The 57,671-nt window shown below is 37.5% G+C and carries 45 protein-coding genes, 1 tRNA gene, 1 pseudogene and 1 CRISPR repeat array; of the genes and pseudogenes, 21 read left to right on the top strand and 26 right to left on the bottom strand.

All coding sequences use genetic code 11. The features are described 5' to 3' along the window. Nucleotides 1-110: 110 nt before the first annotated feature. Entirely contained in the window at nt 111-539 is a 429-nt protein-coding gene (locus H6F45_RS10150) for a hypothetical protein (RefSeq protein WP_096567017.1), read from the bottom strand. 56 nt (nt 540-595) lie between these two features. Continuing rightward, the gene (gene cobU / locus H6F45_RS10145; protein ID WP_096567019.1) at nt 596-1,144 is read right to left on the bottom strand and encodes a bifunctional adenosylcobinamide kinase/adenosylcobinamide-phosphate guanylyltransferase; all 549 of its coding nucleotides are present in this window, start codon (nt 1,142-1,144) and stop codon (nt 596-598) included. 252 nt (nt 1,145-1,396) lie between these two features. Here cobU and H6F45_RS10140 point away from each other — a divergent pair, with 252 nt between their 5' ends. Beyond that, nucleotides 1,397-2,200, top strand: a complete 804-nt coding sequence (locus H6F45_RS10140) for a hypothetical protein (protein WP_137668968.1) — start codon at nt 1,397-1,399, stop codon at nt 2,198-2,200. Nucleotides 2,201-2,594: 394 nt separating this feature from the next. On the opposite strand, the gene H6F45_RS10135 is transcribed toward H6F45_RS10140, so the two are convergent. The 4 genes from H6F45_RS10135 to H6F45_RS10120 all read right to left on the bottom strand — a co-directional run bounded on the left by H6F45_RS10135 (nt 2,595) and on the right by H6F45_RS10120 (nt 9,457). After that, the gene (locus H6F45_RS10135; RefSeq protein WP_190347109.1) at nt 2,595-3,074 is read right to left on the bottom strand and encodes a hypothetical protein; all 480 of its coding nucleotides are present in this window, start codon (nt 3,072-3,074) and stop codon (nt 2,595-2,597) included. A gap of 719 nt (nt 3,075-3,793) precedes the next feature. Then, complete coding sequence (locus tag H6F45_RS10130; RefSeq protein ID WP_096567025.1) at nt 3,794-4,876, bottom strand: class I fructose-bisphosphate aldolase; 1,083 nt, start codon at nt 4,874-4,876, stop codon at nt 3,794-3,796. A gap of 258 nt (nt 4,877-5,134) precedes the next feature. Continuing rightward, the gene (locus tag H6F45_RS10125) at nt 5,135-6,046 is read right to left on the bottom strand and encodes a tetratricopeptide repeat protein (RefSeq protein WP_190347108.1); all 912 of its coding nucleotides are present in this window, start codon (nt 6,044-6,046) and stop codon (nt 5,135-5,137) included. Between the two features lie 237 nt (nt 6,047-6,283). After that, nucleotides 6,284-9,457, bottom strand: coding sequence for a plasmid replication protein, CyRepA1 family (locus tag H6F45_RS10120; RefSeq protein WP_190347107.1), 3,174 nt, complete (start codon nt 9,455-9,457; stop codon nt 6,284-6,286). A 563-nt stretch (nt 9,458-10,020) separates the two neighbouring features. Here H6F45_RS10120 and H6F45_RS10115 point away from each other — a divergent pair. The 9 genes from H6F45_RS10115 to menH all read left to right on the top strand — a co-directional run bounded on the left by H6F45_RS10115 (nt 10,021) and on the right by menH (nt 19,840). After that, nucleotides 10,021-10,266 (top strand): CTB family bacteriocin, encoded by a 246-nt coding sequence (locus H6F45_RS10115; protein WP_190347106.1) that lies wholly within the window; start codon nt 10,021-10,023, stop codon nt 10,264-10,266. Nucleotides 10,267-10,607: 341 nt separating this feature from the next. After that, nucleotides 10,608-10,922: a hypothetical protein gene (locus H6F45_RS10110; RefSeq protein WP_190347105.1), complete on the top strand. Its 315-nt coding sequence runs from the start codon at nt 10,608-10,610 to the stop codon at nt 10,920-10,922. Between the two features lie 206 nt (nt 10,923-11,128). Then, on the top strand, nt 11,129-13,279 hold the full coding sequence (locus H6F45_RS10105) for a peptidase domain-containing ABC transporter (protein WP_190347104.1): 2,151 nt from the start codon (nt 11,129-11,131) through the stop codon (nt 13,277-13,279). A 62-nt stretch (nt 13,280-13,341) separates the two neighbouring features. Beyond that, complete coding sequence (locus H6F45_RS10100) at nt 13,342-14,742, top strand: HlyD family efflux transporter periplasmic adaptor subunit (protein WP_190347103.1); 1,401 nt, start codon at nt 13,342-13,344, stop codon at nt 14,740-14,742. A 328-nt stretch (nt 14,743-15,070) separates the two neighbouring features. Further along, complete coding sequence (locus H6F45_RS10095; RefSeq protein ID WP_190347102.1) at nt 15,071-15,712, top strand: hypothetical protein; 642 nt, start codon at nt 15,071-15,073, stop codon at nt 15,710-15,712. Between the two features lie 230 nt (nt 15,713-15,942). After that, on the top strand, nt 15,943-16,620 hold the full coding sequence (locus H6F45_RS10090; protein WP_137668022.1) for a response regulator transcription factor: 678 nt from the start codon (nt 15,943-15,945) through the stop codon (nt 16,618-16,620). A gap of 107 nt (nt 16,621-16,727) precedes the next feature. Further along, complete coding sequence (locus H6F45_RS10085) at nt 16,728-17,657, top strand: sensor histidine kinase (protein ID WP_137668021.1); 930 nt, start codon at nt 16,728-16,730, stop codon at nt 17,655-17,657. 37 nt (nt 17,658-17,694) lie between these two features. Further along, a complete protein-coding gene (locus H6F45_RS10080; protein ID WP_190347101.1) occupies nt 17,695-18,642 on the top strand; it encodes a ribonuclease Z in 948 nt (315 codons plus the stop codon). Nucleotides 18,643-19,000: 358 nt separating this feature from the next. Then, nucleotides 19,001-19,840, top strand: a complete 840-nt coding sequence (gene menH / locus H6F45_RS10075) for a 2-succinyl-6-hydroxy-2,4-cyclohexadiene-1-carboxylate synthase (protein ID WP_137668029.1) — start codon at nt 19,001-19,003, stop codon at nt 19,838-19,840. Nucleotides 19,841-19,884: 44 nt separating this feature from the next. Here menH and H6F45_RS10070 read toward each other — a convergent pair whose 3' ends face one another. Both H6F45_RS10070 and H6F45_RS10065 read right to left on the bottom strand, forming a co-directional pair. Continuing rightward, entirely contained in the window at nt 19,885-20,616 is a 732-nt protein-coding gene (locus tag H6F45_RS10070; RefSeq protein WP_137668019.1) for a glycoside hydrolase family protein, read from the bottom strand. Between the two features lie 93 nt (nt 20,617-20,709). After that, the gene (locus tag H6F45_RS10065; RefSeq protein WP_190347100.1) at nt 20,710-21,369 is read right to left on the bottom strand and encodes an SDR family oxidoreductase; all 660 of its coding nucleotides are present in this window, start codon (nt 21,367-21,369) and stop codon (nt 20,710-20,712) included. Nucleotides 21,370-21,550: 181 nt separating this feature from the next. Between H6F45_RS10065 and H6F45_RS10060 the strand changes: the two genes are divergently transcribed. Beyond that, a complete protein-coding gene (locus H6F45_RS10060; RefSeq protein ID WP_137668017.1) occupies nt 21,551-22,210 on the top strand; it encodes a DUF1997 domain-containing protein in 660 nt (219 codons plus the stop codon). Nucleotides 22,211-22,338: 128 nt separating this feature from the next. On the opposite strand, the gene H6F45_RS10055 is transcribed toward H6F45_RS10060, so the two are convergent. Next, nucleotides 22,339-22,809 carry a DUF4079 domain-containing protein gene (locus H6F45_RS10055; RefSeq protein WP_096567047.1) on the bottom strand — a complete coding sequence of 157 codons (471 nt, stop codon included), beginning with the start codon at nt 22,807-22,809 and terminating at the stop codon, nt 22,339-22,341. 155 nt (nt 22,810-22,964) lie between these two features. Here H6F45_RS10055 and H6F45_RS10050 point away from each other — a divergent pair, with 155 nt between their 5' ends. Both H6F45_RS10050 and H6F45_RS10045 read left to right on the top strand, forming a co-directional pair. After that, the gene (locus H6F45_RS10050) at nt 22,965-24,248 is read left to right on the top strand and encodes an ankyrin repeat domain-containing protein (RefSeq protein WP_190347099.1); all 1,284 of its coding nucleotides are present in this window, start codon (nt 22,965-22,967) and stop codon (nt 24,246-24,248) included. A gap of 502 nt (nt 24,249-24,750) precedes the next feature. Then, on the top strand, nt 24,751-25,185 hold the full coding sequence (locus tag H6F45_RS10045) for a cobalamin biosynthesis protein (RefSeq protein ID WP_096567051.1): 435 nt from the start codon (nt 24,751-24,753) through the stop codon (nt 25,183-25,185). Between the two features lie 86 nt (nt 25,186-25,271). Here the strand turns inward: H6F45_RS10045 and H6F45_RS10040 are convergent, their stop codons facing one another. The 5 genes from H6F45_RS10040 to H6F45_RS10020 form a co-directional block, all read right to left on the bottom strand. Then, nucleotides 25,272-25,625, bottom strand: coding sequence for a phage holin family protein (locus H6F45_RS10040; RefSeq protein ID WP_096567052.1), 354 nt, complete (start codon nt 25,623-25,625; stop codon nt 25,272-25,274). A gap of 116 nt (nt 25,626-25,741) precedes the next feature. Next, on the bottom strand, nt 25,742-26,575 hold the full coding sequence (locus H6F45_RS10035) for a peptidoglycan-binding protein (RefSeq protein ID WP_137668682.1): 834 nt from the start codon (nt 26,573-26,575) through the stop codon (nt 25,742-25,744). A gap of 133 nt (nt 26,576-26,708) precedes the next feature. Then, the gene (locus tag H6F45_RS10030) at nt 26,709-27,983 is read right to left on the bottom strand and encodes a pitrilysin family protein (protein ID WP_096567057.1); all 1,275 of its coding nucleotides are present in this window, start codon (nt 27,981-27,983) and stop codon (nt 26,709-26,711) included. 155 nt (nt 27,984-28,138) lie between these two features. Further along, complete coding sequence (locus H6F45_RS10025; RefSeq protein WP_137668683.1) at nt 28,139-29,380, bottom strand: pitrilysin family protein; 1,242 nt, start codon at nt 29,378-29,380, stop codon at nt 28,139-28,141. A 273-nt stretch (nt 29,381-29,653) separates the two neighbouring features. Beyond that, nucleotides 29,654-31,534: an ABC transporter ATP-binding protein gene (locus H6F45_RS10020; RefSeq protein WP_190347098.1), complete on the bottom strand. Its 1,881-nt coding sequence runs from the start codon at nt 31,532-31,534 to the stop codon at nt 29,654-29,656. A 150-nt stretch (nt 31,535-31,684) separates the two neighbouring features. Here H6F45_RS10020 and H6F45_RS10015 point away from each other — a divergent pair, with 150 nt between their 5' ends. Then, on the top strand, nt 31,685-31,849 hold the full coding sequence (locus tag H6F45_RS10015) for a hypothetical protein (RefSeq protein ID WP_190347097.1): 165 nt from the start codon (nt 31,685-31,687) through the stop codon (nt 31,847-31,849). Here the strand turns inward: H6F45_RS10015 and H6F45_RS10010 are convergent. The 7 genes from H6F45_RS10010 to H6F45_RS09980 all read right to left on the bottom strand — a co-directional run bounded on the left by H6F45_RS10010 (nt 31,786) and on the right by H6F45_RS09980 (nt 38,336). After that, complete coding sequence (locus H6F45_RS10010) at nt 31,786-33,951, bottom strand: tetratricopeptide repeat protein (RefSeq protein ID WP_137668680.1); 2,166 nt, start codon at nt 33,949-33,951, stop codon at nt 31,786-31,788. The genes H6F45_RS10015 and H6F45_RS10010 overlap by 64 nt on opposite strands. Before the next feature lie 246 nt (nt 33,952-34,197). Continuing rightward, on the bottom strand, nt 34,198-34,377 hold the full coding sequence (locus H6F45_RS10005) for a ssl1498 family light-harvesting-like protein (protein WP_137668679.1): 180 nt from the start codon (nt 34,375-34,377) through the stop codon (nt 34,198-34,200). A gap of 244 nt (nt 34,378-34,621) precedes the next feature. Beyond that, the gene (locus tag H6F45_RS10000; protein WP_096567069.1) at nt 34,622-35,071 is read right to left on the bottom strand and encodes an SRPBCC family protein; all 450 of its coding nucleotides are present in this window, start codon (nt 35,069-35,071) and stop codon (nt 34,622-34,624) included. A gap of 250 nt (nt 35,072-35,321) precedes the next feature. Continuing rightward, nucleotides 35,322-35,510 (bottom strand): CPXCG motif-containing cysteine-rich protein, encoded by a 189-nt coding sequence (locus H6F45_RS09995; protein ID WP_137668780.1) that lies wholly within the window; start codon nt 35,508-35,510, stop codon nt 35,322-35,324. Between the two features lie 26 nt (nt 35,511-35,536). Next, nucleotides 35,537-37,168 carry a radical SAM protein gene (locus H6F45_RS09990; protein WP_137668781.1) on the bottom strand — a complete coding sequence of 544 codons (1,632 nt, stop codon included), beginning with the start codon at nt 37,166-37,168 and terminating at the stop codon, nt 35,537-35,539. 228 nt (nt 37,169-37,396) lie between these two features. After that, the gene (locus H6F45_RS09985) at nt 37,397-37,651 is read right to left on the bottom strand and encodes a SemiSWEET transporter (RefSeq protein ID WP_096567075.1); all 255 of its coding nucleotides are present in this window, start codon (nt 37,649-37,651) and stop codon (nt 37,397-37,399) included. A gap of 612 nt (nt 37,652-38,263) precedes the next feature. After that, nucleotides 38,264-38,336: transfer RNA gene (locus H6F45_RS09980), tRNA-Val, on the bottom strand. A gap of 255 nt (nt 38,337-38,591) precedes the next feature. Between H6F45_RS09980 and H6F45_RS09975 the strand changes: the two genes are divergently transcribed. The 3 genes from H6F45_RS09975 (at nt 38,592) to H6F45_RS09965 (ending at nt 44,759) form a co-directional block, all read left to right on the top strand. Then, entirely contained in the window at nt 38,592-39,203 is a 612-nt protein-coding gene (locus H6F45_RS09975) for a metal-binding protein (protein ID WP_190347096.1), read from the top strand. Nucleotides 39,204-39,301: 98 nt separating this feature from the next. After that, nucleotides 39,302-40,114, top strand: coding sequence for a nucleoside triphosphate pyrophosphohydrolase (gene mazG / locus H6F45_RS09970; RefSeq protein ID WP_190347095.1), 813 nt, complete (start codon nt 39,302-39,304; stop codon nt 40,112-40,114). A gap of 436 nt (nt 40,115-40,550) precedes the next feature. Beyond that, complete coding sequence (locus H6F45_RS09965; RefSeq protein ID WP_190347094.1) at nt 40,551-44,759, top strand: chemotaxis protein CheB; 4,209 nt, start codon at nt 40,551-40,553, stop codon at nt 44,757-44,759. Between the two features lie 130 nt (nt 44,760-44,889). Here H6F45_RS09965 and H6F45_RS09960 read toward each other — a convergent pair whose 3' ends face one another. Continuing rightward, nucleotides 44,890-46,356: an aldehyde dehydrogenase family protein gene (locus tag H6F45_RS09960; RefSeq protein WP_190347093.1), complete on the bottom strand. Its 1,467-nt coding sequence runs from the start codon at nt 46,354-46,356 to the stop codon at nt 44,890-44,892. Nucleotides 46,357-46,692: 336 nt separating this feature from the next. Continuing rightward, nucleotides 46,693-49,136: direct repeats of the CRISPR family, unit length 37 nt; unit sequence ATTGCAATTTCCAATACTCCCTATTAGGGATTGAAAC. 93 nt (nt 49,137-49,229) lie between these two features. Continuing rightward, a complete protein-coding gene (locus H6F45_RS09955) occupies nt 49,230-51,218 on the bottom strand; it encodes a zinc metalloprotease HtpX (RefSeq protein WP_190347092.1) in 1,989 nt (662 codons plus the stop codon). A gap of 311 nt (nt 51,219-51,529) precedes the next feature. Here H6F45_RS09955 and H6F45_RS09950 point away from each other — a divergent pair, with 311 nt between their 5' ends. Further along, entirely contained in the window at nt 51,530-52,837 is a 1,308-nt protein-coding gene (locus H6F45_RS09950) for a glutamate-5-semialdehyde dehydrogenase (RefSeq protein WP_190347091.1), read from the top strand. A gap of 442 nt (nt 52,838-53,279) precedes the next feature. Here the strand turns inward: H6F45_RS09950 and H6F45_RS09945 are convergent, their stop codons facing one another. The 3 genes and pseudogenes from H6F45_RS09945 to H6F45_RS09935 form a co-directional block, all read right to left on the bottom strand. Beyond that, nucleotides 53,280-53,693, bottom strand: a complete 414-nt coding sequence (locus H6F45_RS09945; RefSeq protein ID WP_137667584.1) for a transcriptional regulator — start codon at nt 53,691-53,693, stop codon at nt 53,280-53,282. Next, nucleotides 53,674-53,976 carry a type II toxin-antitoxin system HigB family toxin gene (locus tag H6F45_RS09940; RefSeq protein ID WP_137667583.1) on the bottom strand — a complete coding sequence of 101 codons (303 nt, stop codon included), beginning with the start codon at nt 53,974-53,976 and terminating at the stop codon, nt 53,674-53,676. The genes H6F45_RS09945 and H6F45_RS09940 overlap by 20 nt, the downstream gene beginning before the upstream one ends. 257 nt (nt 53,977-54,233) lie before the next feature. Further along, a pseudogene (locus H6F45_RS09935) lies at nt 54,234-54,670 on the bottom strand (FAD-dependent oxidoreductase); the annotation flags it as partial. 224 nt (nt 54,671-54,894) lie between these two features. Between H6F45_RS09935 and H6F45_RS09930 the strand changes: the two are divergent. The 3 genes from H6F45_RS09930 to H6F45_RS09920 all read left to right on the top strand — a co-directional run bounded on the left by H6F45_RS09930 (nt 54,895) and on the right by H6F45_RS09920 (nt 57,532). Continuing rightward, the gene (locus H6F45_RS09930) at nt 54,895-55,698 is read left to right on the top strand and encodes an ATP-binding cassette domain-containing protein (protein ID WP_190347090.1); all 804 of its coding nucleotides are present in this window, start codon (nt 54,895-54,897) and stop codon (nt 55,696-55,698) included. Further along, nucleotides 55,695-55,847, top strand: a complete 153-nt coding sequence (locus H6F45_RS09925) for a hypothetical protein (protein ID WP_190347089.1) — start codon at nt 55,695-55,697, stop codon at nt 55,845-55,847. Before H6F45_RS09930 ends, H6F45_RS09925 begins: the two co-directional genes overlap by 4 nt. 89 nt (nt 55,848-55,936) lie before the next feature. Next, the gene (locus H6F45_RS09920; protein ID WP_190347088.1) at nt 55,937-57,532 is read left to right on the top strand and encodes an MlaD family protein; all 1,596 of its coding nucleotides are present in this window, start codon (nt 55,937-55,939) and stop codon (nt 57,530-57,532) included. Nucleotides 57,533-57,671: the final 139 nt, after the last annotated feature.

Raw genomic sequence — 57,671 nt, 5'->3', positions numbered from 1 at the left:
AAACAAAAAGATCCCGGACTTTTTAAAGAAGTCGGGATCTCTGCAATTATGAGTGAAAATCAAAAATAATTTCAAAAAATAATTTAACAACTTATTTTGTGAACAAATTGTTAAATTGATGAAGGCACATTTTCCAGCAAGCGATCGCGAATTTCTATCAATTGTTCTTGAGTATTAACTGGACATCTTGGCGGTGGTAGTTCATTATTAGGCCAAGTAGGCAAATAATAACAAGGACACAATATTGATGGCATTCCCATAGTTTTAACAGGTACTGGCATCGCGCAGCGCCCACAAGGCAGGACTTCCCAAGTTGGGGTTAGCAGTTCGGCTATGTTTTCTTGAGTATCTTCTAAATAACAATCACGGGTTTCTAAGGCAAGAATTTGTTGCCAACACTCTTCAAACTCTGGACTATAGTTATTGCCCTTTAGCACTGGGTTAGGCAAGAAACTTTGATTACTATGACCGACTATCACTTTCTTCCCTAATTGAAACCAGTGAGCAAGATATTTTTTTACGTTTTGTTTGTTTGCCATATATTAATTGTAGATTTAAATGAGGGAATCTGAGTCCATTAATCCTTAATTTTGCATTAAGATTTGCTTGGTGGTAAGGGAAACCCAAGAACACTGAGATTAAGAACATGACCACCAGTTACTAAGTAAACCGATTCACATATTGCACCTAACTGACGGACTAAACTACCTAAGCGATCGCGAAATTTTCGACCTATAGGATAAGCTGGAACTACACCCCAACCAGTTTCTTCAGCAACAAACAGCAAATCAGCATCAATTAAACGTACTACTTCTAACAATTCTGCTAAGGTTTTTTCCCAGCTTAAATCATCCTCTTCCAAAAAATTAGCTACCCAAGTTCCCAAAGAATCAATCAAAATACAGGTATCAGATTTGGCATTACTGAGAGTGTCCGCCAGTTCCACAGGTACACACAGAGTTACCCAATCTTGTAGACGACGTTGTTTGTGTTTTTCAATGCGTTCTTGCCACTCTTGATCCTGGGGATTTTCCATTGCTGTTGCTATATAAATAACCTGTTTCCCGGACTGAATTGCTAAATTTTCTGCCCATTCACTTTTTCCTGAACGTGCTGGACCTGTTACTAAAATAACTCTACTCATAATTAATTATATTAATTGCCAATAAAAATACAACGCCTACCAACCCTTTGCACAAGAAAACCAGATAAATTTGCACTCTTGACAAACTTCCAAGACTCACATCTTGCACCTTCTCAATAAAAGTGCAGTGGGCATTGCCCACCCTACGCAATAATCAGGGTTGTAGACTTAGATTTTCACAATAAGATGATGGTGCAAGATATGATAATAGTTAAAAAGTATCGGCAGCACAAGAAGCTTTAGGATCTGTTTATGAAACCAGGTTTAAAACGCATTGAGGCAACTTTACATGATTTAGGGATACGTAGTACCGACTTACCACCAGAAACCAGTGATGGGACAAAACGCCCATTCTCCTTTAGAATTAGCATCGGAGCTAAAAAAAGCCAAGAAGTTAAAGAAAATTCAGCCAATCAAGACATTAACACAGTTGATATAAATACCAATAAAGAAACCAATCCCCAATCACAGCCACATTTATTTTCTAAACATAATTCCGTACAAACTTTCCCAGCCCAAGAAACTGAAGTCAAAACACCTAGCTTACCCAAGTTTAAAACACCGAGCTTTAGTAACCATCGTCACGGTGCAAATCCAGCATTAGCGATGAATCTTTTACAAGAGATTCAAGAGATTGTAGCAGGATGGCAAACAGAATTACAATCAATTCTCCAGCAAATTCAGGATATTTATTTAGAAGGTCCAGTGATTAATGGCTGGTTAGAGTCGAATCCCCAAGAACCAGAACCAGGGGGAACTGCAACCCTGCGTCATGGGGAAGTTGAACGACTAATGGATTATGTGCAAGAGATTTGCGAGTCAAAAGAGAATGCTTCTTATCAATCATCCCGTACTGGCTACCGCCTTTGTGGAATTGATGCTACTGGTAAAGCCTGGTCGCGTCAATGTCCAGTTGATCAAGTTCCTCAAGTTAGCATGGCTATTGCCCGTTACCAAAAATTACGTCAGCTTTTTGGACGTAAACAATCTCTGGAAACTCGTTTAAACCAATTAGCGGAAACTCTTGTGGCTTTACACAGCCATATTCAACAGTGATAAGTAGGTAAGCGTTAAAAATTGTCGTTATGATCAGGCTGAAGGCTGAAGGCAAGCAGCCTATTCTGCGGAATTTTTTGCTTTTTTCCCTGGAAAGGGGAGGTTTTAAACCTTAAATGAAACAATTGTCAATGGTCAATTGTCAATTTTTACTTAGGGTTTGCTGAATAAACCTAAAACCTTGATATATCAAAGGTTAGAGGCTGATAAACACAGAAATTAGTGCAAGGGTTTTGAAGGGTATACCGGAAAAAGTGTGCATTTTTGGGGATTTCAAGAGATGGCAAAGAAATTTTCAAATCTCCTCCTGACTCCTGACTCCTGACTCCTGACTCCTGACTCCTGACTCCTGACTCCTATGCCCTCACGGAAAGACTTTCTCAGCAACCCCTACTTAATAATCTCCTCTTGCAGCTTTATTTCTGATTAACTCCTGTTCAATTTCACTCTTTTCATAATCCTGTGCGCCAAAAGTTCGTTTTAGGGGTTCATTACCCAACTCTTCCCCTGCACGTTTGAGCATCTTGATCGGATTTTTTTGTCTACTTCCAGTTCCCAAATCTTTAGGAATTACTTCACCTGCACGCTTGCCACTTTCGATATAATCATCACCTATTTCTGGTGTTGTATATACCTTGGCTTTCCCCCTTTCTTTAGTTGAGTAAAAAGGTCTAACAACATCAGTTCTCACTAATTTCCCAGCTTTATTAGAATAATATGGTCGAGTTATTTCTGGCTTTTGGTTTTTCAGGGAATAATAACCAGCAGCCTGAGCCGAAAGCATAGGTAAGCCAATTAACCAGATTAAACCAGCTAACATCAATATAGCAAGTTGGCGGTGAATTTGATTAAATAATCTCTTTATTTCCCACATGAGAAAAATGTCCTTTTGAATATTTTACAAATGCCTAAATCTTAAAAAAATCTCCTTTAACTAACGTCTTACTTGGGGTTGGTTAAATGTATATAAAAAGTAATGTAAATAGGGCTTGCTGAATAAACCTAAAACCTTGATATATCAAAGGTTAGAGGCTGATAAACACAGAAATTAGTGCAAGGGTTTTGAAGGGTATACCGGAAAAAGTGTGCATTTTTTGGGATTTCAAGAGATGGCAAAGAAATTTTCAAATCTTCTCCTGACTCCTGACTCCTGACTCCTGACTCCTGACTCCTATGCCCTCACGGAAAGACTTTCTCAGCAACCCCTAAATAGGGCTTGCTGAATAAACCCAAAATACTCGTAAATCAAAGGTTTGAGGCTGATCAGGAGGAAAGAAAGTGCAAGATTTTTGAAGGGTACACCTTAAAAACTGTGCATTTTGGGTCTGATAAATTAGAAAATCTGGGGATAACAGATAGCTCAAACTATTCCCTATTCCCTATTCCCTATTCCCTATTCCCTATTCCCTATTCCCTGCCTCAACGAAGGGACTTTTTCAGCAAACCCTAAATACAGCAGGAGTTTAGCAATGCTAAACCCCTACAGGTTTCCTATCCCCATGATGAGACTTTGATGGCTTACACCATGCTGCGGTATCAAAAAATCATTTCATACATCAGGTATTTGCAACAAAACAAAATCAAGCTGCAAAATCAAGCTATAGTTACCTGATGTGATAAATAAACATCTTGAATAGCGTGAAACAAGCGCACCCCTTCCTCAAACGGACGCTGAAAAGTCTTTCTGCCAGAAATTAATCCTGTACCACCAGCACGTTTATTAATTACAGCAGTTCGTACCGCTTCAGCAAAATCATTTTTACCAGAAGTACCTCCAGAATTAATTAATCCTACCCTGCCAGCATAACAATTTAATACTTGATAACGAGTTAAATCTATGGGGTGTTTTGTGGTTAATTCTGTGTAAACTCGCTCATCAGTTTTACCGTAACTTTTACCTGTAGCTTTAGCAATTGCTTCATAACCATGATTGCATTCTGGTAATTTTTGTTTAATGATATCCGCTTCAATGGTGACACCCAAATGATTCGCTTGTCCAGTTAAATCAGCAGCTAAGTGATAATCTTGATCTTGTTGAAAATTGCTATTTCGCAAATAACACCAAAGCACAGTTGCCATACCCAATTCATGGGCGTGTTTAAAAGCTTGACTTACTTCTTGAATTTGTCTATCAGACTCTGGTGAACCAAAATAAATTGTTGCCCCGACTGCGGTTGCTCCCAAATGCCAAGCTTGCCAAACGTCTGCAAACATAATTTGGTCAAATTGATTAGGATAAGTCAACAATTGATTATGATTTATTTTGGCAATAAAGGGAATTTTATGGGCATATTTGCGGGACACACTGCCTAATACACCTAAAGTTGTAGCCACAGCATTACAACCTGCTTCTATTGCTAATTTCACAATATTTTCGGGATCAAAATAAATTGGATTAGGTGCAAAAGCAGACCCCGCTGAGTGTTCAATACCTTGGTCCACAGGGAGGATAGAAAGATAGCCAGTATTTGCTAAACGTCCGGTAGAATAGATTTGTTGTAAATTTCTTACCACACGGGGAGAGCGATCGCTATTGATCCAAACTCGATCTATAAAATCTGCTCCTGGTAAATGCAGCAAATCTGAAGAAACCTTGGCTTTATATGTTAGCAAATCCTCTGCTTCTTTACCTAGTAATGATTCCAAGGAATTGGGTTGTAATAAGGTTGTAGTCATATTTTTTTCTCACGTACACAACCAGAAAAGTTAGAAAGGTTTTTGGTTAAACACTATTACTATTTAGGGCTTTTAAATGATGATTTTGTCTACTTTCCCAAGACATATATAAATAGAAAGAGTTGAAAAATTATATCATGTCCGGTGTAACACTTACGATATCTGTTGGGGCAGGGAATAGGGAATAGGGAATAGGGAATAGGGAATAGGGAAAAGCAAATATGTCCAAAACTTTTATATTGAATCACCAATCATCAATTACCCATTACTAATTTTTTCTGCTAGTTGAGGGTTAAGTTGTAGTAGTATGTTGCTGTCGGCAATTGCTCCTTCATAGTCTCCTAAATGGTAACGTGCATTAGCCCGCAAGCCATAAACTATGGAGAGGATAGGGTTAATTTGCAATGCCAGATTATAATCTGCAATTGCTTTTTCATAGTTTCCTAAATTGCTATAAACTAAACCTCGTTGATAATAGGCTTGATCATCATCAGGATGGAGTTTTATTGCTTGATTAAAATCAGATATGGCTTGTTCATAGTCTTCCAGGTGAGACATTACTAAACCACGATTATAATAAGCTTCGGCAAAGTTGGAATTAATTTCTAATGCTTGATGATAATCTGTGATTGCACCTTGATAGTCTTGAAGAGCATAGCGACTATTTCCACGGTTATGATAAGCTGCTGCTATGTTGGGATTTAACTTTATTGCTTGGTTATAATCAGCAATTGCTTCTTTGTAATTACCAAGAATATGCAGAATATTACCACGATTACTGTAAGCGGCAACAAAATCAGGAGAGTATTGTAAAGCCTGGTTGATATCTGCAATGGCAGCTTGATCATCTCCGTTTCTAAAACGAGCTAAACCTTGGTTATGAAATGCTTTAGCTATGTCAAAATTGATGTTTTGAATAATATTTTGAATATTTTGAGGAATATTTTGCGGTAAGGGGAAAGAATTTTGGATGATGTTGAGGACTTGTTGATAATCTGCGATCGCTTGTTCAAATGTCTCTAGTTGTAAATAGGCATGACCACGGTTATGATAAGCTTCAGCTAAATTGGGATTTAACTGTAATGCGTGATTAAACAATGCGATCGCACCTTCATAATCACCTTGTAAATTCTTCTTTACTCCCTGTTTAATCAACTCTTCAGCATTCATGTAATTTTTCTATCTTTAACTTTCTCTAAAAATACAAGTGTCAGGATTCAGGATACAGAATACAGGATACAGAATAAATGAGAGTTTTCGAGTTATTCTTGAGAGGTTGTTTGACAATTTTATGAAAAGGCTATTTTCCTGTAAGGGCGAAGCATTCGGGCGATAAATTATCAATTTTATGAAAAGGTTATTTTCCGAATGCTTCGCCCCTACGACTCCTGACTCCTTACATATAAATTACATTACTTCCTGTACCATAAACTGAGAACTTAAAGAATAATCTCTAATTTCCGTATTCACACCATGTATATTCACACCATGTATATTCACACCATGTATATTCACACCATGTAAATGATGCAACCTCAACTCATCACGTTGCTGCCAAACTGCAAAGATTTTATCTCTCCCATCATTAAGAGTTGCTATATCAATTTTATAAAGTTTATAAAGTTTATAAACTTTATAAACTTTATCAACCCCTTTATCAACATTATTTACCTGTTGCAACTTCAAACCCAATAAACTTAAAAGTCGATTAAGTATCGTAATTCCTGAAACAGATTTTTTTTCTTTCACTACATCAATACCCAAAGCTCGTTTAATATGTTTACTACTGTGAATAGCAACATTTTTTAACCAAATAATATCACTATCATTTTCACTAAATACTCTTCCTGATTCCAGGAATTGTAACATACCTAATGCTCGCAGTGCTTCAACTTTGAGAGTATAAGTCTTGATATCAGGTAAGAAAACCTTACCCTCACCCCAAGATAATTGTTTTTGCCACTCTTCCTGATCTCTACCATGAAAATATTCACTTTCATGAGTGAGATAATAATGAATTAACAACTGTCCATAATATCCTTTATCATCCTGCAATTTTAACCAAGGAGTTACTTCCACACCATACCTATCTCTGAGAATATATTTATTAATTTGATTACGTTCTTCGTCACTGAGAGAATGTCTAGCTAATAACTGTTCATATTCAACATAATCAATTTCCTTAGCATTAGCCACAGCATTGGCAGCTATTAATTGATTTTCTTGTTTAATTTCCTTAATTTTACGTTTAATATCTTTAGCTTTTTGACGACTTTGCGCCCAATCTTTTTGGACTTTAAAAATTTCCATGATTAATCTTTTACGAGTTTCTACATCCCTGGCATCAGTGGCAAAAAAAGCCAAACGTAAATCCCGCAGAATATTATTTTGTACAGCATTACTCCGCATAATAATTTTATGTCCGTCAGCTATTAATCCATCTTGTAAAGATTGACGATAAAGACGAATAGAAGCATTTACCCTAGCAGATAATTTTGCCCAAGTTCTTAAATGAATTGGATCATAAACTGCTGGTAAATCTACATCTATTTTATGTAAAGGACTGAGTAAAGCGAGATTTTCTTTTTGGTTTTCTTGATACCAATGAGATAGTAATTGATAATTGGTACTACCACTACCAATTAAACCGATACCGCGTTTAGCACACCAGACAACACGGGGAACATCATCACGGACTCTTGCTAATGCTTGACGTGCTTCCGCGTCAGGAATTACCCCTTGAAAAATACCATAAACTCGGTCAAAATGTTGGACATCAATACTAATTCCTGTTCCCAAACTAGGAGTAACAAAAACCGTATCATAATCAGTAATTTTTTGATTAATAGCAGCTATGAAATCAGATGCTGCATGGCCAGGAGTATTAGTCGTTTGACTGCTAACCACCAAAGTATCAGGAAATTGCTTTCTCAACTTCTGCAAACGTTCTTTAAGATAACCTTCAATGGTTTCACAACTATAACGCCCCGTGCGACTATCCGTAGTTACATAACATTTACGTCCGGCAATTAAATCTAATTCTAATTGATGAATTAATGGAGTTGGGTTAGGTGAATCATAAAAAGTTACATCCCAACCTTTTTGGGGTTTCCATTTATTGACAACTACCCAAGGAGTAATTTTAGTTCCTGCTAAACCTTGTAAATATTCTAGAGAAACATCTGATAAATCAGCATCTTGGGCAATTATTAAACCTCCACTTTTTATAACTGTAGCAATTAATTGTTGGAAGACTCCCAGAATTTTCACTCGTTTATTTTTACAAGTATTACTATTTAGTAAATGCCATAAAGATTGCTCAACTTCGTCTAATATGACTATAGCCCCTTGCCAATCTTGAGGATGCAATTTCCAAAGGGAATCAACGCATAAACCAAAAGATTTGGTAATTGGTAGTTGGGGATGTTCTTCTATACTCCAAGATTCATGGTTAATTCCCCATTTAATGCCTATTTTTTCACATAAAAATTTTCCTAAAAGAATGCGATGAGTAATTAATAAAACGGGTTGATTACGACTTTTGGCTTGATTAACAATAGCTTCCAGTCCGGTAGTTTTTCCAGTTCCTTTAGCGGATTTTACTCCTACTAAACCACAAGAGGGAAAAGGTATTTCTCCTAAATAAGCCAGGTTAACATTCAGTGCAGAAGAAATTGTTAACTCGGTGTGAGGTTTAGTTTGAGCTAGATAAATTTCTAAATCTACACTTTGACGATAAACTTTATCAAAATTAGCTGCACCTTTAGCAGCAATAAATTCATCAACGCCTTTTTCCGTTCCTGGGAGTTCCACAACTTTCACCGGACAATTTTGTTGTTGAAATAAACAACCGAGTTGGGAAATAGCATTATTGACAGCGGCGATTTTATTTGTTTGAGTTTCAAAATCAAAACATATATAAAAATTGCGTTGTTTGGTGGCGAAAATTGCTAAGTCAGGTATGAGTTGACGACGGGTAACTTGACCTAAGTTATCTTTAACAACGCGATAACCGCTAGTAATACCAGGAATAGCAATAGCAACATAGCCTTGTGTTAATAAAGCTGCGGCTTTTTTCGCACCTTCACAAATAATTATGGAGATATTACATTCCATCACCCATTGCCAAAAACCTTCCGCTTCACCATCATCAGCAATGGTGATATTTGGAGGCATATCCATATTGTAACGCTGGGCAACTTGCTGCCAAATTTTCAATGTCACCCGCAAACAAAATACCCGTGTTGGTGTGCTGGGAGGATGTTCATATTTAATAGACTTGCCTTTTTTGTTTTGTCGGGGTTGGGATGGTTTAAAACATCCCCATTCCATCTTATGCCAATTATTCAGTGGATCTCTTCCAGAACACCACCAACCACCTGCTGTAATATGGCTGTAATGCTGCAACCACGAACTTTTTACCATGCCAGTATTGGTGCGTGGTATTTGTTCCGATATAAGTAGGTACTGATAGGCGATCGTACCTTGGAGCGATATAAAATTTAGACGGGTTAAGTGTAAATCAATACAGCTATTTTGGACTAATTCTTCAAGGTGCTGGGGGTGTAAATAATCTAACATGGGCAGAGGCACTAAAAGAAGAAATGGGGTAAGGAAATAAAACCTTAACACGCATCTGCTGATTTTTGATAAAAAATCTGTGCCATTTTGGCAAAAGTTTTATACTTTGTTGATGGCAATACTTCGGTGATTACAGAAATAGCTGATTTTGCTTGTGAGATGGTAGAAATAATATTTTTGTATTGTGATATTTGTGCATGATTAATTTTTATTTATCAGTATATTTTTCTTTAAATAGTAAACATATACTGTTCAGATACGGGAATTGGTTAAATATATAGAGTATTTAGGAGTTGGCTGGGTAGTGAAGCATTTAATAAAGTTGAGATGGGGAATTTTTATGTTGATTATTTTTGCACAATTAATTGTAATTGGCGCGTGTATTTTTCGGAAATATGGATTTCTAAATTTGGAAATTAAGTTTGCAGAAATTGAGCATGACTTCAAGGGTTTGTTCTCGATATTGTATTAACAAGCGAGGGGTTGAGGAACACACAAAAACAAATCAACTCCCAGCGATAACTCAAACAATAACTCAAATCAAGATCAAGGAGATTTCTATCATGGCTAACTTATTTACCGCAGTATCTGCTGAACAACAAGAAATCGTAGCTGGTGGACGCTTAAATTTGGATGATTTAATAGAAACCGCTTTCTCTCTGGAAGCAATTGGGTTTGATACTAACGTAGGAGCCAATGATACAGGTAGTAGCGTGAGTCAGATGTTTGGCGCTAACGAGACAAATAGTATAGCAACCAAAAAGTTAAACGTTCAAGAACTCCCCAACGGTGGTGGTGGTGGTCAATAATCAATAATCCAGCACTCGCTCTTTTCTAATTAAGCAATAATTAGGCAATTAACTAATATACAAACTTAATTGCCTAATCTTCTTCTATCACTTTTAGATAAATTGAAAATTTTTCGGCGAAATAGTCAAGGAAAATTACATTTTAATCTCAAAGTGATGGAAGTTACATATTTGGCTCTTTCTTAGATACTTGTGCAGTATGAATATGATCTTACAGCAATTTTTCATAAGATCACATTACTCACTCATCAACCCAGAAATAAGGTAATTTTATTAGTTTGGCAGCAACTAAAAATTTCCTTATTTATTTATATATATATCGACCATAGGAGAATAACCAGATGTCTAACCAAATCAACCCCAAGAAATCCGAACTATTCCAGGAATTATCTGAGCAAGAACAAGAACTTGCACATGGGGGTTCTCACTCACCAGTTGGTATGTTGTTTTATCAGGAAACAGATACACTGAGTTACGCAAATAACGAAATAGAATTTTCAGATGGTGAGGGGACATTTGATAATAGTCAAACAACTTTTTATAAATCAACAGAAAGGACACTTTGGTTTATTCCACTTGTTATAGATGATAGTAGTGGAGAAAGGAATAGAAGTCTAAATGGAATATTGAGTTTATTATTTCGATTATTTTCTTAAAAAGACTTAGGTTCTCAAGCCAGATTTTACTCAGGAAATAACAATCAAATTGACTATTATTTGATAGTAGGTTTTTATAAACAACTGAAACAAATAGACGAGTAGAAATTCAACTTATATTTACACTTATATTTACACTTATATTTACACTTATATTTACATTTATATTTACATTTATATTTACAACTATCTAGGGTGCATTTATCATGAAACTCAAATTTGTTAAACAGCACAGTGCAGAAGACTGTGGTGCAGCTTGTTTGGCTGCAATTGCCAAATATTACGGTCATAATTTTACCATCAGTCGTATTCGTGAAGCGGTGGGAACAGGACAAAATGGAACTACATTATTAGGGTTAAGACGAGGTGCAGAAACTCTTGGTTTTAAAGCTAATCCAGTTAAAACATCACCAGAAGTTTTAGATAGAATGAATGAAGCACCCTTACCAGCAATTATTCACTGGAAAGGAAATCATTGGGTTGTTTTATACGGTAAAAAAGGCAAAAATTATCTCATTGCTGATCCCGCAGTTGGGGTTCGACATCTTTCTAAAAAAGATTTAATGGAAGGTTGGAAAGATTGGTTAATTCTGTTACTAGAACCTGATCCAGTCCGCTTTTTTGAACAAGAAAGTGATAAAACAGGAGGCTTTTGGCGGTTCTTCCGACGAATTTGGATTTATCGCGCCATTTTAGTCCAAGCTTTACCTCTAAATTTACTCTTGGGTTTGCTATCTTTAGCTTCTCCTTTTTTATTGCAAATTCTCACTGATGATGTGTTAGTCAGAGGTGACACAAAATTACTTACTACTGTAGCAATTTCTGTAGTAGTAATGAATTTTATTTCTAATAGTTTGGCATTTGTACAATCTAACTTAATTGCTCACTTTGCCCAACGGTTACAATTAGGATTGGTTTTAGATTTTGGTCGGCAAATTCTCTGTTTACCTCTGAGTTATTACGAAGCGCGACGTAGTGGTGAAATAGTTAGCCGTTTGCAAGATATTCGGCAAATTAATCAATTAGTTACTCAATTAGTTGTCAGTCTACCCAGCCGATTTTTTATTGCTGTAATTTCTTTAGGTTTCATGATTTTTTATAGCTGGAAGCTGACCACAGTAGCTTTATTGATTTCTGTGGTCATGACTTTATCTACAATCCTTTTTCAGCCAACTTTACAGCAAAAAACCCGTGAACTGTTAGTTCAAGATGCAGAAAATCAAGGTGTTTTAGTGGAAACCTTTAAAGGTGCATTAACCCTGAAAACAACGACAGCAGCACCACAATTTTGGGATGAATTAGAAAGTCGTTTTGGTCGTTTGGCTAATTTAACATATCGCACTATCCAAATTGGTATCATTAATAGTACCTTTTCTGGTTTTGTAGCTGGTATTGGTGGCGTGATTTTACTATGGTTTGGTGGTTATTTAGTGATTGATCCTGCTGAAAATCTCAGCATCGGTAAGTTATTTGCATTTAACTCAATGAATGGTAACTTCTTGGGTTTAATTGGTACTTTAATCAGTTTTGTGGAAGAATTTACTCGTGCGAAAACTTCTGTAAAAAGATTAACAGAAGTTATTGATGCTACTCCAGAAAATGAAGGAGATGGTAAAAAACTTTTTGCAAAAATTATTGATAATTCTGACATAATTTGCACCAATGTTAACTTTCATTATGCAGGTAGAATTGACCTTTTAGAAGATTTTTCCTTAACCATTCCCGGTGGTAAAGTTGTGGCTTTAATTGGTAAATCTGGATGTGGTAAAAGTACCCTTGCTAAACTACTTGCTGGTTTATATCCTCTCCAGTCAGGCAATATCCGCATTGGACTTTATAACCTCCAAGACCTTTCTTTAGACAGTCTCCGTCAACAGGTGGTACTTGTTCCCCAAGATGCTCATTTTTGGAGTCGTTCTATTGTGGAAAACTTCCGTTTAGGAGCGCCCTACGTGACATTTGAGCAAATTGTCAGAGCTTGTCAAATTGCCGGTGCTGATGAATTTATCAGTAAATTACCAGAAAAATATCAAACTATTTTAGGTGAATTTGGCGCAAATATTTCCGGTGGCCAACGTCAAAGATTAGCCATAGCTAGAGCTATTGTCACAAGTCCACCAATTTTAATTTTAGATGAATCTACAGGTGGACTTGATCCTGTCAGTGAAGGGCAAGTTTTGGATCAATTATTTGCACATCGCCAGGGTAAAACAACAATTTTAATTAGTCATCGTCCCAAGGTAATTAATCGTGCTGATTGGGTTGTTTTACTAGATCAGGGAAGATTAAAAATACATGGTTCTTTGCAGGATTTAAAGGTAAAAACAGGCGAACATTTAGATTTTTTAATTCCCTAATTCAACATAATCCCTAATTCAACATAATTCCTAATTCAACATAATTAAATTATCAGGTACTTATGCTCTACACTCATAATCAAAAATTGATCTCTTCAGGAGAAAATGATGAGCTTCTTCCTCCTATTAGTCGTTGGACTTCTTTAGCAGGAATATTTCTAATTAGCACTGTTGCTAGTGGGATTGCTCTCTCTTCATGGATTAAATATAATGTTACAGTCAAAACAGTTGGTACTGTGCGTCCTACGGGTGAAGTTCGTCTAGTACAACCACAAATGGAAGGAACGGTTAAAACCATTTTAGTCAAAGAAAATCAACCTGTGAAAATAGGAGATGTAATTGCTAATTTGGATAATGAACAATTAATAATTAAAAAAAGTCAACTGCAAGGTAATATTCAACAAGGTGGTTTACAACTAATTCAAATAGATGCACAAATTCAGAATTTAGATAATCAGATGTCCGCAGAAAAAAAAGTGATCGAAACTGTTATTGCTACTGCAAAAGTAGATTTAGCCCGCAACCAACGGGAATATCAAGAACGAAAAGTTAATACTAACAGTGATTTTCTAGCTTCAGAGGCAAGTTTGCAAAAGGCTAAAACCGATTTACAAAAAGCTCAAGCTGATTTAGAATTTGCGAAATTAGACCGCGATCGCTATGAGCAATTATCAAAAATTGGCGCAATTGGGAGACGAGAATTTGAACAAAAACAATTAGTTGTGCAACAAACACAATTAAGACTACAAGCTGAACAAAAGTCATTTGAAATAGCTAAAATCAAACTCCAATCAGCTAAAGCAGCAGTAAATCCAACTCCCGCAACAGTGATGATGGCACAAGAACGTATTGCCCAAGAAACTGCTAAAGGCGAAGCTAATATTGCTAGTTTAAATAAAGAGAAACAAGCATTACTTGAGCGTCGCGTGCAATTACAAGCCCAAATTAATCAATCACAAAAAGAACTGGAACAACTGGAAAATCAGATTCGCAAAAGCAGTATTTTTGCCACTAGCAATGGTATTATCCTCAAGCTAAATTTACGTAACCCAGGTCAAGTAGTGCGTGCTAGTGAATCTATTGCAGAAATTGTTCCTAATTATGCTGCATTAGTCATTAAAGCTATGATTCCTAAAAATGAAATTAAAAAAGTTACCGTTGGTCAAAAAGTCCAATTGCGTGTAGATGCTTGTCCATATCCTGATTATGGCACACTTAACGGTGTGGTCAACAACATTTCCCCAGATGTCATTACAACCCAAAATAAAAATCAAGGTATAGCCTCATCTAATAATTTGAGTTTTTTTGAAGCAACAATTCAACCAGAAACTCTTGAATTTGGTAATACTATTCGCCAATGTCATATCCAAGCAGGAATGGAAGTAAAAGCTGACATTATTTCCAGAGAAGAAACAGCATTACAATTTATGTTGAGAAAAGCAAGACTAATTACTGACTTATAAATAGTTACAATTAAGACAAGACTAAAAAACAACGACTAAAAAACTATCTGACAGAGGATGAATTGTAATATTTCCAGGACTTACCAAAAAGGGAACGAAAGTAGGGGTAATTCATGAATTACCCCTACGCAAGAATAAGGTTTTCAGTCACATCTTGCGTAAGTCCTAATTTCATCCAAATTTCTCATACCAATTCACTAAAATTAGGCAACAGATTACAACCAAAAACCCTACATATAATCTGCATTTCTGAATTTTCAATTATGAATTGGTATCAATATCTATTACTGATATTACTGACACTCAAGGCATAACAATTGTCAAGTTTATGACCTATGAACAAAGCATTCAAGAAGCATTACAGTGGTGGTCTTATAGACAATCCATAAAACTGTTTGGGGAAGCAGAAAAAATTCGGGACAGTTTGTTACAAGAAACTTTCACCATTCGTCGCAGTTTAGATGTATTAAAAATAGATCATCCAAATTTATTAATTCAGAATTGCTATGAACACACCAAAAAAATTGATAATTTTCATCACTCTTTAGTTCAGTTGAGCGATCGCCTGTGTCCAGTGTATATTCAAGAGAGTTTACCACTCTCAATCCAATGCTTGTTAGAACCTTGGGTCTTATCTAATACTCATATCTATTTCCATATTGATATGCCAGCATATTGGCAACGTGAGTCTGTAGAAGGTAGTCTCATAATTCTACGAGCTTTAGAAGAATTATTAAGAATAACTTTGCGAGAAAATTTCACACCTATTGCAATTTATATCAGTTTACAACTCAAAGAAAATACCAAAAAATTAACTGTCAGAATCACCTATTCTGATCTATCTAACCTAACGTCTTACTCCTATCTACCGGAATTAAATTATCTCAGTGATAGCCTAGAATTTTTAATGTCTGGGCAATGCTTTTACAATAGTAGCAATCATAGGATAGCTTGGTATTTTTGTTGGTAGGTTTTATTTGTTTTTACCTTGCAGGGGCGAAGCCTTCGGGTGATAACCTATCGCTGAAACCAATTCATATTCTATCAGAATGCTTCGCCCTCGGTGTTCTAGCAAATATTTTCACCAAAATAATTATATTAATTCAGTAAAATTCTCCGGGGTAAGGGTGACATCCCTCATAGCAAATAAACCAACATAAATACAATTTAGGAAAAGCTAATTATTATTCAGTATTGAAGATGGAACAAATTTTATCAGCAAATAAATTGCTGAAAATTTTGGTAATTGATGATCATGAATCAGTTTTAAGTGGAACAATTGACATTCTCAAAAAAAACTATCCTAGTGCTGAATTTATAACCGCAATTAATGTCAATAATACTCTTGAACAACTTACCAGTTTTCAGCCTGATTTGATAGTTATGGATCTTTCAATTCCCGAAGAAAAAGGACTGACTGCGCGACCTGATAACGGTATTCAACTATTGAAAATTTTGATGCAAAAATATCCTCACTTAAATATTGTTGTCCAAAGCGCCCATGCAAGGACATTGGTACGTATTCGTTTGGATATTGATAGTCACAAAGGAGGTTTTACTATTGCTGATAAAAGCATTTCAACCCAAGAAATGTTAACAAGAGTAGATTGGGCATTACAAGGATTAACTCATACAAAAGATATCAAAGGAATTTACTCAGGATTAGAAGTAAAACCCGAATGGTTAAAAGTCCTAAATTTGGCTTTTCAAGAAGGATTACAAGATAAAGCAATTGCTGAAGAAATGTGTGTATCTGAACGCATGGTGCGTCATTATTGGAGTAAGTTACAAGATGCTTTAAACGTTTACCCAGAGGAAGGTAAAAATATCCGCATTCAAACAGAAAATAAAGCGAGATCAGAAGGGTTGATTGATTAATGATTACTGATTAATGATTACTGATAGCTGAATACTAACAAATAACCATTTCAATTCTGTCAATTTTCAATTGTCAATTGTCAATTGTCAATTAATATTGAAAGCTTATGCAGTCTAAATTTTGGATGAAAATGAAATCAGGATGGCAAAATATGTGGATGTTAAACACATATCCAGTCACAAATATTATAGTGATTAGTATTGTCATCTCTAACTTAGTCAGTGCCAGTTATGTACTATTAACTTGGGGTTGCTTAATTCCAAAATTTTCCGCAATTATAGTCTTAGCTTTAAATGCTATAGCTATCACAGGTATATATCACTATAGCCAAATCGTTAAATCGGGAATTAAAGCTAGAAAAGCGATGATTGAAGTTGCATTTGAAACCATCCATAACGGACCACTACAAACTCTCAATAGGGTTTTAAGATTGGTGAAATTACAAGATTTATCAATTAAGAAAATCCTACCGGAGTTAGAAAAAGACCTAGAAAATTTAAACCAAGAATTAAGGGGAATTTATGAATTTTGGCAACAGGAAAGCCTCACACATCAAAAAACAAACCTTTACTTAGGAAACAGTATAATTATCAATCTACAAGAACCCCTGCACGAAATTCTCTATCAAGTTTATAGTCACACCTTAGAACGAGATTTTCCTTGCTTTAGAACCATCAAATTAAAAATTCGTAATTTTGAACCTATAGACGAACACAGTTTAACTATTGAAGACAAACGAGGAATTTGCCGATTTTTAGAAGAAGCTTTGTGTAATGTGGGTAAATATGCTACAGGAGCAACCTGTCTCAAAGTTAATTGTTCTTTTTCTATGGGTTGGCACACACTAAGTGTTGTAGATGATGGTTTAGGCGTTAACTCATCTGTTAACTCATTTAAGAGGGAAGGTCAGGGAACAAAACAGTTTAAAAATTTAGCCCGACAAATTAAAGGTAAATTTCAACGCCTTCCCATGTATCCTCAAGGAACTATTTGTGAGTTATCTTGGCCTGGTTATCTTGTGAGTTATTATAAATAAATCCTCAGTTTGAGTTAGAGGAAGGCTAGAAAACGCTGTGCAGATAACATTTTTAGGAACAAGTTCCGGTGTACCTACAAGATCACGTAATGTTTCCAGTGTGGCACTGAGATTACCACAACGGGCAGAACTATGGTTGTTTGACTGTGGTGAAGGTACACAGCATCAAATTTTGCGGAGTGATCTGAAAATTAGCCAACTCTCCCGAATTTTTATCACCCATCTCCACGGAGATCATATTTTTGGCTTGATGGGACTTTTAGCCAGTTGTGGTTTAGCTGGAAATGTAGACAGAATTGATATCTACGGTCCTGCTGGGTTAAATGAATATCTGCAAAGCGCCTCACGTTACTCACACACCCATTTTTCTTACCCCATCAAAGTACATACTGTTCAACCAGGGGTAATTTACGAAGATGATGAATTTATTGTTAGCTGTGGTTTGTTACATCACCGCATTACAGCTTTTGGTTATCGTGTAGAGGAAAAAGACAGAACCGGACGCTTTGATGTGGACAAAGCCAAAGCTTTACAAATTCCTTCTGGTCCTATTTATGGAAAACTCAAACGCGGTGAAACTGTAACCCTGCAAGATGGAAGAGTAATTAATGGTAGTGAATTATGTGGACCTACGGAAATTGGCCGCAAATTTGCCTATTGTACAGATACTGTTTATTGTGATGGTGCTGTCAAATTAGCCCAAGATGCAGATGTATTAATTCATGAAGCTACCTTTGCCCATCAAGATGCAGATATGGCTTTTCAAAGATTACATTCTACCAGCACAATGGCAGCACAAACAGCTTATTTGTCCAGGGTGAATCAATTAATTATGACTCATTTTAGTCCTCGTTATACTCCCGGTAATGCCATTGAGTTAAAAGATTTGTTGAAGGAAGCCCGTGCGATTTTTCCTAATACTATCATGGCGCATGATTTTATGATTTATGACATACCTAGAAGGCGAGAAGTTGTGAAAAATTAGGTAAGTATTCAGCTATCAGTAATCAGTAATCAGTAATCAGTAATCAGCTTTTACCTAGAGTTAAATAGGGTTTGCTGAATAAACCTAAAACCTTGATATATCAAAGGTTAGAGGCTGATAAACACAGAAATTAGTGCAAGGGTTTTGAAGGGTATACCGGAAAAAGTGTGCATTTTTTGGTATTTCAAGAGATGGCAAAGAAATTTTCCAATCTCCTCCTGACACAAGAGGGCAACCACGGGGGGTTTGCCCCTACTGACTCCTGACTCCTATGCCCTCACGGAAAGACTTTCTCAGCAACCCCTAAATAGCTTTGTCATCATGGTAAACTTTCTGGGAAATGACATACTTAAAATCAATGCAAACTCCACAAATAACCCCTTTGAATAAAAACTATCATTTTCACTATTCCTTTAATAAAAACTCTCTTAAACCAGTAATTCTGTTTTTACACGGGTTTATGGGAAATATTTATGAATTTGATGAAGCAATTCAACTATTAGGTGATGATTTTTCTTATCTTACCCTGGATTTGCCAGGACATGGTAAAACAAAAGTTTTATGCGGTGATGAATGTTATAAAATAGAAAATACCGCCCAAGCTATCATCAACTTATTAGATGAATTAAAAATAGCACAATGTTTTTTAGTTGGTTATTCAATGGGAGGAAGATTAGGATTATATCTCACTTTACATTTTCCAGAAAGATTTATCAAAGTTGTATTAGAATCTGCTTCTCCTGGTTTACCAACAGATGCAGAAAGATTATCCAGGATTAAAGGTGATTATCAAATTACCCGAAAATTAATTAGGATGATTGATAAATCGGAATTTCAGGTTTTTTTACACAATTGGTATAATCAGCCAATTTTTGGTAATATCAAAAATCATCCAGTATATCAAAAAATGATAGAAAGTAGGTTAGAAAATAATCCTTTAGCACTTGCCAAATCTTTGCAATTTATGGGTAATGGATACCAACCTTCTTTGTGGGACAAACTAGAAGCAAATCAAATTCCTTTACTTTTATTAGTAGGTGAATATGATGAAAAATTTGTCCATATTAATACAGCAATGTATTACAGAAATTCATTAGTAACTCAACTGCAAGTCATTCCCAAAGCTGGACATAATATTCACTTAGAAAATACACAGAATTTTGTGGATCATCTGGGAAAATTTTTGTTAGAAAACTAAACTACAATTTTAATACAATTTTAATACAATTTTAAAATCTAACATCATCTAATTTGTTGTGAATCTGGCAAAGAATTTGATGATGGTGGCGCTGGTAATGCTTGAGGATTATTCACTGTTGGTTTATTAGCCAGTGCTAATTCTTCTTGTAAAACCTTTTGATAAACTTGAGGCAAAAAACGAGTATTAGAATTAGTTTCTATCCCATATCCTAAACTTGTCCACGTGGGAGAAAGTCGCCGTAAAACATCATTTAATTTGCCATTACGTAACTGTTGAGAAATATCAACTCCCCAAACTTTAGAATCATTCAACCAACGATAAACTACTACATCTTGATATTCAGCGTCAAAACTATAACTATGCCAAAATCTCAACCCTGGGGGATGAGGATGATAACGGGGTGCAATGTCATACCAAGTAGTATTAATAATTTGATATCTACCCGCAGCAGTAGAACAATTTCCTTTATTTGGACCATTGACAATGGTTACGCATATCTGTGGATGACGACTCAAATCATTCACCTGTTTACCACCATATAACACAGAATAAGGACGTGGAGTGTTAGACTCACTAAAAGAAATCGTCCGCATCAAAGCACGGATGTAAGGATCTCCGTCTTTCATCACCAAAGGCGGATTTTTTCGCTCAAATATGGGATCTATTTTTGATTGCAAATCACCAAAAATGTACCATTGAAAAAGATACACAAAAGCCAGAAGTGATGCAATCGGACCAATTAATTTTTCTACACCTTTGAATTTAATAGTCATTTTTTATCAGTTATTCGTCATTCATTGGGCATTGGGCATTGCTAATAAACATCTTCTGTCACCTGTCACCTGTCACCTGTCACCTGTCACCTGTCACCTGATTTCTTGAAATAATTCCTGGAAGCTTTTAGGGGTAACTTCAGGTTTAGCGACAATCTCGACAATTTTATTACGTGCAGCATTTTCAAACAAAGACTCGACACAAACCTGAGCCACTTTTTGCCGGGGGATGCTACCATCAAATAAAGTATCAGCGCCTTGCATAACTATCCCATCGGTGTTATCTTCGTTTTTCAGCCCTCCAGGTCTGACAATTGTATAAGTGAGTCCACTTTTCTGTATGTATTCCTCAGCTTGTTTTTTCCAGGCTAAAATTAACCAAAACAAGTTTAGCGGATGAAAAAACTGGGAAACACACAAAGAAGAAACCAGGATAAAATGCTCAATTTGCTTGGCTTTTGCTACATCAACTAAGTTTTTCGTACCTTGAAAATCTACTTGATAGGGTCCTGTAGGATCAAAACTGGGTCTTGCACCAGTAGCGCACAGGACTACCGTACTATCACCTATGGCAGCAGTTAGGGTTTCTGGTGATAACACATCCCCCACAACTAACTCAACTTCAGGAGATAGGATAGCTTTAGCTTTTTGGTGATCCCGTACCAAAGCACGAACGGGAATATTTCTGGCTACTAACTCTTGTACAATGCGGCGACCGGTTTCACCTGTTGCACCTGCTACAAATACTTTCATGATTTACGCTATCCTGAGAAACTAATATGTGCTGTTTTCGTTCTTAATTGTAGTGATTCTATGGAGGTGATAACAGACTTTTTGATGTTTTGATGAAATTTGTATTTTTGTGTGAACAAACTCTCCCTGATTGGGAATCAATGGTATAGACAAACTTTTTAAGTATACAGAAAACGCATTTATGGTAGCAAACAACTGGGAATTTCAAACCTTGGAAATAACTGAATCAGTTTTACCAGTGGGTTCAAGCGTAACCTCAGATGAAACACCAGCCAAAGACACTCATGCAGGTCCTAGTAAATTCCATAGCCGTCATCAAGACTGCATGGAAATGTATGCTTCTCAAGAACAGGTTGCTGAATATCTCAATTCCCATTCTTCATGGTTTGTGCGTTGCGCTGAACCTATGAGGGTTGAACCTTTGGGTAAAAATGGTTATGCTTTGGTCATTGGGCGCTTTGGTGCTTTTGGTTATGAGGTAGAACCAAAAATAGGTTTGGAATTGTTAGCACCACAGGAACGTAAATACCACATCCGTACAATTCCTATCCCTAACTACCAAGCCCCTGGTTATGATGTAGACTATAATGCGTCTTTGGAATTAGTAGCAAGTTTGCCGGGGATGACTAGGGTAGAATGGCAGTTAGAGTTGATTGTTGATCTGCATTTTCCCAGATTTATTCACCGTTTACCCCATGCTTTGATTCAGTCTACAGGCGATCGCCTACTGCATCAAATTGTCCGTCAAGTCTCTCGTCGTTTAACTCATAAAGTTCAAGAAGATTTTCATAACTCTCTCAATATTCCTTTTCATCCCAAGAAAAAGTTTTTTGGCCATTAGTCATGGGGCATTGGGCATTGGGCATTGGGCATTGGGCATTGGGCATTGGTTTATTCATCTTCCCCTGCCTCCCCTGCCTCCCCTGCCTCCCCTGCCTCCCCTGCCTCCTGCCTCCTGCCTCCTGCCTTCTATGCGTTGCTGAGAATTTTCAGGACAATTTCTACCCCAGAAACAGCTTGCCAAATAAAAAGTCCTAAAATCCCAAAATTCAACAAAATATGAGTCGCCCGCGCCCAATTTGCCCCTTTTCGCATGAAGGGAGACAAAGACGCAGAAAAGGCGATCAAACCAGTCATTCCCAAACCAGCTAACAAGTGTGGTCCGACAAATAATTTACCGTTATTGATGTAAGTAACAGCCATACCACCTATTGAACCTGCTACCATCAAGGCTAAGATGATCGCCCCTATTTTCTCGTGTTTATCATTAAATTTAGCTTTAATTAGTTCTTTTCTTTCTTCTGCTGAAGCATTTCTGGTACGCTGGACTTGTAAACCTGAGTAAGCAGCATACAGGGACAACGCTAACAATATCCACATTATTGTTGGGTGAACAAACTCTAACCCAAATTTGACCTCTGGAGCAAGTTCTAAACTCATCGCTTGGTTATCCAAATTATTAAATCTTAATAAAACTTAGCATAAATTGATTCATGACTATTTTGTTTTTTCTCTCTTGCTAAAGTGCAGACAACAAGCACAAACTAATTTTTGACGCTTAATCAAGCAATTTCCACCAGGGCGGAATTTATTATATGATTGATAAAAATGATAATTTACTGCTGAATGCGGCAAAAAGCGGCGATATCAAGCGGGTTGGTGAACTATTAGCTACTGGTGCTAATGTGGATGGGTGCGATCGCAACGGCACTACAGCATTAATGTTTGCGGCTAATTTGGGTTATACAGAAATTGTGCGATCGCTCCTAGATTTTGGCGCTAATATCAATTTAACTAGAAAAACATACCGGTTAACAGCGTTAATGTTGGCTGCAAGCAATAATCAAGTTGATATTGTGAAGCTTTTAATATCTAAAGATGCGGATATAAATGCCGTTAATGAAGATGGTAGCACCGCTTTAATGGCAGCAGCCCAAAAAGGTCATCTGGAAATTGTGCAAATTCTATTAAATGCTGGTGCGGATGCTAGTATTACCGACAAAGACGATGATAGCGCCTTAAAACTTGTTATCAAACAAGGTTATACAGCAATTGTTAAAGCCATACTACAAAAAAGTAATTTTGTCAACACCCCAGATGCAGAAGGTGAAACACCCTTAATAATGGCCGCAGACTTGGGAACTTTAGATATAGTACAAACACTGTTATTACACGGTGCTAATCCCAACATCAAAAACCCCGATAGCAGTACAGCACTAATAGCCGCAGCCGCAGCAGGACATAGTAATATTGTTGTAGCTTTATTAGATGCAGGTGCAGAAATTAATCACCAAGACAAAGAAGGAGAAACAGCTTTACACTTTGCCGTGCTAGAAGAATACCAGGATACAGTAAAAATCTTACTTCAACACGGTGCAGATGTAGAAATTAGAAATCATCTAGGAGATACACCCCTACTGATAGCCGCATTCCAAGGATATAGCGAAATAGTAGCAGCTTTAATGAGTGCAGGAGCAGATGCCAATAAAAAGAACTTTGGGGAAGTTGCCCTCACCTTAGCAGTATCTCAAGGACACACCCAAACAGTCAAAGTATTACTTGACAATGGTGCTAACATCAATGTTGTAGCAGATGATGGGAAAACTGCTGTGGTAAAAGCTTTAGTTAGCAACCATCCAGAGATATTCCAACTGCTAATAGAAAAAGGTGCTGATGTGAATTTCCAGGACTCAGCAGGTGCAACAGCGTTAATGTATGCTGCATCAGAAGGTTATACTCAAGCTGTGCAAATGTTAGTTAATCATGGGGCGGATGTCAACTTAAAAAACCAAGGTGGTTATACAGCTTTAATGATTGCAGAATTTAACAGTTATCGCACAATGGCGAATATTTTAAGGCAAGCAGGGGCGCAAGAGTGATATTGAGTCCGGTTTTATTGCTGAGTGCTGATAGCTTATTAAGCAAAACTCCGCTGTAACTGATGTGAGTTTGCTACAACGGAGCAACAAAAAGTTGAAACACCAAGATCAAAAGCTTGAGTTACAAGGGTAGAAAAAAGTAAACCTGAAGACTTAATTTACCTTTTACCTTAGTTTTCTCTATACCTTGATGTTTCCTACTGTGCTAGACATAAACAATATATCAATTTTTATTTTGGCGACAGTATTGGAATTATCATTTTTTGTGTATCGCAATGTAAAATAACAGAAAATCAATCTGTCTTGAGTGTGATTTTCTGCCTATTGATAAGCTTTTGGAACGATTCTATATAAATAATTAAATTTTTAGATTTTTTATATTACAGCAGTTTTCATGTATTTAGACCACACTCTAAATTAATTTCTTTCTTCCTTTGCGCGAAACCTGAATCAAGATGTAGTTCATTTACCTGAAAATAGCTGTAAGTTCGGGTGATTATTTATGATTACCGCATCTGTGCAACAACTAGTAAACTCCTTATGGGTGGGTATGGGTTGTCAAAAAGGAATTTCTTCCGAGTTAATTGATATAGCAATTGAGAGAACTTTTCAAACATATCAGCTTGCTTATACCGATCTTGCGGGTATTGCCAGCATTGATATTAAAGCTTCAGAATTGGGTGTAAGAGAATTTTGCCGAATACATAATTTACCTCTCAAAACCTTCACCGCAGAAGTCTTAGCTGGTGTCAGTGTTCCCAACCCTGGGAAAATAATTACAGAAACAGTAGGAACACCGAGTGTAGCAGAAGCAGCAGCTATTTTAGCAGCATCTCATAATACTTCAGCAGTGAGTTTATTAGTTCCCAAGCAAATTTTCCGTTTACCAGGGGAAGTGGGAGCAGTGACTATAGCAGTTGCAGGATGTAGAGTGTAGAGTAAAAATTAACTTTTTTGCTGACTTTGTATTACTGTCACCTGTCACCTGTCACCTGCCTGTCACCTAAATGTCTTCTGCCTTCTTCAATCTACTACTCTCAGTACATAATTAATAATACTGGAAACAATTGCCAGTACAATAGAGCCGAGAAAAGCAGGTATAAAACCCTGAATTTCAAAACCTGAACCGGGAGTGATAGCACTTGCTAACCACAGAGTTAAGGCATTAATGACAAAGGTAAATAAACCAAAAGTAATCAGGGTAATGGGAAATGCTAACAAACTCAAAATTGGGCGAATGATGGCATTTACCAACCCGATGATAATAGCAGCACCCAAGGCCGCTACAAAAGTCTTGATAATGAAACCTGGTACAATTTGAGATGTTACCAATAATGCTAACGCTGTACCCAGCCAAGTTAATAAAAAGTGTTTCATTTCATCCAATTTTGGATTTTAGATTTTAGATTTTGGATTTTGGATTTTGGATTTTAGATTGATTCTACAGTTGATATCCTCAAACTCAATGCAGCTATTGTGAATTTTTAATTTTTTCAACGTTGCTTGGGTAGTCGCCGCACGAAAGCTTCCCAAGTAGCTGCACCAACCACGCCATCTGGTTGTAACCCATAACGAACTTGAGCAGCTTTGACTGCTGCTTCAGTTCCAGCACCAAAGTCTCCATCTATACCACCTTTGAAAAATCCCAAGGTTTGTAGTAGTCTTTGTAATTTGGTTACTTCCGAGCCTGTGTTGCCTAAACGCAAAATAGGCCATCCCGCTGTAGTATATTGAATCTTAGGATTTCGCTGATTGGGCGGAGTCGGCTGAAAGCTGGTGTTAGGCTTATTTTGGGCAGTTGTCGTTGGTTTGGGAGGATTCGGTTTTGGTACAACTGTGGCGTTATTAACCCTAGTGTTTCTATTGGGTTGAGCAGGAACTCTCAAATTATTACTCAAATTATTACTGGTGGTTGTTGGGACAACAGATGGCAAGGTATTGGCAGCAACGGTTGATACATTAGGGAAAAGTCTTTGCCAAGTAAGAGTATCTACAATACCATCTGGATTTAAGCCCGCTGCTTGTTTAAACCGAGAAACAGCCCTAGCTGTACCTTCTTGATAAACGCCATCTACTGCACCTGTATAAAAGCCTAACAGTGTCAGTGCTGCTTGCAGTTCTGAGACTCGTTCACCTTGACTACCTATTTGCAAAGTAGGGCGGTTGATGTTACCTACTGTACTGACTTGGGCAATTTCTACAGGTGCTGCTATTGATACTCTAGCAGAGGAGGCAAACAGTAAAGGTGTAACGGAAAATAAAAGTAAGTAATAAGACTGTTTTTGTCTTGAGTAGTGGTAAATACTCTTTATCAAGTGATATTTCATATCATCTACCTGGGATATTCTTATGCTCATCTTACAGTTTTTGATAGCAGGAGTCAGGAGTCAGTAGGAGAATTAAAGACATTTTTTCATTTCTGTCCGCCCAGAAAAGTGTAAGGTTTTTGACTGATGACTGTTAACTGATAACTGATTTAATTGCTTCTTCTTGACCAACTAAAGACACAAAAGGTTCCTGTAAATAACTATTAGCTGCTGTCATTGCTAACTTAGGACTGACTTTGTTGATGAGTTCAGGAAATTCATGGTCAAATTCTATTCCTAAACCTAGAATTTCATACCAACCGTATATTTGAGCAATTTGTCCGTTAGTTTGTTTACCGAGGGCATACTGTCCCAAGATTTTATTTTTAGCTGTTTGTAGTTCCTCCGCAGATAGTTCTGTATTACACAGTCTTTCTACTTCTTGGCGCAATCCTGCGAGAGCTATACTGGTATTTTCTGGTGCTGTCCCCATATACACTATAAATGAGGCGGGAAACAGGCGTGTAGAGTAAATAGCAGAGACTTCATAGGCTAAACCTCTTTTTTCTCGTAATTCCACAAATAAGCGGCTAGAAAGCCCATTTCCCAGGTATGTAGCTAACAATTTGAGAGCGGGGTATCCAGGGGCGCTGACTGATGGACCCATATAACCCAACATCACAATTGACTGTTGTGTATTTAAAGGTTTGAGACAAGATTTTGGTGTAACAGAAATAGCGGGTAAATCTAGTATATGCCGTGGTTGCTCTGGTGGTTGCCAATCACCAAAAACTTTTGTGACTAATTCTTGTGCTGCTTCTGGTGTAATGCGTCCAGCAATGCTAATTACTATGTTATCTGGACGAAAATGAACTTGGTGAAATTCTGCTAAGTCTGAACTATTGATACTACTAAGAGTGGTTTCTGTACCTAAAACCGACCGAGAATAAGGGTGTTCTTGGTACATTGCTTGTCGCATTTGTTCAAAAGCGAGGTTAAAAGGTTGCTCTTTTTGGGAGCGAATGTCTTGTAGTGCTAACCGTTTTTCTAGTTCGATTTGATTTTTGGGAAATGTGGGCGATCGCAATAACAAACCAGACAATGCTAAAATTTCTGCAAAATCAGCAGTTACTGTTTTCAACGACAGCAAAAAATAATCAGTACCTGCATCTATACTTAAACTCGCACCCACAGACTCGACTTTTTCAGCAATTTCTAAGCTAGATAAACCATCACAACCTTTTGTCATCACTGCTGATAACAAATGTGCTAAACCTGCTGTTTCTACTTTTTCATAACAGCTACCAGCACGGACAAAAATTCTCCCCGCAATAATATCCGCTGCTGGGTTTTCTGCTACCAATAAAACAATGCCATTTGGTAATACGGTGCGATAGATAGAAGTCTGAGAATTATTTATATTTTGCATTCTTGCTTTTAACAGGTTAATGATGGAAGGAGGCAGGAGGCAGGAGGCAGGAGGCAGAAGGCAGGAAGCAGGAGGTAGGGGAAGCAGGGGAAGCAGGGGAAGCATGGGAAGATGAATAACCCAATGCCCAATGCCCAATGCCCCATGCCCAGTCACTAATATGGCTTGAGAATAGTAACTGCGTAATTTTGCGGTGAAAGATAATTTTGTGCTAATTTTTGCAGTTCTTGAGTATCAAAGGACTGAATTTGCTGTGGGTAGGTAACGGCTAGTTCAGCTTGGGCTATTGTATTATAGTAACCATAAAGAGATGTTAACTGATTTGGTGTTTCCGTTGCAAAGGCATAATCATTACAAAGTGATATTTGCGTGCGCTTCAGTTCTTGCTCGCTAATACCTGTTGTTTGCAAATGGTGTAAATGCTCCTGAATTAAATTCTCTACTCTATCCAGATATTCTGGTTCTAACCAAGCGGTAATTGTCAATAAACTTGACTCTTGTTGTAGGGAAAAATTACTGCAAATTGCTTGTACCAGTTGTTTATCTTCTCGTAAGTCATGCACTAACCGGGAAGTTCTTCCTTGTGCTAATAATACTGATAGCAAATCTAAACCATTTGCATCTTTGAGTTGTTCTACTCCTGGTGCTACCCAAGCCATAATTAACCGCGCTTGCTCTAGGCGTGGTAATATTAACTCCTGTTTTTGAATGCCTGTAATTATTGGTGGTGCTATTTTCTCAGATACAGGAAAATTTGCGTCATCACTAAATTCTGTAAATGTTCTATTGACAATTTCCCAAGCTCTTTCCTGTTCCACTCCCCCTACAACTACTACTGTCATGTTTTCTGGTTGGTAGTGGGAACGATGAAAACACCGCATCGCTTCTGGTGAATGCTGCATTAAATCATGCTCAGTACCTAATATAGAACGTCCATAAGGGTGGTTTTGATAGACGTTTTTCAGTAGTGCTTCAAATCCTATGGCATCAGGATCATCTGCACAAGCACGGATTTCTTCTAATACTACATCTCGTTCCCGAATAAATTCATCTGCGGAAATTGCTGCATTTAGCAATAGTTCGCCTAATTGGGGTAAGGTGTCTGCTAGGTAAGGGGTAGCTGTAGCTAGGTAGTAATGTGCATAATCATGGCTCGTTGCTGCATTACTTACACCACCCATTTTTTCAATGTTATAATCAAATTCCCCTGGTGCTAAGGTGGCTGTACCTTTAAATATCATGTGTTCCAAAAAGTGCGCCATGCCAAACCACGGTTCTGGTTCTAAGTTTGCTCCCGCACGCACCCAAACATCTGCCACTACTACAGGGGTAGCGGGTATCTCCTGATGAATAAATGTCAAACCGTTGTCTAGGCGCAAAACCGAGGCTGGAAACACTGTGTTAGGTATTTTGTTAAGTATGTAGTTTGTCAATTTTTTGTAGGTTCAATCACTATTTGACCTATTTTGGCCATTTTAACTCTAAATTTTATTTGTTTTTGTATCAAGGTATACAGATTTTTTTGCTATTAGCTAAATTGCAGACGGTGATTGGTGATTGGTGATTGGTGATTGGTGATTGGTGATTGGGAACGGGAGTTATTAATTTTGACTTTTGACTTTTGACTTTTGACTTTTGACTTGATACCTCCCCATTTCCCCCGACGTTCTTTAATTTAAATCGCGGTTTTTCATGCGTTCAGGACTACCTGTAGGGATAGCAGCAATTAATTTTTGTGTATATTCTTCTTTTGGTTGACGATAAATACTTTCTGCTGTACCTGATTCAACTATTTTACCTTGATTCATGACTAAAATGCGATCGCTCATAAATTTGACCACACTTAAATCATGGGAAATAAAAATATAAGTCAATTGAAATTCTTGTTGCAGTTCTTTTAACAAGTTCAAAACTTGCGCTTGTACGGAAACATCCAAAGCGGAAACTGATTCATCGCAAATAATAAACTTGGGATTTAAAGCTAAAGAACGAGCAATACAAATGCGTTGACGTTGACCACCAGAAAATTGATGGGGGTAGCGTTTCATATCATCAGCACTTAATCCCACTCTTTCTAAAAGTTCTGCTGCTCTTGCTTTTCTTTGTTGTTTGGTTTCTCCCACAGAATGAATTAATAAAGGTTCCATAATCGCTTCCCCAATTTTCATTCTTGGGTCAAGAGAACTAAAGGGATTTTGAAACACTATTTGCATTTTACGTCTTAATTTCTGTAGCCTTTCTCCTTGGAGATAAGTGATATTTTGCCCATCAAAAATAATTTTACCAGCCATTGGTTGAATCAATCTTAATAAGGTTCTACCTAAAGTAGTTTTACCACAACCTGATTCTCCTACCAATCCCAAAGTTTCTCCTGGATAAACTGCAAAGGAAACGCCATTTACCGCTAAATGATAACGTTTTGTGCCTCCAAAAACTCCCCGAATCGGAAACCCAACTTTCAGATTATCAATTTGTAAAAGTGGTTTTTGTGTGATGAGATTTTCTAATCTTGTGTTAATTTCTTCTTTAGTAACTTCTGGTGGTTGTGCTGGCTCTTTGGCTTGAATTATAACTTGACCGTTGGCATTTTCCTCAACAATCATGTAATCAGAAACAGTCAACAATTTTTGAGGACGACGGTTAAGAGTCGGACGACAAGCGACTAAACCTTTAGTATATGGATGTTGAGGATAAGTAAATATTTGTGAGGCTGAACCATATTCAACAATTTTACCTTTATACATTACTGCAACTTGATCAGCAATTTCAGAAATTAAGCCCAAATCATGACTAATAAAAATCATCCCCATGTCGCGGCTTTGTTGTAATTCTCGCATCAAATCAATAATTGTTGCTTGTACAGTTACATCTAAAGCTGTAGTCGGTTCATCAGCAATTAACAGTGATGGATTACAAGAAATTGCCATTGCAATCATTACCCTTTGTAACTGACCTCCAGAAAGTTCATGAGGGAAACGTTCTAACATTGCTGCTTTATGTTCCTTCACTAATTGCACTAACTGAAAATCACTGTGTAGAGGTGTTTTTGGGTGAGTTAAATGCCAATTATCAAGATATTGCTGTTGTATTTTCTCATCACTAGGTAAAAGTTTAACTTCTTGTAAACCTGCGATCGCAATTCTTTTGGCTTCAGTTATACTAACTTTTTGATGTCGCATAATTGCTTCTGTTAGCTGAAAACCAATGTTATAAACTGGGTTTAAAGAACTCATGGGTTCTTGGAAAATCATCGCCATATCTCCACCCCGGTAAAGCTGCATTTCTTCAGCAGGTAAAGCTAATAAATCCAGAGGTTTAGCATTTTCCTGGGGACGAAACAAAATCTCTCCCCCACTCACCTTACCGGGATATTGCAACAAACCCATAATTGCCAGTGCTGTCACCGATTTACCACTTCCAGACTCTCCCACTATTCCTAGAGTCTCACCACGACGTAAATTAAAGCTGATATCATCCACAGCTTTAATCTGACTACCATCACCGGAAAATTCAACTTGTAGATTGCGAACCTCTAGAAAAGTCTCTCTCATAAGTCTGGGTTAGTAATTAATGAGGGAATAGGGAACAGAGTATAAAAGACTATTTTATATCAAGTCCGTTGAAATAGTGATCATATCTGTGAGGTTTGGTAATGGGTAATGGGTAATGGGTAATGGGTAATGGGTAATGGGTAATGGGTAATGGGTAATATTATTCCCAATCACCAATCACCAATCACCAATCACCAATCACCAATCACCAATCACCAATCACCAATCACCAATCACCAATCACCAATCACCTATAACTTAGGTAAAATATCTGGAATCAAATTACCGGGAACTTTAGATAAAGCCAAATTTTGACCTTGGATACCTAACTCATTATGAAAAGTGCGAATTATTTTGACTATATGGTTGAAAGTTGTGTGATAACCTTCTGTGTTTTTTACCAATCTGCCCAAAGCTTGTACATGATTATCTAAAGATGCTTCTAAATGCTGAGAAATAATTTTTTTATCACCCTTGAAAGATGGATCTGTAACTAATTGATAATGGGCTAAAGCCAAGTTATTCTGTGTTGCCAAAACATCAAAACTGAAATTAATCTGATTTAGAGAATTAGCCAGTGTGAGAGTTTCTTCATAAGTCTTGATGCACAATTGTAGGAAATTTTGGCGAATGTCCTTAGTTACTTGTGGTAAATTTGCTATATGCCAATAAGCAGTAGCCAGATTATTCTTGGTAGCAGCACAAGCAGCAGGAATATTATTTGGTGTCCGATATTTCAAAGCTTCCCGGTAAAAATCAACTGCTAATTGTAAATTTTCCAATGGTGTTTCATATTGAGATAAATTCCAATAAGCAGTACCGATGTTATTTTGAATCATACCATATTTAATTGGTTCATCTTCAGGTTGATAGTGAGCAAGTGCGAAATTATAAGCTGCGATCGCTTTTTTGAGATGTTCCACAGGATCACTATATTGTCCTAAATGCCAGTATGCAGTCCCCAAGTTATTTTGGCAAGCAGCATATTTTAAAGGATCAATTTCTTCGGTGCGGTAGCGCAGTGCTTCATTGTAAGCTTTAACTGCTTCCTGCCAATTTTCCACCGGGTTAGAAAACCTTGTTAAATCACCATAAGCTGTGGCTAAATTATTTTGTACACGGGCATAAATTTCCGGTTGACTATCAGGTGTAATCAGTTTGATGGCTAACTGATAAAATTCTATTCCCTGCTGGATATAAGTTTTTGCTTCTTCACTACTTCCTGGTGTGCGGTGCAACATCCAATATAGTGTTCCCAAATCATTTAAAGTATCTGGAAGTTGGGGTGAAGTATCATCATAGCTAACAGCTTCCTGATAGGCAATAATAGCTACCATCAAGTTTTCTAAACTTGACTGTCCCTGTTCAATACGTAACCGATATAACGTTCCTAATTTGTGATAAGCTACTGCGAGTTCTTCCCCAGAAGCTTGCTGAATTTTTAATTTTTCAATTTCCCAAAGTAGTTGTTTTGGTTGTAAGTTTTCCTCTACATCTTCAGCAAGATTCGGATTTAGTGATTCTTTGAATAGTGAAATCAATTCACCACTAATATGCAAGAAAGATGAAAGCTCAGGTATAATATCTTCCTTGGTAGATGTTGTCGATGATGGCTGTGATTCATATTCTATACTTACAGAAGTATCTTCAAAAAAATCATCATCTTCAGTAAAATTAAATTCTTCAATAGCCTTGTTAATCTCCTCTTGTGAGGTGATTGATTTATCAACAACTGATTTTTCTAGATTGCCTAAATCAACACTTCGCAAACTAGAGAAATTTTCTGGATAACTGCGATTTTCTAACGTTGGTGTTGGTTCTCCAGTAAATATAAATACACCAGTTCGACATTGCCAAAATTTCGGTGCTGATTGCTGAATAGCATACAACCAAGGACGAGGAACCCAAAACAATAAACTAGATTCTAAAAATGAACTGGTTTCTTGGTTAGCAAAATACTGTTCACTTAATCGAAGATAGTGCAGAAACAAACGCTGTACCGCTACTGATTGTTTCGTCAGCAGTTCCACACCTACAATCTGAAATGCTGGTATTGGTAAAGGACGGCCAGGACTGTCTTTTGATTCCCCAACCACAGGAGGGGGATAATTAGCTAACCATTGATTTATCTGCGCTATGGGATTGGGATCATTTAAATTAAGTCGCAATGTGACTAATCGTGGATAAGCTGGAGTGCTAATTCCCTCTGTCTCTACTGGGTGATATAACACTTGCCCGACTGGATAAGCCAAGGTAGAATGCAACCGAGTAGCTACTTGATTTCTCAAGTGTAAGTCATCACATACGGCAAAAAATATTTGTCGTCGCAAACCTATACTCAGAGCAAATTTTAGGCGTTGATATACTTGCCGATTCAAGGTAAAAATATCTGTAGTTAAAGTTTCATTCACGCTCATAGTGGCTACAACAGCCTAAATACAATATACATAACTGATTGAAAAATCTCCTTAATTCTGATTTCAGGTAAATGTATTTTTTTCAGGATGAATCAAGTTTTCCAGGTTTAATCACAATAGACGTATATATTTATACTTAACTTCTCTTTGATCTTAGCAAAAAATAAAAAAAATCAGGTTACTCCTGAGATGGAAACCTGAAAATCTGAAAACATTAAATTTTATTAAATTATTTTGCTTTTGTTTTTAGTTGACATTGGACACGGTAAAGGCGACAAAAATTAAACCACCTACCAAAAGAGCAGCAGCAATTCCTAAAATAATATAATTGCGCTTTTGTCCATCCGTAGGTGGTTCTGCTTGATAAACCTTGGGTTCTTGGGCAAAATTATTGAGAAGACCGCCTTCTTCGTTGGTATAGGGCATGAAGTTGTTCCTTGTTATCTTCTTTTATTTAATGTGCATTCATTATATAGCAACTAGATTTGATTTGTAATAACTGTAAAATAGGAAATAGATATATCCCCAACTTATGAAAAAAGCTGAAGATATAGATATTAAGCTTTTTAAAGTTCAGTTACTTCTCCAGAGCCAAAAGTTGATACAAAGTTTTACAAATTGCTATAAAAATTAACACAACTATCCCTAAATCTGGATAATTGATTAGCAGCTATTGTGACTCACATTCCCGTTTCGTAATAAAATGCCGATAACGAAACATCGCTTCTAACTGCAATTGAATTAACCAACCACTGACAAATTCCACTCCATCACCACCAGGCATAGAATAAGAAATATTATCAGTTAATCTAGTCTTTCCATCTTCTGCTGTAAACTCATGACGATGCACCCAAGACTCAAAAGGTCCCGATATTTGTACATCAGTAAACAACCGATATTGTTCAAAATCTGTATGACGCGCTAACCAAGTTAAAGGTAAAAGTCCAATAAATAATTTAAACTCAGTTATTGCACCCTCATCAAGTCCCCCTTCTCGACGCAATACCTGTACAGGTTGCCAAGGTGGGGTAAGTAGCTGTAAAATATCTTGTCTTTCATGGAATTTCCAAACTACTTCGACAGGTGCGTTAATAATAGAAGAATGAGTAAAGTACAGCATGAAACGAAAAACCTTCACTTTAACCTTTAATTAGGGTTTGCTGAATAAACCTAAAACCTTGATATATCAAAGGTTAGAGGCTGATAAACACAGAAATTAGTGCAAGGGTTTTGAAGGGTATACCGGAAAAAGTGTGCATTTTTTGGGATTTCAAGAGATGGCAAAGAAATTTTCAAATCTCCTCCTGACTCCTGACTCCTGACTCCTGACTCCTATGCCCTCACGGAAAGACTTTCTCAGCAAACCCTAATTAACCTTCATATTCGGTGTCTATTTCAATATCCAGTGTATCTTCATCAATTCTGATATACAAAATATTGGGACGACAACAAACTTGACAATCTTCTACATAATTTTGCAGCATTCCTGCACTAATATCAATAAAAGTTGTGTTTTCTTCACCACAATAAGCACAATAAAATTCTGATGTATTTTGCATTTTTTTCAATGTGTAATTTTCAGTCTTTATTTAACTGGGGAAGCAGAACGAAAATGACTCGTTGCTTCATGTAAATGTTTTATTAGTGTAGACTGTGGTAAAGGTCCTTGCAAGTGATTCCAAGGTAAAATTTTCTCTGTTGACCAATGACTATAAACGTAAAAATCTAAATCGGGAATTTTCCCTTTTAACTCTTTAAAAGCACGTTTATAACTTCCCAAAGAATCACCAAAACCACGAGTTAATTCTAACAGATGGGAAAGTCTGCGATCGCCTCTCGATAACAAAGTTTGTATAATTGACCAATTATAACTTTCTGGACGAAAATCTATACCTTGGGGTTTTAGCTGTTTTTGTAAAAATTGTAACCGTTTTTCAGATTGTTTATTTACCCCAAACCACTGAAAAGGAGTGTGTGACTTAGGTACAAAAGTGCTACACCCTAGAGTTAACCGCAAACCAAAAGCAGCTTTTTTAACAGCTTTCATCATTGCTACCGTAGCATCTAAATCTTCCGATTCTTCCCCCGGAATACCCACCATCCCATATAATTTTAAACTAGATAAACCCCCAGCTTTCGCATTGACAGCAGCTTGAATAATTTCCTCATTATCTAATTTTTTATTAATAATTTGACGTAAATTTTCCGAACCACTTTCTACAGCAATAGTCAAAGAACGAGTATCACGTTTTGCTAAAGTTGCAGCTAACTTTTCTGTAACCGTATTCGTTCTTACTGAAGCAACACTCAAACGCACATCATCATATTTTGGTTGACTTATATAATCTAATAACTCAGAAAATTCAGGATGTTGTGTCACTGAAGCACCCAACAAACCCAGACGGTTAGTAACTTTTAAACCTTGTTCAATAGCAGGAATTAAAGATTTTTCTAAACTCGCAGTTCTAAAAGGTAAAGTTAAATAACTCGCTAAACAAAAGCGGCACATTTCAGGACAACTCCGCACCACTTCCACCATAAAAATATTTTCCCAAGCTGCTTTTTCAGTAACAACAGTAGAAGCAGAAAGAGTATTTCCTCGATAAGTTTGCTTTTGAATAACTGTGGGAATATGACTATCAAGAGGATGAATAGATTTTATTTCTCCATCATCACTAGCATATTCAACATCATATAAACTAGGAATATAAATTCCCGGAACTTGCGCTAACCTGTTTAATTTAACTTTCCGTGTTGCGTTTCTAACTTCTTGATAAGCATCAATAAAACTACTTAATAAAATTTCCCCATCACCCAACAAAACCACATCAAAAAAATCGGCAAAAGGTTCAGGGTTAGCAGTCAAAACCGGACCACCACCAAAAACGAGAGGATGATTTTCGGTTCTATTGCTTGCACGCAGAGGAATATTTAAAGATTCCAAAAGATTAAAAATATTCACATAATCTAATTCCCAAGACATAGAAAAACCCAAAATTTCTGGATGTCTAGGAAGTTGTTCTTGAATATCAGTAAATAAACGACTCACCTGTAAATCATCACGCATCGCTAAAGTTGCCCAAACCACCTGATAACCAAGACTGGTTATACCCACAGTGTACTCATTGGGGAAAGCGAAAATTAAAGGAATAGCGTCATTTTTAGGGGTTGCTGGGGTAAATAAAAGCTTTTCCGAGTCAAATACAGATGATGTCACAGGTCTTTATAAAAAGTAATCTATATATAATTATAAACCAAATTAGCAAAAAATAGTAGATTCAGCGGCAATCTGCAAAATTAATATTTCATCTGCGTTTATCTGCGTTCATCTGCGTTAAATCTTCCTGAAAATACATCTTCAAATTACATCTTCAAATTACATCTTCAAATTACATCTTCAACGAGTGCAAGGGTTTATCAAAACTAAACCCTTACAGAACAAATACTATCTATATTTAATTTTCAACCAGAGAATAATAAGATTTAAAAATAAAGTTATCCCATTAGCCATAATAATCGGTACAGCACCCAGAATCATCCCATAAACCAACCACAAAAACAACCCAGTCATAAAAGTAATCAGCATCACAAAAGAAACATCCTTAGCTGATTTTGTTTTCCAGGTTTGGAACATTTGCGGTAAAAACGCAATAGTGGTTAATGTCCCTGCTGCTAATCCCAATGTGTTAATAAAATCCATTTTCTTGAATCGTTAAAATTAAGATATTATCATATAATATAGCAGTTTACGGACGGTCAGGATGCCCATCCCACAAGGGACAAGATAGGATAATTTATTTTTTCTGCTTCTGTTTTTTCAGATAAGCTGTTACACAGCTAAATTGTATAATCCTAATATTCTGAACTCTTGTTTAACAGGCAAGATGCCTGTTCCACTTATACAAATTAAATGCACAACAGCTTATTCTTTAGCCCCAGCAACGCTGCCAACTCATCTGCCAATAATTCACAAATTATAGTCTTGATCATGGGTGGATAATCTTAGAGGATGTTTGAAAATTTGTATTATCTATTCAAAGCAGATGATGATTGTGAATATTAGACATCTCCAGAAAAAAAAATTATGGAACCTATTTATGGGGGCAGGTCGAAGTTTATGGGATATCTAGATGTCTGATTTTTCCGTTAAATTATCGCCCATAAGCTTCGCCCCTACAACTTATGACAAATTAATACATTCTATTTTGGAGAGGTCTATTGGCATAGCCAATTAAAGTATAACGAGTAATCAATAGTAAAAACAAAACTCTATAAGGTCTAAAAACCTCATAGAGTAGCATTTATAAAGAAGTGGGCAGTACCAGACTCGAACTGATGACATCCTGCTTGTAAGGCAGGCGCTCTACCAACTGAGCTAACCGCCCGTGTTTTCCTGACTTAATTAATATAGCACAGGCTTTTTAAATTTTGCAAGGGGTTGGGAAAAAATTTTTTTTGGGGAATAGGACTTAGGCAAGATTCAACTCAAAACCTGATTCTTGCGTGGGGGTAATTCATGAATTACCCCTACTGATCTTCTCCAGAGACTATCAATGAAGATCAGAAGTCGGGGATCTGGGTATAGGGATCTGGGTATACTGAAGTTTGACTTTTGACTTTTGACTTTTGACTTTTAAAATATGCCTTCTGGACAAACACACGATCGCATTACTATTTGGTCTGTACCTGTGGTAGCAGGTATCACTTTAATTTCCACTCGCAGCAGTAGTGTGACGTTGTTGGTTGCTGGTGGGTTTATGTTTGGTGGTTTGATGTTTGGTCCTGACTTGGATATTTATTCTCGTCAGTTTCAACGCTGGGGGTTTTTGCGTTGGATATGGCTACCTTATCAAAAAAGTCTGCGTCATCGGTCTTTTTTATCCCACGGTCCAATTATTGGTACTACTTTGCGGGTGGTGTATCTAACCACATTTTTAGCAGTTGTAGCGATTTTGGTTTTGGTGATTTTCGCTAAATTGGGTAATGTGGCTTTGAATTGGGGGGAAGTTTGGAAAAGTGTGGGACGGACTATATCAATATATTATGGAGAATTTTTCGCTTTGTTTTTGGGGTGTGAACTTGGTGCTATGAGTCATTCTCTGAGTGATTGGACGGGTTCAGCTTATAAAAGGTTTCAAAAACAAGGTGTACAGGGATTGCTACCCAGTGGCAAAATAAAGAAGCGTAAAGTTAATAGTCGTGGTAAACGTAGTTCTCAACCCAGAACTAACAAAAGCCGCACTAAGTCTTAACGAAGGCAGGAGGCAGGAGTCAGGAGGGTTTAAGCTGATTACTAATAGATGAATACTTACCCGCAGAATACACAAAAAGCACAAAATTCTAACTTATTATGGCAGAAAATCACAATCAAACTTTAGCAGCGTTACAAGAATTAATTGATATAGTGGCAAAATTGCGATCGCCTGATGGTGGATGTCCTTGGGACTTAGCACAAACGCCGGAAAGCCTGACACCGTATATCATTGAAGAAGCTTATGAGGTGGTAGACGCGATTCAAACAGGTGATAAAAAGGCGATCGCCGAAGAATTAGGAGATTTATTATTACAGGTAATTTTACAAGCACAAATAGCTAGTGAACATGGTGATTTTACTTTAAAAGAAATTGCCGAAGGTATTTCTCAAAAATTAATTCGTCGTCATCCTCATGTATTTGGTGATGTCACAGTAGAAAATGTAGAAGAAGTACGTCAAAATTGGGAAACTATCAAAGCTGCGGAAAAAGGAGAAACCTTAGAAAAGCAAAAATTGAGTGATAAATTAGATCGTTATCGTCGCAGTCTTCCCCCATTAAATGCAGCCATGAAAATTTCTGAAAAAGCTGCTGCTGTAGGGTTTGAGTGGAACAATATCGAGGAAGTTTGGGATAAATTTCACGAAGAATTAGGGGAATTTCAACAAGCATTAGCTGAGGAAACCCCGGAAAGACAAGAATCAGAATTAGGTGATTTATTATTCGCAATTATTCAATTAGCCAGATGGCATAAACTTGATCCGAGTGCAGGTTTACAAGGTACAAGTTTACGATTTATTCAAAGATTGCAAAAAATGGAAGATGTCATAGATCGTCCTTTAACAGATTATAGTTTAGCAGAATTGGATGCACTCTGGCAACAGGCAAAAGCTAAACTAGCTAAAGAATAGGGACTGGGGATTGGGGATTGGGGAAAAAGTGTATTTTTAGATTAAAGTTAGTTAAATAAGCTGTTGTGCATTTAATTTGTATAAGTGGAACAGGCATCTTGCCTGTTAAATAAGAGTTCAGAATATTAGGATTATACAATTTAGCTGTGTAACAGCTTATCAGCCAAAATCTATATTATTTCCTATTATTTTGTTAGGAATTATTTTTGTATATTTATTATTCCCTATGGGTTATTCCCTATTGCTGATTATCTTGTCAACGTCGAGAAATTATAGAATTTCTCACTAAAAGCCTATAATAGAAATATATGTAATATTGACACATTTTCAAAGAAAATAGAAATGAATCAAGAGTTTGACTAAATTTCCCTTAAAAAAAGCTAAAAACAAACATAAAAACAAACATTATAACCCCGGTTTTAATTGGGTGCATAACATGAATTTTCATCGGTATAGCAAAAAATCTCAAGCTAAAGAATCTAACTCTACAGAATCCCCAAAAGAGCAAGATAAACAAAACAATTTATTCCCAATTGTCGGTATTGGAGCTTCTGCGGGGGGATTAGAAGCATTTACACAATTATTGAGTCATTTACCCACAGATACGGGTATGGGATTTGTGCTAGTTCAGCATTTGAACCCCCAACAAAAAAGTATGTTAACAGAAATTCTGTCCCGCACAACTCAAATACCTGTAACTGAAGTACAAGAGGGAATGACTGTAGAACCGAATCATATTTATGTGATTCCCCCTGGTGCGACAATGACCATTAATCAAGGGGTATTAAAACTTCAACCCCGTGAAAAAACATATCAACAACCCATGACAGTGGATAGTTTCTTTTTTTCCTTAGCAGAATATTTAAAAAACAAAGCCATTGGAGTTATCTTGTCAGGGGGTGATGGAGATGGAACAAGGGGGTTAGAAAGAATCAAGGCAGAAGGTGGTATTACTTTTGCTCAGTGTGAGGAATCAGCAAAAGTTAGCACTATGCCGAATACGGCGGTAGCTTCAGGTTATGTAGACTTTATCCTTACTCCTCAACAAATTGCTGAGAAACTGGCCAACCTTAGCAGTCATCCCTATATCAAGCACTCAACAGCAGTGACACAGACTGAAGTTGTCCCAGAAGAAAAAGATGGACTGTTAAAGATTTTCCAGATTTTAAGGACAGCGACAGGTGTTGACTTTTCCTATTACAAGCAGAATACCCTAAAGCGACGGATTCAGCGCCGGATGATGTTATATAGACTGGATAATTTAGAAGATTACCTGCATTATCTTCAGGATAAACCGGCAGAAATTACCGCCTTATATTACGATGTTTTAATTACTGTTACCTGTTTTTTTCGGGATGCAGAAGCTTTTGAAGCTTTAAAAACTAAAATATTTCCCACTATTATTAACAAGCGCAAAACCGATGATCCTATTAGGATTTGGGTAGCTGGATGTTCAACAGGTGAAGAAGCCTATTCTATTGCAATTTGCTTACTAGAATTTTTAACAAACAAGGGAATTAATATCCCTATTCAAATTTTTGCGACCGATATTAATGAAGTAGCCATAGAAAAAGCCAGAGCCGGCATTTATAAACCTAACCAGGTAGGGAATATTTCCCCAGAAAGATTACAACGTTTTTTTGTACAGGTAGAAGGTGGCTATCAAATTAATAAAGCAGTGAGAGAACTGTGTGTTTTTGCTAGACAAAACTTAATTAATGATCCGCCATTTTCCCGACTGGATTTAATCACTTGTCGGAATGTGCTGATTTATTTGGGTGCTGCTGTACAGAAAAAAGTCGTGCCAATTTTTCATTATGGTCTTAAACCTACAGGTTTTTTGATGTTAGGAACTTCGGAAACAGTGGGCGAATTTACGGATTTGTTTACTGTGGTAGATAAAAAGTACAAGATTTATGCTCGCAAAATTGCAGCTACCCGATTAGCTATTGATTTAATGGCTCGTAACTATCCAGTAGAAACCGCTAAATTACAAATGATAGAAAATGAAGGTTTTGGAAATGATGTGGAAATCCAAAAAGAAGCAGATAGAATTGTGTTAAATCAATTCTCACCGGTGGGTGTAATTATCAACGATGATTTTGATATTTTGCAATTTCGAGGACAGACGAGTCCCTATTTACAACCAGCACCGGGTAAACCCAGTTTTAATTTACTAAAAATGGCCAGAGAAGAATTGCGGCTAGATTTACGTAGCAGTATTCATCAGGCTAAAAAACAAAAAATGCCAGTTACACAGGAAGGGATACAAGTTAAGGCAGAAAATCAACTTAGGCTGGTGAAAATTAATGTTGTTCCCTTTCAATCTGCTGGATCAGACGAAGAATTCTTTTTAATTTTATTTGAGGATACACCCACTCCAGTTAGCTCTATATCGCCAATAAGTAGTAATATTCAATCTGAGCCGCAGCAAGCAAATAGTTATGAGCAGGAAATTTTTATTCTGCAACAGGAATTAAAATCTACTAAAGATTATTTGCAATCAATTATTGAGGAACAACAAGCCAGTAATCAAGATTTGCGAGCAGCTAATGAGGAAATTCTCTCTAGTAATGAAGAGTTGCAAAGTACCAATGAAGAATTAGAAACAGCTAAGGAAGAAATTCAGGCGACTAATGAAGAATTGAATACTATTAATGATGAATTGCAACGGCGCAATGTAGAATCAAATCAGGTGAGTAATGATTTACAAAATCTGCTCAGTAGTATTCAGATTGCCATTCTCATGTTAGGAGGTGATTTACAGATTCGCCGCTTTACTCCCGCAGCCGGAGCAGTATTTAACTTAATTCCTTCAGATGTGGGACGACCATTAAGTGATATTAAACATAAATTAAATATTTCTGATTTAGAAGCACAAATTTTAGAGGTAATTAGTACCCTGAATTTGAAAAGTTTGGAAGTGCAGGATCAAGATGGTCGTTGGTATGATTTACGGATTAGACCCTATCGGACAATAGATAATAAAATTGATGGTGCTGTAGTAATTTTGGTGGATATTGATGCCATCAAACGGACTGCGGAACAGTTGAGAGCATCCCGTGATTATGCAGAAGCAATAGTAGATACAGTGCGCCAATCTTTAGTGGTGCTGGATATGAATTTACGGGTAGTTAGTGGCAATCAATTTTTCTATGACACATTCCAGGTAGTGCGAGAAGAAACAGAAAATCGCCTGATTTATGAAATTGGTAATGGCCAGTGGAATATTCCCCAGTTGCGATCGCTCTTAGAACATATTCTCCCCGGACAGACCCATTTTGAAAATGTGGAAGTTAAGCATAATTTTGAGCAAATTGGACACAAAATCATGCGCCTCAATGCTCGAAAAATGCCGCAAATAGATAATACTCCTTTAATTCTCCTGGCAATTGAAGATATTACCCAACAGAAACATTTAGAAGCAGAACGGACTCAACTCTTAGAACAAGAACAGTCAGCGAGAACAGCAGCAGAAGCAGCTAACCGAGCTAAGGATGATTTTTTATCCATTCTCTCCCATGAATTACGAAATCCCCTCAATTCTCTGTTGGGGTGGACGCAGTTACTACGGAAACATCAGCTTGATGAAACGAAAACAGATCAGGCATTAGAAGCTATTGAACGGGCTGCCCACGCTCAAAACCTGCTAATTGGCGATTTATTAGATATTTCTCGCATTAGTTCCGGTAGACTGCATCTCAATAATCAGCCTGTTCAACTTGTACCTGTCATTTCCGCAGCTATAGAAGTTGTACGTTTGTCCGCAGAAGAGAAAAACATTCAAATTCAATCGCAACTAGATCCTACACCCAGAACCTTGATCGGAGATCCGACTCGCTTACAGCAGGTAATCTGGAATTTACTTTCTAATTCCATTAAATTTACCCCTGATAGCGGAATCATTGATATTACTCTCAATTACACTAATGATCAAGCGGAAATTCAAGTTAAAGATACTGGTTTAGGTATCAGTGCTGATTTTCTCCCTTATGTGTTTGACCGATTTCGTCAAGCTGATAGCACTACACGCAAATCAAATGCTGGCTTAGGACTGGGACTAGCAATAGTGCGCCATTTGGTAGAACTCCACGGTGGTACTGTGGAAGCGGCTAGTCCAGGTAAGGATCAAGGTGCTACTTTTACCGTCAGGCTACCTCTGCAAACTAACCAGGAAGAGAGTGATATAGCAGTTACTCCAGAACCAACCGCCCCTGCTGCACCTGCTGACCTTGTTTCCTACCCATCTTTAGCGGGTGTGCGGGTGCTGATAGTTGATGATGAACCAGACCTGCGTCAATTATTTAAAATCGTGCTGGAAGATTACGATGTTCAAGTAACAGAGGCTACATCTGCACAAGAGGCATTATCAATACTCAAAACTAATCCCGGTGGGTATGATGTCATCCTCTCTGATATTGGTTTACCAGAAGAAGATGGTTATGCACTGATACGTCAAATTAGGGCTTTGAGTGCCGAACAGGGAGGGAAAATTCCTGCTGCTGCACTGACTGGTTATACGGGAGAAGCAGAACAGGCAGAGTCTTTAGCCGCAGGTTTTGAATTGCATATTAATAAACCCGTTGAACCGGATCAATTGGTAAATGTGGTTGCTGTTTTGGCGAAAAGGTCGGTAAATAGGTGATTGGTGATTGGTGAATGGTGACTGGGGACTGGGGACAGAGAAGAGGAAAGGGAGCAGGGGGAAAAATTAATTCTTTCTCCTGACTCCTGACTCCTGACTCCTGACTCCTGACTCCTGACTCCTGTTAAATCTACAATTTCACTGTCACAGTCTTAATCTCTGTATATTGCTGTAAACCGTATTCTCCCAGTTCTCTACCCATACCCGACTGTTTGAAACCGCCAAAGGGTGCGGCTGCATCGAATACATCATAACAGTTTACCCACACCGTACCTGCACGGACATTGTTAGCGATCGCATGGGCTTTGGTGATATCCTGTGTCCACACCGCCGCCGCTAAACCATACATGGTATTATTTGCCCGTTGGATCACTTCTTCCACATCTTGAAATTTGATGATACTCATCACGGGTCCAAAAATTTCTTCCTGGGCAATTTTCATCTCATCGCGGACATCTGCAAACACTGTCGGGGTAATAAAATAACCTCTGTCTCCCACCCTATTACCACCATAAAGCATCCGCGCCCCTTCCCGTTGACCTGATTCAATATAACTCATGACTCGGTTAAATTGTTCCTGGTCTACTTGGGGTCCTTGTTGGGTGTTGGGGTCAAAAGGATCGCCGACTGTACGCTGTCTGGCTATTTCTACACTTCTATTCACAAACTCATCATAAATTTTTGCTTCCACAAATAAGCGAGAACCAGCAGAACAGCATTGTCCTTGATTAAAAAATATCGCTTCATGGGCGGCTTGAATAGCGGCATCTATGTTAGCATCAGCAAAGACAATGTTAGGACTTTTGCCACCTAATTCTAAAGTTACCCGTTTCAGGTTGCTTTTTGCAGCCGCTTCCATAATTAAATGGCCGACTTCAGTTGAACCAGTAAAAGCAACTTTATCAATATCATGATGATATGCGATCGCCGCCCCCGCAGTGGGTCCATATCCTGATAAAATATTGACCACACCAGCAGGAAAACCCGCTTCCACAATTAACTCACCCACCCGCAACGCTGATAAAGGCGTTTGTTCCGCAGTTTTCATCACCACAGTATTACCCATTGCTAAAGCTGGGGCTAATTTCCAAGCTTGCATCAATAAGGGGAAATTCCAAGGTATAATTTGACCAACAACTCCCACTGGTTCATGGCGAGTGTAACAGAAATAAGGACCATTAATAGGAATAGTCTTACCCTGTACCTTATCAGCCCAACCTGCATAATAACGATAACAGGCAATAACTGATTCTATATCCCCTACAGAATCATTGATAGGTTTACCATTATCGAGAGTTTCTAAACGTGCCAGTTCATCAAGATTTTCCTCGATTAAATCTGCTAACCTGTAAAGTAGATTACCTCTTGCAGTCGCAGAAATTTGCCGCCATTCGCCATTAAAAGCCTTTCTCGCTGCTTGTACTGCCTTATCTACATCCGCTGCATCTGCTTCTGCTACTTCACAAATTACCTCACCCGTAGCGGGGTTAATGGTAGCAAATTTTTTCTTGCTGACACTTTCCACCCATTCATTATTTATTAGCAGTTGGGTAGGACCTATTTTCACCTGTGGTTGTGGTCTTGTTGCTGTAACCATCAGACCCTCCTAAAATTTTAAGGCTTTTTGTTAAATGCTATTAAATTGATTCCAGGAGTTACACAATTACGGCTAAATCTTTTATATATGTTTACATTTGCAGGTGTTTTGCGCGGATGGGTGGGTGTAAAAAATTGGTGCTGTAAAAAAATGGCTGTATCTCTTGATAGGCTTGACTTTGGGGTTATTCCGCTTTTCCACCCACCCGCGCACCTTACACAGACTGGGTTTGGGTGTTTTTTGCTCTTGACACGATTCCTGAAATGGACTATGATAGAGTCACTCGCGCAATCGAACCTTGAAAACTAAATATAGATAGGCTTTCAGGATGCCGCTATTGCAATTTCCAATACTCCCTATTAGGGATTGAAACAAGCAAGGCGATGTGATTGGTAGAGTTGGTGACACTGGTAGATTGCAATTTCCAATACTCCCTATTAGGGATTGAAACTGTAATTAATACTTAATCCCGTAATCCCTACCAACGATTGCAATTTCCAATACTCCCTATTAGGGATTGAAACTTTTATTTTAAGTTGACGTGCGGGTGGTAAGGTTATTGCAATTTCCAATACTCCCTATTAGGGATTGAAACTGATCAGCCTCCAAGCCTTGCGTAGTAGGGCTTTCAGATTGCAATTTCCAATACTCCCTATTAGGGATTGAAACGTTGATCAGCCCTCCCAGATTATTAAACCCAGTAATTGCAATTTCCAATACTCCCTATTAGGGATTGAAACTTGATCTTCACTGTCTCTAAAATTCAATACTGGTGATTGCAATTTCCAATACTCCCTATTAGGGATTGAAACGCTTAACCTTTAATCCTTTTCTAAACATCTCAAAATTGCAATTTCCAATACTCCCTATTAGGGATTGAAACGGGACTGGGACTGGGGTTGAGTTGCAACAGGCTGGGACTGGGATTGCAATTTCCAATACTCCCTATTAGGGATTGAAACTTCATGGCTACTCATGAAAATATGTACACATACGTAAGGGATTGCAATTTCCAATACTCCCTATTAGGGATTGAAACACGCAAGCCTAGCGTACCTATACCAGTTCGCGGAATTGCAATTTCCAATACTCCCTATTAGGGATTGAAACACGTAAGGTAGAAAAGAAACATTTAACCATTGAAATTGCAATTTCCAATACTCCCTATTAGGGATTGAAACTTATTACACTCTCTATCTCATCAAAATAAACATCATTGCAATTTCCAATACTCCCTATTAGGGATTGAAACTCGATCAACTTCTAACTTGGCTAATACTCCACTCACATTGCAATTTCCAATACTCCCTATTAGGGATTGAAACATTTTGTGGCGTGTGGTTACAGTCATTTTGGGAGATTGCAATTTCCAATACTCCCTATTAGGGATTGAAACTTTAGTAGTGGAGAAATAATCAAAATTGCATTTATATCAAATTGCAATTTCCAATACTCCCTATTAGGGATTGAAACAGCATTCGCCCAATTACTCCACACGGCTGTACTTGATTGCAATTTCCAATACTCCCTATTAGGGATTGAAACCGTTGCCGTAGACAAAGAACATTTTGTCCTTGTTATTGCAATTTCCAATACTCCCTATTAGGGATTGAAACCTAATGGTACATAGTTTGCACCGTCTAGAGACATTGCAATTTCCAATACTCCCTATTAGGGATTGAAACCAGATATTCCGCTGGATAACGAAGGATTAAAATTGCAATTTCCAATACTCCCTATTAGGGATTGAAACATCTATGGGAACGGCGGGTACTCGCTGCTCACCATAGTGACATTGCAATTTCCAATACTCCCTATTAGGGATTGAAACCTAACGGCATAAAAGTATCCTTTGCGGCTAATATTGCAATTTCCAATACTCCCTATTAGGGATTGAAACACGGAGAAAGCGACATTGAAAATCGCCGGATTGAATTGCAATTTCCAATACTCCCTATTAGGGATTGAAACTTCTGGGTTTAGGGGAACAGGTAAAACATCATTATCATTGCAATTTCCAATACTCCCTATTAGGGATTGAAACCTGATGTTGCATCAATTCAAGCCGGAAAATTTGTTCATTGCAATTTCCAATACTCCCTATTAGGGATTGAAACCCCAGACCGCTTTTGACGGCTATTATTGCGTTATTAATTGCAATTTCCAATACTCCCTATTAGGGATTGAAACTGCTGGTCAACTCCCACAAAGTGAGCATCAATATATCCGCGAATTGCAATTTCCAATACTCCCTATTAGGGATTGAAACAGCTACTACGGTTTTTGTCCACTCATCTGCTTTTGATTGCAATTTCCAATACTCCCTATTAGGGATTGAAACCTTGCTGTTACTGACTCCCAAATAGTTGCGTCAAGTTCATTGCAATTTCCAATACTCCCTATTAGGGATTGAAACCCTCTGATAGAGTAGTATCTGAAGCTTTAAGAAAATTGCAATTTCCAATACTCCCTATTAGGGATTGAAACAATCTGCAATATTGGAACAGTCAAACCGCCCAGATTGCAATTTCCAATACTCCCTATTAGGGATTGAAACAATTGGGATTAGTGCGATCGCCTTACTAGGTTTTTTCAAAATTGCAATTTCCAATACTCCCTATTAGGGATTGAAACTCAGAACCAATTCACTATCTCTACTTTGAGAATTAGCATTGCAATTTACAATACTCCCTATTAGGGATTGAAACAAAGGTTAGCTGTCTTGGTTTTGTCTTCGGCATATATTGCAATTTACAATACTCCCTATTAGGGATTGAAACACAAAAAAATAAACCCCACGATAAACGCGGGGAATAAAAAAACACAGCTTGGATAATTGAGAAACCCTAGATAGAAATGCTAGGAACGCAGAATTAATTCCCGGATAAAAATACCATTAATACTATTCCCAGGATAATAGATCCGCCACCGAGTACAAATGACCAAAAACGATGATAACTATTGACAACAGTGCCATTTTCGCTTTCTAGTTTAATTAAATCCATCCAAGGCATTACCCTACGACGAAACCATCCGGCAGTTCTCACTGGTTCACCAATTAAGCTTTGTACTCGTTTCATGCCAAATAAGAAATTACCAATGGGTCCAAAACGAGAAGCATAACGTAAATACAACATGCCGCTAGAGTCTTGGAGTTTGAGGTCAGAACCAAATTGATAACCAGCATCACCACGACCAATTAATTCACCTTGTAACATGGCTGGTTTTCCCCGTAAAGGACTAGCATAGGGGTCTGACATCAAGGTGAGAATATCAGTGGGTGCAGCGTGGGAATAGTCGGGGAACATGACAAAGGCTTTAATTAAAATTCCCACTCCTAAACCCATTAATGGCATACCTACCAAAAAGGCTGGGTTGTTAGAAGTTGAAAAGCTGGATATGCCAAGAATTAAACCCAGGACGAAACCAATAGTTTCTGCACCGTACAGGACGATATCTACAAAGAAGTTACCGTAAAGCTTGTTTTTATTTAGGGTTTTACCTTCACCGATAACTCGCCCCATGTCAAATTCTATGGGTAAACCTAATTGTTCTGCGTAGGTGCTGAGGGCGCGGACTCGTTTACCTGTGAGGGGATGGGTTGAGTTGAGTTCCATCCACCAACCCCAAGGGTTAAACATATCCCATAAAAACACACGGCCAATTTTTTGCGGATCGGAAGCGATGCGGTAAGCTGTACCTGTGGAAGCTGCGGCTTTGTGGTCATAAATGCCTAAAGCGCGAGTTCCTTCTATTAAACGGCTGGGTTCTTGAGAACGTGAACCTTCTTCAATGATGCCATAGGCAATTTTCACTAAGGCGCGAGAAAGTCCGTTAGGGTTGCCAGTGGTTTCTGCAGCAAAGTGATCTGCAAAGTATTCTCTAGTACGGGAAAGATACAACAGTAGATAAGTACCAATAACATAAAAGATGTAAGCAACTAAACTAGCTATTTGCAAACCATCTTTGAGTTTATTATCTCCACCACCACGGCTAAATCTTCGGGCTGTGCTGTAAATTAGGTAGCAAATCTGTACTAAGGTGGAAGCTACTGTCATTACGGCAAAGTCCCAGTGGACGATGTGACCTAGTTCGTGGGCGTAAACAGTGGCAATTTCATCATCATCTAAATAAGTGAAAAGTCCTTGACTGACGACTAAACGCGCACTGTTAGGTAAAGAACCATAGGTGAAAGCTGTGGGGTTTTGGTCGTCAATGATGCCCAGTCTAGGAATGGTGATATTTTTTTGTTGACAAACTTGGCGAATGATTTTTCCTGTTTCTGGACTTTGACTTTCAATTTCTGCTAAGTCTACCCAACGAGTATGATACAGCCAACTTTGGCTAAGATCCATCAGCCAGGGTGAAAGGAAAAATGCCGCTGTGTTGAATATTAAGGTAATGGCAATAGCGATCGCTAAACCGGTCATGGGATCGCTACTGTTGTAAATTAATATTAGGCTTAAACCTAAAACAAAAACCATGCCAAATAGTAAGGCAATGGTAACACCAGATGCTAGGGCTAAATTACCACCCACACCTCCCATTGCTAAACTTACACCCGTAGATATTGCACGTCCGGCTTTTTCAAAACTAGGCTGGTTAGCTGATGTAAAAAATGGGCGATCTTGTTCTGCCCATTCTCGCATCTGTGGGTTATCACTGTTAATTAACTTTTGCCAAAGAATCTTAGCTTGTTCGATGTCGCCTATTTTTTGATAAGCTTTCATCAGCCACATTTGCGCTGTGAGATAGTCTGGAGAACTCAGTTCTAGAGAAGTTTGGGAAAATTCCTCTAGTAGATACACTGCTTCTTGATAGCGTCCCTGTTGGAAGGCATCTAAGCCTGATTGTAATGACATGATGTAATCCCAGATCAAAAGGGTGATATTTTGTAAGAATTTAGGAGTCAGGAGTCAGGAGGCAAAAGGCAGGAAGCAAATAATCAAATCATGATTTCTGGCGTAGTTGTTAAAAAGTTGACTACTGACTGCTGAAAGCTAAATGCTTACATGATTGTTATCTATGAATACTCAATAGATCCACGATTCGTCATCAAAATTTCGTAAAAGTTAAAGACGGTGATTGGTGATTGGTGATTGGTGACTGGGAGGATGAATAACCCAATGCCCAAAGAATATTAAGATTGTTATAGTGTAAATATATTTTTGTGATGAATACCGTACAAGTTGTTTCTGGTTTAACTGAAATTGCCCAAAAAACCCGTTTAGCTGCTAGTAGGTTGGGTGTACTTGCTACTGAGGAGAAAAATCAAGCGATTAATGCGATCGCTCTAGCTTTAGAATCTGCTCAGGATGAAATATTGGCTGCTAATGTGGCTGACTGTGAAGCAGCTATAGCGGAAGGTATTGCTAAACCTCTTTATAAACGTTTGCAGTTAGATGAACATAAATTAAGAGATGCGATCGCTGGTGTGCGTGATGTTGCTAAGTTAGATGATCCTGTTGGTAAAGTCCAAATTCACCGAGAAATTGATACTGGTTTAATTCTTAAACGTATTACTTGCCCTTTGGGTGTTTTAGGGATTATTTTTGAAGCGCGTCCCGAAGCAGCTATTCAAATTGTTTCTTTAGCCATTAAATCCGGTAATGGTGTCATTCTCAAAGGTGGAAAAGAAGCTTTACGTTCTTGTGAGGCGATAGTAAAAGCCATTAAAAAAGGTTTATCTAATACTGCTGTTAACCCCGATGCCGTGCAATTGTTAACAACAAGATCAGAAATATTAGAACTTTTAAAATTAGATAAATATGTAGATTTAATTATTCCCAGAGGTTCTAATTCTTTTGTCAGGTTTGTTCAAGAAAATACTCGCATTCCCGTTTTAGGTCATGCCGATGGTATTTGTCATCTTTATATAGATCAAGCGGCTGATTTTGAGAAAGCAATTAGTATAACTGTAGATTCTAAAACTCAATATCCTGCGGCTTGTAATGCTATTGAAACTTTATTAGTTCACAGTAATATTGCTGCGGAATTTTTACCCAAAGTTGCTGAGGCTTTGCAAGCGCAAAATGTAGAATTAAGAGGTGATGAACGCACTTTAAAAATTTTACCTCAGATTGATTTAGCAACAGCAACAGATTGGGAAACAGAATACAGTGATTTAATTTTAGCCATGAAAATTGTTGATTCTTTGGAAGCAGCAATAAATCATATTAGTGAATATGGTTCTCGGCACACAGAAGCCATTGTTACGGAAGATTTAACAGCAGCAGCAACTTTTCAAGCATTAGTAAATGCAGCAGGAGTTTATCATAATTGTTCTACTCGTTTTGCTGATGGTTTTCGTTATGGTTTTGGTGCAGAAGTGGGAATTAGTACCCAACAAATGCCACCCCGTGGACCTGTGGGTTTAGAGGGTTTAGTAACTTATAAATATCAAATGTGTGGTGATGGTCATATTGTGAAAACCTACACTGGTGCTAATGCGAAATCATTTACACATCGAGATTTGGAATAAAATTAAAGAAAATAAAATTAAAGAAAATAGCGATGATAAATATCTGGTAAACAAACAAATTCCAACTGTATGGATTGATAACAAATCAAAGTTTTGTCTGTTGCTCCGTGATTTATCCTCGCTATCAGGTGTGATGATAAAAAACACCTACTTTACCTGACTAATTAGGGTTTGCTGAATAAACCTAAAACCTTGATATATCAAAGGTTAGAGGCTGATAAACACAGAAATTAGTGCAAGGGTTTTGAAGGGTATACCGGAAAAAGTGTGCATTTTTTGGGATTTCAAGAGATGGCAAAGAAATTTTCCAATCTCCTCCTGACTCCTGACTCCTGACTCCTGACTCCTATGCCCTCACGGAAAGACTTTCTCAGCAACCCCTACATAACATTTATCTTCCTCAGACCATTGAATAATTATTGTATATTTCATTCATCTACATCTAACTAACTGATTCAAAAAACGCAGCCGGCGAAATATGAAAAAACTCCGCAAGTTTGTGAATATGATCAACAGTTAAAAGACGCTCTTTCCTCAAAACTTTAGATAAAATCGCCTCAGTTTCAAAAATAGGAACTAAGTCCTTTTGCTGCACATTAAATTCATCTATCAACGCTTGCAGTAACTCCACACCATAAATATCGGGTATGGGATTTTGCTTTTCTTCGTACTCATAAACTAGAGTACCTAAAACATCTAAATAATCTTCTTCATCAGGAGTTAATTCACCTTTATCAATCAAAAAATTGATAACCTTTTGTGTAGCAAAAAATTCCTCCTCAGAAGTAATGGGACGAGGGGGGAAAGATTTAAGTAATTCAAGATAAGCGTTGTTGTTACGTATTCCAAGGGTCATTTTTCCAGTCCTCCTGATCATATTCTGCATGGGTGAGGACATGACGGATAAAAACTTTTTGAGAATTGTACTTTACCAGCACAATAAGCCGATATTTATTACCGCCAATGTTAAAAACAGTGAGATTACCAACTTGATCAGCAGAAGGAAAACTTTGACGTAACTCTACAAAATTTTGCCATTCAGCTTTTAATGTAATTTTATACCATGATTGCAAGCTAGTTTGTGAGTTAGGGTGCTTTTGCCAAAATTCGGAAAGTGTCCGACGGGTGATAATGTGCATAAATATTTATTTCATGATTTTTACCTCTAACTTACAAGTAACGACATTTTTACCCAACTACAATAGTTTTCCGCAAAATTACAGAATAGACCTCTTTCAGAATTCATTTTATGTTATGATAGGAGTTTTTGTTAATAGTAGTGCCAAAAGATAAGCTGTTGTGCATTTAATTTGTATAAGTGGAACAGGCATCTTGCCTGTTAAACAAGAGTTCAGAATATTAGGATTATACAATTTAGCTGTGTAACAGCTTAAAATGCCTTTAAACCTGATAATAAAAAGCATTCCAGGTCAATTAGTCGCCTTACCCAAAGGTCTTTAATGGTAGCATCCATCACACTACCAACAGAAGATTGCACAATTGGCAAATTTAACAACATTTTACCCAAAGAAGGTAAATAACGTTGTAACAATAGGGGTATGACTTGCCAATCAGCCCGCAATGCTATGCTGGGAATATCTTTCATTGCGTCGTAAAGTCCCAAAAGACGCGATTTAAACTTTGAGAACCACTTAAACCGCAATAAAAGGAGGGACCAGAATCAAACTCAAAACCGCGTCTTTTAAAAGTGTGCGCTGCACCACCGGGAATATTATGACCTTCACAGACTACAACCCGTTTTCCATAACGTGCAAGTAACGCGGCCGCAGATAAACCACCGATACCGCTACCAATTACAATAATATCTGTCATTAGTCATTAGTTAAGAAGTCAGGAGTCAGGAGTTAGGAGTCAGGAGTCAGGAGTCAGGAGTCAGGAGTCAGAATATTGGATAAATCAGTAGATAATCAATCAGTGATTTTTGATATAAATCCGCAAAGCTGATTGCTTTTAGCTGATAGCTGAATACTTACAGTCATTAGTCATTATTAGTTAATAATACACACCAATCAACTATCAACTATCAACTATCAACTATGACCAATTACCAATCACCTAACGAAGAACCATTAATTGAACTAAGAGGTATTTCTAAATCCTTTGGTAAAAATAAGGTTTTAGATGATGTTGATTTGCAAATTTTCCAAGGAGAAGCAATAGGAATTATTGGACCTTCAGGAACTGGTAAATCCACGATTTTAAGAATTATAGCTGGTTTATTACAGCCGGATGCAGGAGAAATTTATATTCAAGGGATAAAGCGAGAGGGGTTAATAGAAGATGGTGCTGATCCGGTGAGTATTGGGATGGTATTTCAGCAAGCAGCTTTATTTGACTCCTTGAATGTAGATGAAAACGTCGGTTTTTCATTGTATCAGAATACAAAATTAGAGCGATCGCGCATTCGCAAACTTGTCAACGAAAAATTAGAAATGGTAGGTTTACCAGGTATTGGTCATCTTTACCCCTCAGAACTTTCGGGAGGGATGCGAAAACGGGTAAGTTTTGCGCGTGCGATTATGTCTAATCCCGATAATCCCAAAGATAACCCAGAAGTTTTATTATACGATGAACCTACAGCCGGACTTGATCCTATTGCTTCAACAGTAATTGAGGATTTAATCCGCAGTTTGCAATGTACACAAGGAGTCTGTAGTACCTACTGCATCGTTACCCACCAAGATAGTACCATTCGTCGAACATCTGACAAGTTGATATTTCTTTATCAAGGAAAAGTGCAATGGCAAGGTAAAGTAAATGAAATAGATCATACAGAAAACCGTTTGATTAGACAATTTATGAGTGGGAGTATACATGGTCCAATTCAAGTGGCTGGTTGATAATATATTTTAGGAGTCAGGAGTCAGGAGTCAAGAGTCAGGAGTCAGGAGTTCAAGGAGTCAGGAGTTCAAGGAGTCAAAATAAAAATATTTGTTTACTATTTTCTCTTCACAGTATTTACAAATTAATAATTAAGAATTACGAATGAGGAATTACAAATTAGGAATTACAAATTACGAATTACGAATTACGAATTACGAATTACCAATCAGGACTATTTTTATGGAGCGCGAAAAAATGCGAGGTCTAATTAGTGGATTCACTTCTACAAGAACTTTTAGAGAAGGATCGGTAGGTTTATTAATCTTACTAGGGTTAGGAGCATTTGGGGTAATATGGCTATGGTTAAATAGAATCACGCCCGGAAGCAGTTCTTATAAAGCTGTGGTTGAATTTGCTAACGCTGGGGGAATGCAAAAAGGCTCACCAGTTCGTTATCGTGGTGTGAAAGTGGGTAGTATTTCTAGTATCAAAACCGGAGCAAATGCTGTTAATGTAGAAATTGAAATCAACGATCCTCAATTAAAAATTCCTGCTGATTCTAAAATTGAAGCAAATCAAAGTGGATTAATTAATGAAAGTATCATTGATATTAGTCCACCACCTAATGCACAAGTTCCTCAAGATATTGCCGGACCATTAGAGAAAGATTGTAATCCTGGTTTGATTATTTGTAACGAATCTACTAAATTAAAAGGTGAGATTGGAATTAGCGTTGATGAACTGATCCGCCAATCATCTGATTTTGCTGCTCAATATAATAATAAGGAATTTTACGACAACGTTAATCGCCTTTTAGTAACTTCTGCGAATGCGGCTGATAGTATTGCTAAACTCAGTCGAGAAATGCAAAGTGTCGGCAGAAGTTTTCAAGGACAATTAGGCACATTTTCTAATACTGCTGTCACTATCCAACGAGCAACAAATGAACTCACAACCACAACAACAAAAACCGCAAATCAATTAGGTACAACAGCGAGTGAATTTAGTACAACTGCAAAACAAGCAAGTAAGTTATTAAATAACTTAGATGAGTTATTAACTACAAATCGTTCTGCTTTAGTCGGTACTTTAAATAATATTACCCAAACCAGTAACCAACTACGTCAAACAGTTAGTAGTTTATCACCTGCGGTTAATCGTTTAACAGAAGGAGAATTATTGAAAAATTTAGAAATTCTCTCTGCTAACGCTGCGGAAGCTTCTGCTAATTTAAAAAATGCTTCTAAAAATTTAAATGATCCGCAAAATATTGTGCTTTTGCAACAAACTTTAGACGCTGCTAGAGTAACTTTTGAAAATACCCAAAAAATTACATCTGACTTAGATGAATTAACAGGAGATCCGAAATTTCGGCAAAATCTTTTACAGTTGGTCAATGGTCTAAGTAAATTAGTATCTTCTACAGAAAATATGCAGCAACAAACAAAGGTAGCTTTTACCTTAGATGCTCTCAAAACATCTATGAATCCAGCCGAAAATATCACACCTCAACCTACTTTTAAAGCTGCTTCACAAACACCAAAATCTCTGGAAAATATCCCTAAAAATATCACTGCTAAACCAGAAATAAAAGCTGTTGAAAAAATCAACAAAGTAGTAATTTTCACCCCATTACCAACTACAGAAATAATCCAATTCAACACACAACCAGAGTTATTACCACCTGTAATTATTTCCGAACCATCTTCCCCAGAAAAAGCCGTAACTCCCACCGTACCTGCTGCTATGGAAAGTGCCGAAAACATTCCCCAAAACACCATTACACCTACCCCAAACTCATCCCAACAACAGCTATTGCAAAAGTTAAGAGAGCGAACAGGTGACAGGTGACTGGTGACAGGGGACTGGTGACTGGTGACTGGTGACTGGTGACTGGTGACTGGTGACTGGTGACTGGTGACTGGTGACTGGTGACTGGTGACTGGTGACTGGTGACTGGTGACTGGTGACTGGTGACTGGTGACTGGTG

It is taken from the genome of Sphaerospermopsis sp. FACHB-1194 (assembly GCF_014696235.1).
GTDB classification, from domain to species: Bacteria; Cyanobacteriota; Cyanobacteriia; order Cyanobacteriales; family Nostocaceae; genus Sphaerospermopsis; species Sphaerospermopsis kisseleviana.
The sequence above is the reverse complement of the archived record's forward strand: the minus strand, read 5'-3'. Positions and strand labels throughout refer to the sequence as shown.

What these genes read in the sequence shown, in the direction of transcription:
- H6F45_RS10150 (WP_096567017.1), bottom strand. Translation starts at nt 539, where the DNA reads ATGGCAAACAAACAAAACGTAAAAAAATATCTTGCTCACTGGTTTCAA.
- cobU (WP_096567019.1), bottom strand. Translation starts at nt 1,144, where the DNA reads ATGAGTAGAGTTATTTTAGTAACAGGTCCAGCACGTTCAGGAAAAAGT.
- H6F45_RS10140 (WP_137668968.1), top strand. Translation starts at nt 1,397, where the DNA reads ATGAAACCAGGTTTAAAACGCATTGAGGCAACTTTACATGATTTAGGG.
- H6F45_RS10135 (WP_190347109.1), bottom strand. Translation starts at nt 3,074, where the DNA reads ATGTGGGAAATAAAGAGATTATTTAATCAAATTCACCGCCAACTTGCT.
- H6F45_RS10130 (WP_096567025.1), bottom strand. Translation starts at nt 4,876, where the DNA reads ATGACTACAACCTTATTACAACCCAATTCCTTGGAATCATTACTAGGT.
- H6F45_RS10125 (WP_190347108.1), bottom strand. Translation starts at nt 6,046, where the DNA reads ATGAATGCTGAAGAGTTGATTAAACAGGGAGTAAAGAAGAATTTACAA.
- H6F45_RS10120 (WP_190347107.1), bottom strand. Translation starts at nt 9,457, where the DNA reads ATGTTAGATTATTTACACCCCCAGCACCTTGAAGAATTAGTCCAAAAT.
- H6F45_RS10115 (WP_190347106.1), top strand. Translation starts at nt 10,021, where the DNA reads ATGGCTAACTTATTTACCGCAGTATCTGCTGAACAACAAGAAATCGTA.
- H6F45_RS10110 (WP_190347105.1), top strand. Translation starts at nt 10,608, where the DNA reads ATGTCTAACCAAATCAACCCCAAGAAATCCGAACTATTCCAGGAATTA.
- H6F45_RS10105 (WP_190347104.1), top strand. Translation starts at nt 11,129, where the DNA reads ATGAAACTCAAATTTGTTAAACAGCACAGTGCAGAAGACTGTGGTGCA.
- H6F45_RS10100 (WP_190347103.1), top strand. Translation starts at nt 13,342, where the DNA reads ATGCTCTACACTCATAATCAAAAATTGATCTCTTCAGGAGAAAATGAT.
- H6F45_RS10095 (WP_190347102.1), top strand. Translation starts at nt 15,071, where the DNA reads ATGACCTATGAACAAAGCATTCAAGAAGCATTACAGTGGTGGTCTTAT.
- H6F45_RS10090 (WP_137668022.1), top strand. Translation starts at nt 15,943, where the DNA reads ATGGAACAAATTTTATCAGCAAATAAATTGCTGAAAATTTTGGTAATT.
- H6F45_RS10085 (WP_137668021.1), top strand. Translation starts at nt 16,728, where the DNA reads ATGCAGTCTAAATTTTGGATGAAAATGAAATCAGGATGGCAAAATATG.
- menH (WP_137668029.1), top strand. Translation starts at nt 19,001, where the DNA reads ATGCAAACTCCACAAATAACCCCTTTGAATAAAAACTATCATTTTCAC.
- H6F45_RS10070 (WP_137668019.1), bottom strand. Translation starts at nt 20,616, where the DNA reads ATGACTATTAAATTCAAAGGTGTAGAAAAATTAATTGGTCCGATTGCA.
- H6F45_RS10065 (WP_190347100.1), bottom strand. Translation starts at nt 21,369, where the DNA reads ATGAAAGTATTTGTAGCAGGTGCAACAGGTGAAACCGGTCGCCGCATT.
- H6F45_RS10060 (WP_137668017.1), top strand. Translation starts at nt 21,551, where the DNA reads ATGGTAGCAAACAACTGGGAATTTCAAACCTTGGAAATAACTGAATCA.
- H6F45_RS10055 (WP_096567047.1), bottom strand. Translation starts at nt 22,809, where the DNA reads ATGAGTTTAGAACTTGCTCCAGAGGTCAAATTTGGGTTAGAGTTTGTT.
- H6F45_RS10050 (WP_190347099.1), top strand. Translation starts at nt 22,965, where the DNA reads ATGATTGATAAAAATGATAATTTACTGCTGAATGCGGCAAAAAGCGGC.
- H6F45_RS10045 (WP_096567051.1), top strand. Translation starts at nt 24,751, where the DNA reads ATGATTACCGCATCTGTGCAACAACTAGTAAACTCCTTATGGGTGGGT.
- H6F45_RS10040 (WP_096567052.1), bottom strand. Translation starts at nt 25,625, where the DNA reads ATGAAACACTTTTTATTAACTTGGCTGGGTACAGCGTTAGCATTATTG.
- H6F45_RS10035 (WP_137668682.1), bottom strand. Translation starts at nt 26,575, where the DNA reads ATGAAATATCACTTGATAAAGAGTATTTACCACTACTCAAGACAAAAA.
- H6F45_RS10030 (WP_096567057.1), bottom strand. Translation starts at nt 27,983, where the DNA reads ATGCAAAATATAAATAATTCTCAGACTTCTATCTATCGCACCGTATTA.
- H6F45_RS10020 (WP_190347098.1), bottom strand. Translation starts at nt 31,534, where the DNA reads ATGAGAGAGACTTTTCTAGAGGTTCGCAATCTACAAGTTGAATTTTCC.
- H6F45_RS10015 (WP_190347097.1), top strand. Translation starts at nt 31,685, where the DNA reads ATGGGTAATATTATTCCCAATCACCAATCACCAATCACCAATCACCAA.
- H6F45_RS10010 (WP_137668680.1), bottom strand. Translation starts at nt 33,951, where the DNA reads ATGAGCGTGAATGAAACTTTAACTACAGATATTTTTACCTTGAATCGG.
- H6F45_RS10005 (WP_137668679.1), bottom strand. Translation starts at nt 34,377, where the DNA reads ATGCCCTATACCAACGAAGAAGGCGGTCTTCTCAATAATTTTGCCCAA.
- H6F45_RS10000 (WP_096567069.1), bottom strand. Translation starts at nt 35,071, where the DNA reads ATGCTGTACTTTACTCATTCTTCTATTATTAACGCACCTGTCGAAGTA.
- H6F45_RS09995 (WP_137668780.1), bottom strand. Translation starts at nt 35,510, where the DNA reads ATGCAAAATACATCAGAATTTTATTGTGCTTATTGTGGTGAAGAAAAC.
- H6F45_RS09985 (WP_096567075.1), bottom strand. Translation starts at nt 37,651, where the DNA reads ATGGATTTTATTAACACATTGGGATTAGCAGCAGGGACATTAACCACT.
- H6F45_RS09975 (WP_190347096.1), top strand. Translation starts at nt 38,592, where the DNA reads ATGCCTTCTGGACAAACACACGATCGCATTACTATTTGGTCTGTACCT.
- mazG (WP_190347095.1), top strand. Translation starts at nt 39,302, where the DNA reads ATGGCAGAAAATCACAATCAAACTTTAGCAGCGTTACAAGAATTAATT.
- H6F45_RS09965 (WP_190347094.1), top strand. Translation starts at nt 40,551, where the DNA reads ATGAATTTTCATCGGTATAGCAAAAAATCTCAAGCTAAAGAATCTAAC.
- H6F45_RS09960 (WP_190347093.1), bottom strand. Translation starts at nt 46,356, where the DNA reads ATGGTTACAGCAACAAGACCACAACCACAGGTGAAAATAGGTCCTACC.
- H6F45_RS09955 (WP_190347092.1), bottom strand. Translation starts at nt 51,218, where the DNA reads ATGTCATTACAATCAGGCTTAGATGCCTTCCAACAGGGACGCTATCAA.
- H6F45_RS09950 (WP_190347091.1), top strand. Translation starts at nt 51,530, where the DNA reads ATGAATACCGTACAAGTTGTTTCTGGTTTAACTGAAATTGCCCAAAAA.
- H6F45_RS09945 (WP_137667584.1), bottom strand. Translation starts at nt 53,693, where the DNA reads ATGACCCTTGGAATACGTAACAACAACGCTTATCTTGAATTACTTAAA.
- H6F45_RS09940 (WP_137667583.1), bottom strand. Translation starts at nt 53,976, where the DNA reads ATGCACATTATCACCCGTCGGACACTTTCCGAATTTTGGCAAAAGCAC.
- H6F45_RS09930 (WP_190347090.1), top strand. Translation starts at nt 54,895, where the DNA reads ATGACCAATTACCAATCACCTAACGAAGAACCATTAATTGAACTAAGA.
- H6F45_RS09920 (WP_190347088.1), top strand. Translation starts at nt 55,937, where the DNA reads ATGCGAGGTCTAATTAGTGGATTCACTTCTACAAGAACTTTTAGAGAA.